The organism is Streptomyces sp. NBC_01508, assembly GCF_045040315.1.
Classification (GTDB): Bacteria; Actinomycetota; Actinomycetes; order Streptomycetales; family Streptomycetaceae; genus Streptomyces.
In genome coordinates this window covers 5,082,776-5,139,030 of record NZ_CP109419.1, presented here as the reverse complement: position 1 = coordinate 5,139,030, position 56,255 = coordinate 5,082,776, and the positions used below count along the sequence as shown (strand labels likewise).

Here is a 56,255-nt window from a genome sequence, read left to right as displayed (position 1 = left end):
GGCGGGGTCAGGCAGTGTGCCCGCTGGGCGGGCGGCAGGCTCTCGCGTGCCCCGTCCACGTCGCTGAGCAGTACGGCGCGCCCGCCGGCCATCGCTTCGAGCGGCGCCACCGCCATGCCCTCCCAGCGGGACGGCAGGACGACGAGGTCGGCGGCCGCGTACCAGGGCGCGGTGTCCCGTACGGCTCCGGCGAAGAGCACCGAGGGCGGGGCGCCGGCGCGCAGCCGCGCGGCGTCGGGGCCGTCCCCGACGAGTACGAGGCGGGCGTCGGGCACGTCCTGGAGGACCAGGGGCCAGGCCCGCAGCAGAATGTCCTGCCCCTTCTGCCGGCAGAGCCGCCCCACGCACACCACGAGGGGCGTGTGCGGGGGGAGTTGGGCGAGCCGGGGAAGCGCGGCGCGGGCGGCGGCGGTCGGGGCGAGCCCGCCGGCGTCGACGTCGGCCGGTCGGAAGCGGTCGACGTCGACGCCGTTGTGGACGACGGACCAGGGCGCCCGTACCCCGGCGCGCTCGCCGCGGTCCCGCTCGGCCTCGCTCACGCAGACGACGCGGGCGGTCCAGCGGGCGGCCAGCCGCTCCCAGCCCCGGGCGAGGGCCGCGGTCGTCCCGCCGACCGCCTCGAAGGACCAGGCGTGCGGCTGGAACACGGTCGGGATCCGCCCCCGTACGGCCAGGCGTCCGGCGAAGCCGGCCTTCGCGCTGTGCGCGTGCACCACGTCGGGGCGGATCCGCCCGACCAGCTCGGCGACCCGCCGGATCTCGGCGGGCAGTGCGAACCCGGGGTCGCGTGTCGCGTGCCAGACCGCTGTCTCGGCGCCGAGCGCTGCCACGTCCGCCGCGAGCGGGCCGCCCCGGTCGGGGCAGGCGACGACGACCCGCGTTCCGGCGGTGACCTGTGCGTGGACGAGATCGGTGACGACGCGGGCCACTCCCCCGTCGACCGGCTGGACGAGATGGAGCACCGTGAAGCCGGGACCGGGACTGTGCCTTGGTGGCCGCACGCGCAACTCACTCCACTCGTGGTCTCAGGTGTCGCGGATCGGACAATCAGGAAAGCCCGAGAGCGCTGCTGTCGCGCCGACGAGTGAGCCGGTTCAGCGCCGCGCGTCCACCGCTACGTAAAGCGCGCCGAGCCAGACCGAGTCGCGCCCGGTCCGGAAACTGACGTGCATAGTGTCGCCTCCCGCGACGAGTGCTTCACGCAAGTCGAACAGATCGGAGTCATATCCAAGATTATTCTTGTAAGCGGGTTGTCGTTTAATCTGCGTGGAACCGATATCGGCAATGCTGGAATTCATCACATTGCCGGCCGGGTTGGCACTGTCGCCGATCGAACTCGCTTTCCCGCGCCCCGTCCCGACCGTCAGCGAATCACCCGCGGTTCCGGGGTCCCCGTCGTACGAGACGACGCCGATGGCGCCCGTGCCACCGGCCGGCGTACCCAGCTTCCCGAGCCCGACCCGCAACTCCTGGTGCCGGGCGTCGAGCGCCTCGAAGCCGTCCCAGATCGCCAGATGCCGCAGCGGGTCCTCGGCCCTCTCGTACGCGACGACCAACGTCCAGCCGCCCCACGCGCCCGCCGCCGTCCTGCCCATCGCCACATTGATCTGCGCCACCGTGTACACACCCGAACCGGCGGACCGCACCAGCGGCGTGACGTCCGCCGACGCCTGATAGGCATCGGCGCCACCGGCCGTACGGTGGCCGATCAGCGTGTCGGACAGGACTTCCTTGTACGCGCCGCCGGGCTCGGCGATCAGGACGCGGCCGTTGTCCCGCGGCGGCTTCTGCTCACCGACGCGGAGGTTCCCGCCCCAGTAGAGACGGGCGTAGCCGACTGTGGCGCCGACCGGTACACGCAGCTCGCTCCGGGTCGAGTTGTAGGTGTTCGGGTCCTTGTCGAGGTCCGTGTAGAACATGTCGTACTGCTCGTTGGCCGCCGTGGCGCTGTCCCGCGCGGCGACGCAGGCGGACGCGTCGGCCGGGGTGACGGTCGTGAACTCGCCCGAGGTACGGCAGGTGATGGCCGAGTTGGCCGCCCGCACGATCCCGCCGTGCTGAACGGCGTGATAACGCTCGCCGAACGAAATTCGGGTGGCCTCTTTCGCGGGTGCGACCGCGGAATCCGACGTGGCCGAAACCGTCGAAACCCTCGAAGTCGTCGGAGCCACCGGAACCACCGGAACCACCGGAACCACCGGAACCACCGGAACCGAGGTCGGGGCCGCCGCCATCGTGGCCGCCGTCGCCGTCGCCGTCACGGCGAACAGCAGACCGCGCCTTACAGCATGAACCACGCAATCACGCATAGAGACTCTCCGACCCGAAGAATGAATCGACAGTGCACCCTTACAGAGCGCGGACTGAAAATCACGTGAGACGCGCGGACCGTACCAAAGCGCGGTCGCTTTCCCGGAATCGGGCCGTTCACCAACCGGGTCGCGCGGCTTTTCGAACTCTTCGGGCGATCCCGCGTTTCCCGAACGGCCGCCGGTCGTTGAGCCTGTCGCACCATTGGTAAATCGAAAGGATATGGTGATGAAGCGAATCGCTAAGTCCGTCGTCATGGCAACGTCGAGCGCCGCCCTTCTCCTCGCCGGCGCCGGCATGGCTTCCGCCACCGGCCACAGCGGCGCCTCCGCCGAGGGAGTCGCGGCCAACTCCCCGGGCGTCCTGTCCGGCAACGCCGTCCAGATCCCGGTCCACATCCCGCTCAACATCTGCGGGAACACGGTGAACGTCATCGGCCTGCTCAACCCGGCCTTCGGCAACACCTGCGTCAACGCCTGACCTTCCGGCGGAGCACCCCCGAGCGCTCCGCCGGTCACGGTCGGCACACCGGGTCCGGCAGCACCGCTGCCGGACCCGGCACCGTTTCTTCACTCATTCGGACCGCAACCGATCAGCACGCCCCGCGTTGATCGGTAAGTCGGGCAACTGCGCCCGTACCGCAATTCCCTTAAGACCGAGGAGCTCATCCCCATGTCGCGTATCGCCAAGGCTGTTGTCCTGTCCTCCGCCGCTGCCGCCGCCGTCATCGGCACGTCCGGTGCCGCCATGGCCGACGCCGGTGCCCAGGGCGCGGCCATCGGTTCCCCCGGTGTCATCTCCGGCAACGCCGTCCAGGTCCCCGTGCACGTGCCGGTCAACCTCTGCGGCAACACCATCGACGTCGTCGGCCTGCTCAACCCGGCCTTCGGCAACACCTGCGTCAACGCCTGAATCTGACAGCAGCCCGACCTGCCGTCACCCACGGCAAGAGCCGCTCTCCCCGACAGCGTGTTTCGGGGGAGGGCGGCTCTTCCGCTGTGCGAGATGCGCGAGATGCGCGAGGCGCACGCCGGTGTACGAGGGCAGGTCCCGGCCACCCTTTCGGCTGCGACACGCGCCCCGGACGAGTGAGAATTCCCGGCGGCCCGGTCCAGGTCAGCGGGGCTGCGGCGGCCGATTGGCGGACACCGCGCGGCGCTCCCGAACGGTTGCGGGCCACGGCCCGGCGACCCACGGTGAGGACAAAGCCCCCGTCGTGTCCCGAAAGGACCCTTTCATGCGTTCCCACGTCTCGTCCCGCGCCGCAGCCGCCGCCGTCTGCGCCGTACTCGTCCTCGGCACCGCAGGTACCGCCGTCGCCACCACCGTCCACGACACGCCGGCCGGTGCCGGTGCCGAGGCGGCCCGTGCCCCGATCGCCGACGCGGCGGCCATCAAGCAGCAGGCGGAGGCGCTGCGTTCGCTGTCCTGTGCCATTCAGCCGGTCACCGACCTGCTCGCCGATGTCCTCGCCGCGGAGAACGGGCAGCTCTCCGCCGCGGACGTGCAGAAGCACCAGGCGGCGATCAAGAAGGGGCTCGACGCCGTGAAGAGCGCCGCGCCGGCCGCCCCCGCCAAGCCGGCGGGCAACGCGGGCAACGCGGGCCAGGTGAACCCGGTGAACGCCGTGGGCTCCGACGGCGAGTCGTCGGCCCCGGCCGACCTGACGGCCCAGGCCGTCGCCTCCGTACAGAAGTCGACGGACGCGCTGCTCAAGGCGGCGACCGCCAAGGACGCGACCGCAGTCGCCACCCAGTCGAAGGCCGCCGTGACCTCCCTGGTCAACCTGACCACGGCGCTCGTCATGACCGGCGGCCTCCCGGCCCCGAACCTGCCGGGCCTGCCCGAGCTGCCGAAGCTGCCGGGCGCCGAGGCGCCCGCGCCGGCTCCGGAGCTTCCGGGCGTGCCGACGACCCCGTAGCTCCCGTAACACCGCGTACGTCACGTACTCACGTACTCACGTACTCACGTACGTCACAACGGCCGTGCCAGTCCCATCAGTTGGGGCCGCACGGCCGTTCGTCGTGTCCGGCGCGGCCGGGGATCGTTACTGAGGACGAGGCCAGGCAAGAGAGAACCACCGTCGAAAGAAGGATTCACCATGAAGCCCATGAAGCCCATGAAGGTCGCCACGGTCGTCGCCGGTTCCATGCTGGCGCTGGGTGCCGCTGCCCCGGCGTTCGCCGCCGAGAGCGTCCCGATGAGCCTGAACGGCGGACTGGGCGGAGCCCTCCAGACGGTGACCAACCAGGAGACGCTGGACGCCCAGCCGGTGCGGACGAACGCGCTGGACCCGAAGAACGACGGCTCGCTCGTCAACGCCGTCGGCGACGTGACGAAGGGTCTGAGCGGCGGCGCCAAGGGCGGCAAGGGCGGCGCGATGCTCGGCGGACTCCCCCTCGGGAAGTAGCCGGCGCTCCGCCGCGACTCCCGTACCACCGGCGGCTGCGCGGTGTCCCCACTCTCATGTGCGGGGCACCGCGCAGCCCCTTGTCAGCTGGTCCAGAAGTCCCACCAGCGGGTCAGGATGAGCATCCCGATGATCCCGATCCACAGCACCGGCGGCACCCAGTGGAACTCCCCCAGCGCACCACGCAGCCATCGCGGCGCCGGGATGATCCCGCGCGTGATGTTGTGCGTGGTGACGTAGCTGAACATGACGATCGTCGCGACCCAGGCGAGACAGCACCACAGGCACAGTGAGCTGATGTTGTACAGCGACTGGTACTGGAGCCAGGTGCAGAAGCCGACGCCGAACAGCATCCCGGCGTTGAGCCCCAGCCAGAACCACCGCCGGTAGCGCGCCCCCGCCAGCAGCCCCGCGCCGACGCACACCACGATCCCGTACGTCACCAGCCCCAGCATCGGGTTGGGGAACCCGAAGACCGACGCCTGCTCGCTGGTCATGATGTTCCCGCACGACACCACCGGGTTCAGACTGCACCCCGGCGTGAAACCCGGATCCTCCAGCAACTTGAACTTGTCGATCGTGATCACCCACGACGCCAGCACACCCGCCGCACCCGTCACCACCAACAACCACGCCAGCACCCGCCCCGCCCCGAGACCGCGTGGTCCGTCCCGCGTGGGCTCGTCCTCGTCCTCGTACCTGTGCGCGCCGGACGACGACGCGTTGTCGATCACTACTGTTGTCATGGTGTGCTCCACCGGTTCGGTCACGCATTCGAAGTAGCGTTTCGGCTTTCCCCCTCGACACGCCGGGCACAGTGACTCCGGGGTCGAGTACGGCGTTGCCAGAGCATGAACTCCGTGCGAGCACCCCGATGGCAGCGCGTCTCAGCGGTGCCCGAGCTCCGTGCCGAAGCGGTTCTCCCGCCCTCTCCCTCCCCGCCGCCACCTCCTCCTCCCACGCCCGCGCCGGTCCCCACTCCCATCTACAGCGCTCTCGTACGGGAGTGGGGCGCGGCGGGACATACGGTCCCCGCGAACGACGGGGCCGGCCCAAAGGGCCGGTGAACGGCGCTCAGCCGCGCAGGCTGCTCACCGGCACCAGGCAGTGCGCGGCCCCGGTGAGCACCGCCTCGTCGCCGACGAAGGCGCGCAGCGCCTCCTCGCTCACCGGCTTGCCGGGCACGCCCTCGGGCCACGGCTGGGTGGCGATGATGAAGTACACGCCGCCGGTCTCGCGGGCGTCCTCTTCCCACTCCGGCGGGACGGCGCACTGGGCCTTGAGATACGGCATGGTCAGCACGGCCCGCCCGGCCTGTACGAGCAGCGTGATCGGGACGTTGGGCGACTCCCCGACATCGATGAGACCGGCGCCGGCCGTGAGGCCGACCTCCTTGATGACGGCGCGCATCGCCTCCTCTCCGGCCTCCGCGCCGTCCCGGCCGTCGCCGAGTGAATAGGCCAGCAGGAAAGGCGGGTTGCGCTCGCCGTCGGAAGCCTCACTGGTCCAGGGAATTACCGTGAGGGTGCCGAGCAGAGGGGCGTATTGCAGGCTTCCCTGCGCGGTGTTGGTAGAGGTCATGCTTCGGCACAGTAGCGGCCCGCCGGTGTCCGGGGAGAGTTCGCGTCACCCGAGTGGCGGAGCATTCGTTCCCCAGTACGAGAGTCGTCCGTCGATACGCCCGCCTGCCCTGTGTGCGGGGCGCATTGACGGTCCGTCAGTCGTGGGAGGCTCCAAGCCACGGAAGGAATGAAAAATGACGCCGAATCTCGCCGATCCCTCGTTCTGGCAACTGCCGCATTCCGAAAGGCTGGAGGGTTTCGCCCGGCTCCGCGCCGCCGGGACGCCGCAGTACTTCGTGGAGCGGCCCGGGGGCCGACTGCGGCCGGAGCGGGGCTTCCACGCGCTGGTCAGCCACGCGGACGTGGTGGAGGCCAGCCGGAATCCGCGGGTGTTCGGCAGCGCGCCCGGCGTCACGACCCCCGAGCCGGCCCGCTGGGTACGGGCGCTGTTCGGGGAGTCCCTGGTCAATCTGGACGAGCCCAGGCACTCGCAGTTGCGCCGGATCGTCTCCCGGGCCTTCACGCCCCGCATTCTCGCCGCGACGGAGGAAGACGTACGGTCGGTGGCCACCCGCATTGTGGACGACATGCTCCGGGAACGGCCGGCCGATTTCGTCACGGCGGTCGCGTCACGTATGCCGTTCGAAATCATCTGCAATCTGATGGGTATCCCCGAGAAGGAACGCCCGTCGATCCTCGCGCAGGTGAATCGGGCGTCCGTCGAAACAGGTGTCGCTCGCACGGCGCGGCAGCGAATTCGGGTCCCCGGCAAAGGCCTTCGGGCGCTGGCTTCCATGCAGGGAATGGTCGCGGACCTCGGGCGGCAGCGGCGCCGGAATCCGACGGGGGATCTCATCTCCGCGCTCGTGAACGCCGATATCGACGGAGAGTCGCTGAACGGCCGCCAACTCGGCTCGTTCTTCTCGCTGCTGATGGTCGCCGGTGTCGAGACCACCCGTAACGCGATCGCGCACGGCCTGTCCCTGCTGACCGACCATCCCGACCAACGCGCCTTGCTGGTAGGCGATTTCGACGGGTACGCGGACGGCGCCGTCGAGGAGATCGTGCGCCACTCGACACCGATCATCCAGTTCCGGCGCAGGCTCACCGAGGACCACCGGATGAACGGCCACGACTTCCGGCGGGGCGAGCGGGTGGTGCTGTTCTACGCCTCCGCCAACCGCGACGAGTCGGTCTTCTCCGACCCGGACCGCTTCGACATCACCCGGAGCCCCAACCCGCATGTGGGGTACGGCGGCGGCGGCCCGCACTACTGCCTGGGCACGTTCCTGGCGAAGCAGGAGATGAAGGCACTGTTCCGGGAGTTGCTGACGAGAATGCCCGAACTGCGCGCCGTGGGGGCGCCGGTGCTGGTGCCGTCGAACTTCGACAACCGGGTCCGCTCGGTGCGGTGCGCGTTCGCGGATGGCCGCTAGGTCCTGTCCGGCGGAAGGGTTCACCGGGTCCGGCCGGTGGGCCGGTTCGTCCTCAAACGCCGGACGGGCTGGATTGGGTCCGGCCGGTGGGGAGTTGCGCTCAGCCGCCGGACGGGCTGGATTGGCTCCGGCCGGTGGAGGGTTGCACTCAGCCGCCGGACGGGCTGGATTGGCTCCGGCCGGTGGGGAGTTGCTCTCAGCCGCCGGACGGGCGTCGCGTGCGGCCCGGCCGGGGCGTTACGCGACGGCTCCCGCCGCCTCGGTCTCGACGTCCGCGAGGCGCGTGAGGAAGTCCGCGATCGTGGTCAACTCGGCCTCGTCGTAGTCGGCGAGCAGCGTGCGCAGCCGCTTCAGCCGGGGCGCGTCCTCCTGCTCCAGCCACTCGGTGTTCAGCGACACCGTCACCCTGCGGCGGTCGTCCCGGGACCGGGTCCGGGTGACGTAACCGACCTGCTCCAGGCGGTCGATGACGCCGGTGATGGTCCCTGACGAGCCGACCCCGGCGAGCCGGCCGAGCTGTCCGGGGCTGAGCGGGCCGTGCAGGCGCAGCAGGTTGACGAAGTTGGCCTCCATCGTGCTGAGCGTCAGGCCCGCCTGGGCTCCCACCTCGTGATCGAACCGGGCGGCTGCCGCCGCGTGCCGGAGGGCCGCGGCCTGCATGCGGTCGCAGAGCGCGGGTGATGGGTTTGTCATCGACGGCCTCCTTGCCTAATCTATCGTCGCCACGACATAGTCGTTCTGGCGACACAGTCGACACGGCGACCCTCTCGCCGGGCTGCCATTTTACCGCCACCGACCGGACAACCACCGGACAACCAGGGGTGCAGTCATGACCACGGAGAAGCTGGCCGTACGACCCGAAGGCGATATCGGCCAACCGCCCCACCCACGCCGCTGGGTGGCCATGGTCGTACTGATCCTGGCCTTCATGCTGGACCTGCTGAACGTCACCGTCGTCAACGTCGGGCTGCCCGCCATCCAGCGCGACCTCGGCGCCGGCTCCACCCAGCTGGAGTGGATCTCCGCCTCGTACCTGCTGGCCTTCGCCGCCGCGCTGATCACCTTCGCGCGGGCCGGTGACCTGTGGGGGCGCAAGCGGGTCTTCCTGTTCGGGATCGTGGCCTTCGGCCTCACCGGGCTGTGGAGCGGCCTCGCGAACAGTCCGCAAGAGCTGATCGCCGCCCGCTCCGCGCAGGGGCTGGCCGCCGCCGCGCTCGCGCCGCAGGTGATGAGCATCCTGTTCACGCTGTTCCAGGGCCGCGAACGCGCCACGGTCTTCGGCACGTTCGGCATCGTCGCCGGGCTCGCCCAGGCCGGGGGGCTACTCCTCGGCGGCGTCCTGATCGGCGCGGACGTCGCCGGGCTCGGCTGGCGCGCGATCTTCCTGGTCACCGTGCCGGCCGCCGCCGCGCTGGTGGCCCTCGGGGCCTGGCTGGTGCCGGAGAGCCGGGTGCCGGGCAGCGCCCGGCCGCGCTGGCTGTCGACCGGGGTGCTCACCGCCGGGCTGGTCGCGATGGTGTTCCCGCTGATGGAGGGCCGTACGTTCGGCTGGCCCTGGTGGATCTGGCTCTGTCTGGCTGCGGGCGTCCTGGCGGTGCTGGGGCTGGCGGTCGCCGAGCACCGGCGACCGGCCTGGCGGACGGGGGCGCTGCTGCCGATGGATCTGTTCCGCAACCGGCTGATCGGCACGGCCCTGACCGTCCAACTGGTGGCCTTCGCGGCGTTCACCGGGTTCCTGCTGGTGTTCGTGCTCTGGCTCCAGAACGGGCACCACTACTCGGCGCTGGACGCCGGGGTGGTGGCCATCGCGTTCTGCGCGGGCGGTATCGCCCTGTCGCCGTTCGTCGGGCGGCTCGTCGTCCGGTTCGGCCATGCCCTGGTGGTGGCCGGGTGCCTGCTGGCCGCCGCCGGCACGCTGGGCGTGCTGTACGCGGCGCCGGCCGGGTCGGCCGCGCCGGGGAGTGTGGACAGCTGGGTACTGGTACCGGGGCTGGCCGCGATTGGGATGGGCATGAACTTCGTCATGCCGACGCTGAGCACCCTGTTCTTCTCGACCGTGCCGCCCGAGCACGCGGGTTCGGCGTCGGGCATCTACAGCACGAGCCAGCAGTTCGGCGCGGCGGTGGGGGTGGCCGGGATGGGCACGATCTTCTTCACGACGGTGGACGGGGCGGCCGGGCACGGAGGCAAGGGCGGGGGCGGGGGCGGTGAGGCGTACGCGACGGCGTTCACGGCGAGCGTTCTGACGGCGACGGCGGCGCTGCTCGTCAGCGCCGTACTGGCCCTGGCGCTGGGCCGGGGCCGGGACCGGTTGAGCCCGTCCGACGATTGAGTACGGACCGGCCACCGGGTCGCCCCGGTCAACCCGCCAGTTCGTCCTCCAGCCACGTGCGCCCCCGCGTACGCGGGCTGAGCTTGACCGCGCCCAGCGGTACGGCCAGGCGTTCCGCCTCGCGCCGTACCGCCGCCTCGGCGTCCGCGCCGACGTCCTCAAGGAAGCGGCACACGATGTCACCGCCGCTGTCCTGCGCCCAGCCGCCGACGATCCGGCCGTCCCACCAGAGGGAGGGGCCGATGTTCCCGACCCGGTCGAAGAGGCGCGGCCCGTGCTCGCCGAGGAACCAGCCGCGTTCGTGCCAGCCCATCGGTGTGGAGTCGAGCGCCGGCAGCAGCGCGGCCCACGGCTCCGGCGGCACGGTCCGCTCAAGGTCGTCGGGCAGCAGCAGGCCCGTCGTGCCGTCGCCGAGATCGGCCTCGACCGGCCGCAGTTCCGTCAGCACCCGCTTGACCTGGGTTTTCGTCCACCCGGCCCACCAGCGCAGATCGTCCGCCGTGGCCGGGCCGAAGGTGCGCAGCCAGCGCCGGGCCAGTTCCTCCTCCGCCCGGTGGGTGTCCCAGTGGACGAGGCCGCCCGGCAGCCAGTCGGTCAGCGGCGCCCAGCGGTACTGGTGCGAGGTCCACGAGCCGCGTGGCCGGCCGCGTACCACCCGGCCCTCGGCGGCGAGCAGGAGCAGCAGCCTGCTCGCGACCTTCTGGGTGCCCTCGTAGGACTTGCCGGCGGAGAGCACCACCTCCGTACGGAGGCGGGCGTCGTCACCGGCGAGTTCGGCGGCCGTGGACTCGCCGCGTACGGCGAGCGCGCGCACGGCGATGTCCTCCGTCTCGGCCAGCCACTCCCGTACCCCCGCCTCGTCGTCCGCGACCCGCGACGCGGCCAGGAACCCGAGCAGCTTGCGGCGTTCGCGCGCCGCCACCGCGTGCGAGCAGGCGGCCTGCATCACCGGGGCCACGTCGAGGGAGGTGACGAAGACGGTACGGCGCATGCCCAGCAGGCGGATCAGGGAGCGGTCCTCGTACAGGACGCGTTCCACGTCGCGTACCGCACCGCCGTTCATCCGCGCCCAGATGGCGACGTACACGGAGGACGGGTCGGTGCTGTGCAGCGCGACGAGGTCGCGTGCCACCTCGACCGGACCGTCCGCGCGGGCGGCGACCGCCAGCCGGTGCCGTACGCCGATCCTGGCCCGTCGCTCCGCCACGTCGATACGCCGCACGTCCGCCCACTCCCTCGCGCCCTGAGCCGTCCTTCTTCCCTACGGGAAGGGAAGCGTACGGGCGAAGAGGGTCACCAGGATCAGCACGGCGGGGAAACAGGCGAGGAACATGGCGAAGGTGTAGCCCATGATGTCGCGGGCCTTCAGGCCGAGGATCGTCAGCGTGGGCAGCATCCAGAACGGCTGGAGCAGATTGGCGCTGGCCTCGCCGAGGTCGTACACGACGACCATCCAGCCCTGGTTCACCTGGAGCTGGTTGGCCGCCTCCAGGACGTACGGCGCCTCGATCACCCACTTGCTGCCGCCGCTGGGCACAAAGACGCCGAGCACCATGCTGTAGATGCCGATGAAGGCCGGATAGAAGAACTCGTTCGACACCGAGACCAGCCAGCCGGCGATGGTCTTGCTCAGCCCGGTGAAGGCGATCATGCCGAAGATGCCGCCGTAGAGGGGAAATTGGAGGAGCACGCCGGACGCCGCGGGGGTGCCCTCCTTGACCGCCTGTGCGAGACGGACGGGGCGCCAGTGCAGGATGAGGGCCAGCAGGATCAGGATGAGGTTGACGGTGTTGAGGTCGAGCGCGTTGAGGGGGTCGCCCTCCGCGAGGGCGAAGTGCCGTACGAGGTACCAGACGCCGAGCGCGAACAGCAGGATCGCGAAGACGGGGCTGTACTCGATCCACTCCCCCGGCCGGCCGCGCCGGGTCTCGGCACGCTTCTGCGCGACGCTCGGGCCCAGGTCGATGCCGAGCTGCTCCGCGGTCTTCGCCCGCTCGGGCGACGGCGAGAGGAACCAGGCCATGACGACCGCGATGACGAAGACGATCGCCGTGGCCACCATGCCCTGCCACAGGAAGATGGTCTCGGTGAGCGGGATGAGCCCGCTGCCGCGCCCGTCCGCGATGACCTCCTGGACGGCGGGCGGACTCGACGCCTCGCTGGCCACCTGGAGCGCGGCGGACCCGGACAACCCCTGCGCCCAGACGGTCCCGAGCCCGAGGAAGGCCATCGCGCCGAGCGCCCGGTAGTCCACGCCCCGGATCCGGCGGGCGATCTCCTTGGCGAGGATCGCCGTGAAGATGAGGCTGAAGGCCCAGTTGAGGTACGCGGTCCCCATGGCGACGGCGGCCGTGAAGGCGATGGCGCCGCGCGCCGTACGGGGCACCCGCGCGACCCTGGCTATCAGCCGGCTCATCGGCGGGGAGACCGCGACCGCGTACCCGGCGATAATGATCATCGCCATCTGGAGCGTGAAGGTGATGAGCGACCAGAACCCCTGCCCCCACGCGTCCACCAGCCCGAACCCGGCGGTGTCGGCGGGATCGTCCGGCCGCCCGTACAGCCCCTCCCCGGTCGCGAGCCCGAGCGCGAAGACCGCGAACGTGCCGACGAGGACGAACCCGAGAGCGTCGGGCAGCCACTTCTCGGTGAACGCGGTGAAGCGCAGCGCCGTACGCGCGAGCCAGTTGTCCTTGCTCTGTGGTTCCAGTTGTGGTGGGGGCGCCGTGGCCATGGTGGTTCTCCTGGGGGGGTGGCGGCGTGAGCCGCGGATCTTGTCCAGGAGTCACGGACACGGGGGCGGGCCGGTTCAGGTGGTGGTGTGTCACCGGGAAGTCAGGGCACGTGCTGTTTACGGTGGGCTGATGCGACGTGCCCCCTGGTGGGTGCTCCTCTCCGCGGGGTGCGCCCCTCTCCTGCTGATCGGTGCCTCGGCGATCTCACAGGTGCTGCAAGGACCGGCCTACAACCCCACGGTGGAAACCCTCAGCATCCTGGCGTCCTACGGTGCCCGCGGCTACTGGCTGATGACCGGAATACTCATCGTGCTCGGGGCCTCTTACATCGCCACGGCGCACGGGCTCCGGGAGGCCGCGCTCCCCGGGCGGGTCGCCCTGGCCGGTGGCGGGCTGGCCGCGATGGCCCTGACCTTGGTGCCCGCACCCCTCAGCGGCGGGGCGCTGGGGCACGGGGCGGTGGCGGCGACCGGCTTCGTACTGCTCGCGGTGTGGCCCGCGCTGGCCGCGAACCGTGGCGGCAGGAAAGTGCCGTGGGGGCTGCGGTTCAAGGTGTCGGTCGTGGCGAGCACGCTGATGTGCTTGTGCGCGCTGTGGTTCGTGTTCGAGTTGCAGGGCGGGAAGGCGCCGGGCATCGCGGAGCGGGTGGTGACCTTGGCGCAGGCCGTGTGGCCGCTGGTGGTGGCCGTCTCGTGCCGGCTGTGGCCGCGCAGGCCCGTGCCGGCGGGGGCGTGACCTGCGGAGGGGAATCCCGCCCGGATCGAGTCGTTTCGATCCGAGTCGATCCGGGTGGGATTCCATGAGGCGCTGACGAACCGACCGCGTTGCTACGCCGCCGGGTCGATGCGGGAGATGGCGCCGCCGATGGCGAGTACGTACAGTTCGCCGTCGCCGTCCTGGACGAAGGAGATGACTTCGCCGTTGGTGACGCCGAGGTCGCTCTGGCCGGTCACTTTGCCGTTCTTCATCTTCAGGGTGCGTACGGTGCCGTCGCAGTAGTCGCTGTACAGGTACTGGCCCTTGAGGGCCGGGATGGCGTCGCCGCGGTAGACGTAGCCGCCGGTGACGGAGCAGCCGAGGCCGGTGCGGTCGTACTCGTGGACCGGCCGGGTGTGGTTCGCGGGTTCCGTGCCGCCCCGGAAGGGGTGGGTTCCCTCCATCGAGGACCAGCCGTAGTTCTCGCCGCCCCCGCTCTTGCCGGAGGCCCAGTCGATCTCCTCCCAGTCGCTCTGGCCGACGTCACCGATCAGCATGTCGCCGGTGCCCGAGTCGAAGGAGAACCGCCAGGGGTTGCGCAGCCCGTACGCCCAGATCTCGTCCTTGGCGTTGGGGTCGTTCACGAACGGGTTGCCCTTCGGGATCGTGTAGGGCTTGCCGGTGTGCTTGCCGCCGGTGGGGTCGATGCGCAGGATCTTGCCGAGCAGGGTGTCGAGGTTCTGCCCGTTGCCGTGCGGGTCGCCGCCCGCGCCGCCGTCGCCGAACGCGATGTAGAGGTAGCCATCGGGGCCGATCTTGATGTCGCCGCCGTTGTGGTTGTTGTACGGCTGCGTCTGGGTCAGGACCGTGCGCCGGGTGTGCGGCTGGAGCCTGCCGTGCCGCAGGGCGATCTCGTCGATGGTGCTGGTGCCTTGGAGATCCGTGTACGAGAGGTAGAGGTGTGCGAACTTCTTGTCGAACGCGACGCCCAGCAGGCCGCGTTCACCGTCGGTGGTGGTCTCGGCGGAGATATCGAGCACGGGTTTGCTGAGCCCTTGATCGGTCAGGACCCGTACGGTGCCCGCGCGTTCGGCGATCCAGACCGTGCCACGGGGGCCGGCGGTGCCGGCGATGGGGTTCTGGGCGGTGGCCACTTGGGTGAGCGCCACCGCGGCCGCCGGGCGCGGGCCGCGGGGCTCGTCCGCGTACGCCGTGGTCAGTACGAGGGAGGCGACGAGGGAGGCGGCGAGGGAGATGGTGCCGATGATCGCCGAGCTTCTGGTGCGAAATTTCACCGTGACTCCTAGAGGCGGCGAATGGGGGGAAGGTGCGCCGCCGGCACGGATGAGAATACGGCGAGAGGGCAGGCCTGGCCTAGACCAATACCCCTCCGTCTTCGCTGCCGCACACCACCTGAGAGCCCCTGAGGAAAGGGGCTGAGTCCGGCCACGGTCGAGGGCGGAGCCGGGTCGCCGAGAAGACGCGGCACGTCGAGCAGCCGGGGCAGGCTGTCCACTCGGCGCCCGTCGTGCCCGAAAGCCATCGGTACGGTGCCCGGAACCACGACGTTGACGCAGGCCTGCCCGCTGGCTCGCCGGCTCGCTGTTCCGAGATTGATCACACAGTGAGCGGTTCGCAACTCAAGAACAAGTCCTCAGGCGTCGCGCGAGCAGCGGAGTGGCTTCGGCGGGATCGATGTCGCAGACCAGCAACCCGGGCTCTCCGTAAGGCTGATGGCTGAGCAGCGTGCCGTCCGGCCGCACTACGGCGGATGTCGTGGGCGATCCCGGGCTCGCGCAGTTGACGGCGGCGACGTAGCAATTGTTCTCGGCGGCGCGGCACAGAAATGCCTTCTCGTGGAAGGAGTTTCCCGGGTCGGCGAATTCCGTTGGCTGGAAAGCGCCGGGCTCCGCTTCGTTGTAGTGCGGGTGGAACACCAGCTGGGCGCCGTCGCGAACGGCCCAGCGTACCGTCTCCGGATAGCGAAAGCCCTCGTGGCAAATCACGATGCCGAAGCGGACGCCGTCGACTTCGAATGTCCGGCGGTCGCTGCCCGCCTCGTATGTGGAATCTTCGTCCGGGTCGAGCTGCACCTTGTCCTGATAACCCGCTCGCTCGCCGTCGGGTCGAAGTACGAGCATGGTCAGACGTGGCTTGTCGGAAACGTACCGCTCCGTACCGAGCACCACGTAGATGTGGCTCTCACGCGCGGCCCGGGCGATGCGCTCGTGCGCAGCTTCCAAGAAGTCGGCACTCACGGCCTTCCGCGAATGCGGCGGCCATGGATAGCCCGGCACGTAAGCCTCCGGGAAGCACACGATACGCGCGTCGGCAGCGGCGGCGGCTCCGACCGCGCGCTCGGCTCGCACCACGGAGTCTTCTGGACTCTCGGGGATTTCGAGGTTGGCGAGCGCGATGCGAAGTCTTGTCATGCGACTCAGCGTGCTGCACAAGCTGATCGTGTTCAACCCGATTCGCACACATGCCGATTGGCCGCGCGGTCGGACGCTAAGGTCGTGAACGTGTTGAGCCCACCAGTGAACAGAGACTTGATCGTCGTCGGCGCCGGCATTGTCGGGGCGTCGGTGGCCTATCACGCCGCGCGGGCAGGCGCCACCGTGACGTTGGTCGACGCCGGGCGGCCGGGCGCCGGCGTGACGGCGGACTCGTTCGCCTGGATCGGAGCGTCCGGCGTACAGAGAGGTCCGGCCGCCGGGCTGCGGGCGACCGCGACGGCGGAATACCACCGGCTCGGGGCCGAGTTGCCGGGACTCCCGGTGAACTGGTCCGGCTCGCTGAGCTGGAACAGACAGGACAGTGCGCCGGACGCCGGGCCCGGGCAGACAATCGTGGACGCGGCCACCGTGGAAACGCTTGAGCCCACCCTTCGGCAGCCTCCGGAATGGGCTGTCTGGACGCCCGATGACGGCGCTGTCGACTCGGTGGGCGTGACCGAGCGGCTGGTCGCGGGCGCTCGCGTCCATGGAGCCCGGGTACATCTGGACACGCCGGTCACCGCGGTCCGCCGGGATACAGCGGGCCGGATTGCCGGGGTTGAGACGGCAGCGGGACCCCTCTCCGGTGCGACGGTGGTGCTGGCGGCCGGAGTCGCCACGGCCGCGCTGGGCGCGTCGCTCGGCGTGCGCGTCCCGGTCGAACCGTCGCCGTCGCCGCTGTTCTCGTTCCGCGCCCCGGCCGGTCTGGTCCGCACCGTGGTCAACACCGAGGACTTCGATCTTCGGCAGGTCGCCGCGGACCGGCTGATCGCCGCCGCGGACTCTCCCGAACGTACCCTGGCCGCCGTCCGGTCCACGTTCCACGGCGCCGGGAGCGTCGAACTGCTCAGCACCCGACTCGGAGTGCGCCCGATGCCGGTCGACGGTGAGCCGATCGTCGGCCCGGTCGCCGAGGTCCCCGGCCTCTACCTGGCAGTGATGCACTCGGCGGTCACGCTCGCCGCGGCCGTGGGCCGCCTGGTCGCGCGGGAGTTGGTCGACGGAACCGTGGAGTCGGCTCTGTCGGGCTGCCGCCCGGACCGCTTCTGATGGTGAGGCCGCCGGCGCTGAAGGCCTTTCATGGCCTCCGTACGGCTCGTGCCACGGGCCTCTCCATGAGCGGGAATTGCACGCCGTGGGGGCACGCATCGTTCGCTGGACGGGCCCCGGCCACCCCGCTCGTCCACACCACCAGCGGTGCCACCGACGACGAAGTCCGCGAGATGATCGAGGCGCGCATCCCCGCACGCCACTCCTTCTCCGGGACGGCGTATGCAGCCAGACCTCCAACACGCCCCAGAAGCGACGAAATCCCGCCCGCGCAAAGCGATCGGACGGGATTTCGTGAACCGCCTACGAGCCAACCCGCGCACGGCCCTGCCGTCGGGTGTTCACGAGTGGGGCCGAGCAGCGATTCGCGCGGCCGGTGAAAGATCGCTTCCCGTCCGACGAATGATCGCGCCCTGGCGCCCCGCTCAGACGGCCAGGCCGCCCAAGAGGTTGACGTCGACAGGCTTTCCCATGGCCGCGACGCGCGAAGCGACCAGTTCCTGGTAGCCGGGCGAGTCGTACCAGCCGCGGGCCTCCGCCTCGGACGGGAACTCCAGGATGGCCGTCTTGGTGTACTCCACAGCACCCTCCAGCCGCGTCGGCGCACCGAAGGCCAACAGACGGCCTCCGTGAGACTCGATGGTCGCGCCGACGTTGGCCAGGTAGTGGCCAAGGTCGCTGTCGGGGGTGTCGTCGGTCCTGACGAAGACGACGTAGTGCATGACGTGCTCCTTTGATCTCCCCATGGTGATTCCCGGGCTGCGATGGCGGCTTGCCGAGCACCACAGACAGTTCATCGCCGAATGTTTCGACATCAAAATGATGTCCCACCGGAACGTTAGAGCCCACCCGTTCCTACGTCAAACAGTTCCACGTCAAAGCATTTGGTATCGTTCGCCGTATGAACGACGCGGTGGACGGAGTCATCGAGCGGTGGGCAGCCATCCGACCCGACCTGGACACGACACCCGTGGGGGTGGTGCTCCGGATCTTCCGCGCCTCCCGGCTCCTGGAACAGGGCATCAAGGGCTACTTCGAGGCCAACGGCTTGGAGCCCGGGGAATACGACGTGCTCGCCACCCTGCTACGCGCCGGCGACAGCTCGGCGCTACGGATGAGCGACCTCGCCGGCGCCGCGATGATCAGCCCCGGCGCTCTGACCAACCGCATCGACCGCCTCGTCGCCAAGGGACTCGTCACCCGGGCCACCGACCCCGACAACCGCCGGCTGGTGCGCACCACCCTCACCGATGAAGGCCGCCGCCTCGCCGACGGCCTCATCGAAGGCCACATCGCCAACGAACTCGACCTCGTCCAAGCCCTCACCCCGAACGAACGCGCACAACTCGCCCACCTCATGCGCAAGCTCCTGCTTTCCCTCGAAGACTCCCCCTGAAGCCGTTTCCGGTCAGCGTTCCCCATGGGCACGCACCGTGCGCCGATCCACATGGCCAGGTAACACCGTGCCCCCGAGACTCCAGGCCGATGACCACCAGGAAACCGCCGCCTGCATCAGCCTGTTCGGACATCACGCCGAACAGCCCCCGGAAACGCCAAGATCCCGCCCGGTCGAATCGACCGGGCGGGACAGCGGCGGTTGAAGATCGCTTCCCAGTGAGCCGAAGATCGTTTCCCGCTCCACCGGATAGCACGCCGGTGTCTTCGGCGGACCTCTGGCACTGGGAGCGGGCGTGCACGCGCCTGGTCACCGTGGTGGCTGACCGCACTCAGGCCGAGAGCGGCTGGTACGGGCATTGCATGCAAGTCCTCCGATGGTTTCTCGCCTACAACGGCATCGACGAGGGCAAGAGCGAGGAGATCGTCAAGGACGCGGACACACCTACGGTGTTCAGCCCGCCTTGACCCAGACGACCGTCACCGACGCGGAGCGCGGCCTCGGGCTGAGACTCCCCGAATCCCTGCTCGACGGTTCGTACGCGGAGTCGCCATCGGAGAGATCATCCGCGTAGAACCCGACGAGGAAGGTGTTCGCTGGGCCGGGGAGACGGTTCGGGCCTCGGAGCACTGCACGATCAGGTTGATCGTGCTGAAGGACGGTGGTTCAGCTGCCGGCAGTTCAGCGGACACGGGGCTCCTTCGCGGACGTGGGCGGTGGGGGATGCTGGGTCAGCGAGGGCCTCGGGCATCGAGGGGCCGGATTCCCGCGACGAGCCAGACCGAAGTCTCCTGGGCGGCCCTGGACTGCAGGTTTGCTGGGCACAGCAGTTGGCGCAACGCCCGCTGGGTTGTTCCAGCGGCGACTGCCCCCGCCGTTCTGAGGAATCCGGCAGTGGCCAGTGCGGCGAGCCACGCGGGCCCCGGCTGAGCGAGCAGGAGCGGCACCCCGCACACGGCGTAGCCGAAGAACCCGGCCAGGAGCGGCGGGCCCGGCCCGAAGCGGGCTGCGAGGCGTGGCCCGGTGAGTGCGCCGAGCAGGCCGCCCGCGCCGGTGACGCCCATCACCACCGCCGGACCGGTACTGCCTGCGTGCAGCTCGGTCAGCAGGGTGCAGACGAAGTAGGTGATCACAAGGCCGTCGGCGTAGGCGTGGGCGTAGGCGTGGGCGGAGAGGGCCAGGACCAGGGGGCGCCGTATCCGGTGATGGATCACGTAGCTGAGGCCGTCGCGTACGGCGGGGAGCATCCGTGCCGGCTGGTCGTCAGTCGTCGGTGGTGGCCGGGTGGTGCGGATCGGTGTGACGCACCAGGCGCTGATGAGGTGGGCGAGGCAGTCCAGCCACAGCGCGCGGGCGGCTCCGGCCAGGCCGACGACGAGGGTTCCGCCCTAAGTGCCCGCGGTGGGGGCGACCGAATAGGCGGCCGCGATCCGGGAGCGAGCGGTGGGCAGTTGGTCGCGCTCGACGATCTCGGGGCACGATCGCGATCGCGGCGGCCTGGTGCAGAACGGTCAAGGCGCCCAGCATGAGGGCGACGGCGTAGAGAACCGGTATGGACAGTTCGCCGGCTGCCCAGCTGAGGGGCACGGCGGCGACAACTACGGCCGCCGCCGGCTCGGTTGCGACCATCAGCGGTCTTTTCGCACATTGGCCGCCCAGCACCCCGGCGGGCAGAGCGAGGGCGAAAGCCGGCAAGGTCGCCGCGGCCGTGAGCAGCGCCACCTGGCCGGGTGTGGCGTTCAGTTCCAGGACGGCGACAACGGGCAGGGCGACAGCGTGGAGGGAGGAGCCGGCCAGAGCGGTCGCCTCGCCGGCCCAGTAGGCCCGGAAAGACCTGCTGCCCGGCCCCGGCAGGACAGCGGGGTGAGATATCGCGGCGGCCGGCGGATCGGGACGGTTCATGCGCGCGCCTCGCGTTGGTCGCCGTCGTCGCTGTGGGCTGCTTCGGAGGTCACCTGGTACGACAGCAACTGTGCGAAGGGTCCGGGCTGTTCGGAGAGTTCCTGGTAGCTGCCTTCCTGTACGATCCTTCCTTCGTCCAGGACGACGATCCGGTCGGCGACGGCCACGTTGGTGACGCGGTGGGTCACGAGGAGCACCACTTGGTCCCGTGCCAGGTCCCGCAGCCGCTGGAAGATCCGGTACTCGGCCCGTGGGTCGAGGTTCGCCGTCGGCTCGTCCAGGACCAGCAGCCCAGCCGGCCGGAAGAACGCCCGCCCGAGAGCAATTCGCTGCCACTGACCGCCGCTCAGCTCCTCCCCGTTGAGCCATTCACGGGCCAGGAGGGTGTCCAGGCCGGAACCGAGCCGGTCGACCACCTCGTCCGCGCCCGATGCCTCGCACGCCTCGCGAACCGCCGCGTCACCCCGGGGTGAGGGCTGCCCGAGAGTGATGTTTTCCCGTACGGTGAACGGCCAGCGTGCGTACTCCTGAGGCACCAGGGCCACCTGTTGCCAGAGCGCTTGCGGGTCCGCGTCACTGGTGGGGACACCGTCCCACAGCACCTGTCCGTCCGTGGGCAGGTACAGGCCGGCGACCAGCTTCGACAGTGTCGACTTGCCCGAGCCGTTGAAGCCGACCAGGGCGGTGACCTCGCCCCGGCGCAAGGTGAGGGAGACCCCGGACAGCGCGTCCCCGTCCTTCCCGGAGTAGCGGTGGGCGACCGACTTGATCTCGATCGTCTTCGGCGGCCCGGGACGGTGTCCGCCGCGGCTCATCCGGTATCCGCCGGCTTTGTCCAGGAATCCGGCCCAGTCGTCCATGTACAGCCCGGTGCGCATGGCCCGCGCCCCGACGGACACCAGCCCGCGGACCGACTGACCGGACGTCTGCAGGGCGAAGACAGCGGTTCCGGCGTGCCCGACGGTGATACGGCCGGTGGCCAGCAGCCATACGACCGCCCCCCACACAACCCCTGATCCAAGTCCTCCGCACACCGCGCCGACCAGCGACATGCGCGCCCCGGTGTCGGCTGCGGCCCGGTCCTCCCGGTTGATCCGGGTGACCGTCCTGCGGTACCGGCCGGAGAGGAAGTCGGCCATGGTGCCGGCGCGGATCTGGTCGGCAGCCCCCTTGGTGTAGATGTGCCAGCGCAGGATCGACAGCATGCGGTTGTCCCCGTTGCTGCGGAGGTTCGCCAGGTAGCGCACCCGCGCGGCGCTGACCTGGGCCAGGGCCTGCGGCAGGCTCGCGATGACCAGAAGGGGAAGGAGTACCCAGCTCACTCCGGCCAGTACGAGAGCTCCGGCGAGGAAGGAGGCCCCGGAGGCGATCAGGTCCTGCCCCTCGTCGATCAGGTCCCCGGTGACCTGGGCGCCTCGGTCGGCGGCCTCACGGTCGCGGTTGAAGTCGGGTTCGTCGTACGCGCGCAGCTCCACCTCGGCGCAGCCGGTGAGCAGCATCTGCTCGGCTTCGCGGGACATCAGCGGACCCAGCCGGGAGGAGAGCCAGCTGACGGTGATCCCCAGAAGCGCACGTGCACCGGCCGCGCCGGCCAGCAGGGCGACCGACGGCCACGCCTGCAGAAGTCGGTCGTACACGTCTCCGCTGTTCAGCAGCGCGGTCAGGGTCCCGCTGATGGCGACCAGGCCCAGGGCCTGCATGACGCCCGCGGCTGCCTGGCACAGCAGGAGGCCGGTGGTCGCCCGCCGGTCGACGCGCCAGGCGAGCGCCAGTGACCGGCGTACCAGCTGGGGCAATCGGCGGGCCATGTCGCGCATACGGATCGAGCGTCCGGCCGCTTCACGGCTGCCGGTCAGGTCGACATACCGCATGTCCGACTCGGGAGCGGTCTGTGACGTGTTGGCCGGCTCGTCCTCAGTGGCGATGCCCGGTCCGGCCGGAGGCCCGGAGGGCAGAGCAGGGGCCGGGATCAAAGTGGCGCGGGGGCCTGGGATTTTCTCGGCCGCGGCGTCGTCGGGCTCGATCATGGCGCCCGCCTCGCAGTCGGCCGTGTTGCTCCCTCTCGTGATCGCGGTCCGCCAGAACCGTCACGTTGCTCAGTGTCCGACGAGGTCAACTTGGGCCTCCTGAGAGTCGGTTGATGTGGTCTTGAGCTCAACGACGAGCGGGGTCTTTCGAACGCGTGTGTTTCGGACGGTCCGGATTCCGCGTGGTATCGGGGAAAGTGGCGCGTGTGGGGTGCATGGACCCTTGCCTGGCCGAAGGGCGTTCGGCGGCGTGGCTGGCCGAAACGGCGCTGCGGGAGATTGGTGTGACGCGGGCTCGTAGTTCAAAGGGACGGATGGGACGGTCGAGGACGGGCGGGGGACGCTCGTTCGGGGGATTACGGTCGGTCGGCGGCACCCGTTCGGGCGTGCGTGGCCAGGCACGGCCGCGTCGAGAGGGTTCGCCGCGCCCTTGGAGACTGTTGGGGTCCAGTGCAGGACGGTGGGCGGTTCCGCAGGGATCCCTCCCGGACGTGGCAGTCCGCCGTCGGGAAGGGCCACCCGGGAGGGGGAACACGTCGCACAGCTCGTTCGCGGTCGGGCCCTCCGAGAACAGATCCGTCAGCTTCTGTTGACCGCTACCGGCTACCGGGCTACCGGGCCCGAAGGGCTGTTGAGGCCTTGAGCGCGCTCGCGCCGGGATGCCTTGGCCCGTGCACGCGCCTTCTCGGCGAGCGGGTCACACCGACTCCCGCTGTCGGCGACGGCCAGCTGAACGAGTGCGCGCGGGTCTGCGTGCTCCCGAGAAGGTCCCTGAGCCTTTGGGGCGAACCCAGCCCGAAAGCAGATCCACAGCCCCTCTGGGAATCCTCCAGCTTCATGGATAGCTCAGGATGATTGTCCCAATTCCCCCAGCGCAGCCACGATTTCGCAATCTTCTGCGTACTGAGCGCCCAAAGAGAGACACAGGTTCAAGGCATTGCGAATAATGGAATTACTGCGCCGCCCGAATAGGCCGATCCTTTCATCGACTCCCTTCCTGTAAAGATCCAACCGCTAGCGTCCATCCAGCTCACCATCCGGATACCATCCAAGAAAAATACTCAATGCGCCACTCCTCTCGAAGTACCCATCCACTCCAGGCGAGATTTGCCGCACAGCGAGAATGTCCTGCGTGAGATACACCTCACAGTCATCCGCCGCAGGCTCCTCCCCTTCTTCGAAGTGCACAAATCGTTAAACAACACCAGCCAACCGGTGGAAATTTCAAGGGAGGCCAGGCTCCTGATCATTGGCGTCTCACTTGGCCAAGTCTGTTCGTGGGTGCGAATGAATCCGCCTGCTTAATATCTCAGCACGAAGAACGAACGCGGCGACTCTTGCCCGCCTTACTTCCCTTCCCCACAGCCTCCCAACTCAACTGAATTCGCGCATGGCCCGATGGTCCGGACAGCGGTGGCTCAAATTCCGCTGTGTTGACAAGGGGGTCCACGCTCAGCCGCGCTCCGCACGCTGCCATGTTTCCTCTACCGGCAGTTCGTACCGCACGGCCCGGATTCTGTAACGAAGGCGCCAACGGCCGCTTCAAGAGCGGCACCCTCGACATCGACATCGACAACCGCAAGCCCCGGCCCGCCCCGGGCCAGGTGACTCAGGCCCTCTTCCTCGCCCTGATGCTCACCGTCGCGAACCAGAGGATTCTCGAGAACTGGCTCACCGAACGGGCCGGCCCCGACGAACTCACCGCCAACGACTTCGACGCCACCGGCCCACTGCCCCCGCTCAGCCCCCCGGCCTTCGTGCTGCCGAAGGCAAGCGCAGGGCGCCATCCGGCGCCACGCTTCCGCTGAATCCGGCTCTGTACGACAACTCCAGCCCATCCGCGCACGCCGAACTCCCCGAAGACCGGCGTGCACAGCCATGTCCGCACCGCCCCAACAGGCCGCACGGCACGCGTCCGTCCAACCCATCCTGCGCACCCAGACCTCCCGACTAGCCCAGATACGACGAAATCCCGCCCGATCAAAATGATCGGACGGGATCTCGTGAACCGTTCTCGAGCTAACCCGTGAACGGCCCTGCCGTGGACCTGTGGGGATTTGAACCCCAGACCCCCTCGATGCGAACGAGGTGCGCTACCAGACTGCGCCACAGGCCCTTGCGACGAGTGAAACTTTAGCACCCCGGTCGGGCTGCTTGGAAATCCGTTCCGCGCTGGTCACTCGTTGGCGGCGCGGGGGCGGTCGTCCTCGTCGTACTGGTCGAACAGCGGGGTCCGGCCGCGGTCGCGGGTGCGGCGCTGGGGTGGCGGGGTGCGGCGTTGGGCGGGGGGTTCGGGGGGTGCCGGTTCCGGGGTCGGTTCCGCCGTGGAGGAGCGGGCCGCGCTCCAGGTCTCCGGGTCGCTGACGTTCACGCCGCCGGTGGCGCGCGGGGCGACCGGCGCCGTCACGTACGTCGGAAGCGGGACCGGGACCGGGTCCCAGCTGTCGCCGCGGGCCGGGCCGCGTTCGCGTTCGCGCTGCTGGTCGACCCACTCGGCGTGGTCCGTCTGCTCGACCAGGGCGCGGCGACCCGCCTCCTGCGGCGAGACCGAGGGGGCCGGCTCCGGGGCCGGGTGGGGTTCGGGCTCCTCGTCCGGCTCGGCCGGGGCCGAGGCCTGGTGGTGGTGGCGGGGGCGGTTCTCGCGCAGTCGCTGCGCGGCGATCTCGGCCCGGCGGCGGTCCATCGTGAAGACGAAGCGGCGCCGCTCCTGGGCGCGCAGATGCACGATGTAGGCGCTGAGGAGTACGGCGGGGACGCCCGGCGCCCACAGGAAGGCGAGCCCTTGGACACCGGCGACGATGGCGCCGGTCGTGAAGGCGAGGAAGAGCACCACGGTGGTGCGCCGGCGGCGGGCGAGCACCTGCGAGCGCTGGGCGCGGCGGGCACGTTCGGCGGCGGCGCCGGAGGGGCGTGCGCGCCGCTCCGGCGCCGGGCGGGCCGGGCCGGGTACGGAAGCGGGGGCCGGCTCGGGGGCCGGGCGTCTCGACGACGGGGCCGGGATCTCCAGCCGGGCCTCCGTACGGGCCGCGGGCGCGGAGAAGGACCGGACGTCGACAGAGCTCGTCGGCTCCGCCGCGACATCCGGTTCATCGTCGGGCCCGGCTTCCTCGGTGGTGCGGTCCTGCAACTCCTTGGCGTACCGGCGCTCCATCGCCGCCCGTCCGGACAGCAGCCGGATGGCGGTGCTGAAGCGTTCCGTCGGACGGGCCTCGTTGAGCTCGTCCTGCCTGCGGAGCCACATCGGTACCAAGTAGGCGGCCCAGGCCCCGACGATGACTGCGTAGATGAGGCCGCTGTTGCTCACGGTTCACACCGTAGAGGTGTTCGCGCGAGGGGATCCGCCAATTGAGCCGGTGTGTCGCACGATCTGGCTGATATCACGGACTTTTTTTGTGATTGTTCAGATCACTTGATGGTCAGATGGCGACTATTTTCGAACGCTTATTTCATTTATGTGGCGTCCCAGGTCGCGCCTGGTGCCAGCGGTGCAGGAGTCCTTCCGGTGCTTCCTCGGCCGTGAGCGCGAAGACGAGGTGGTCCCGCCAGGCCCCGTCGATGTGCAGATAGCGGGGCCGGGTCCCTTCCTCGCGGAATCCGAGTTTCTCCACGACCCGGCGGCTCGGCCCGTTCTCGGGACGAATACACACCTCGATCCGGTGCATCCCCACCACGCGGAAACAGTGGTCGACGGCCAGGGCGACGGCCGTCGGCATGACGCCGCGCCCGGCGACGTCCCGGTCGACCCAGTAGCCGACATGCCCCGAGCACATCGAGCCCCAGGTGATCCCGGCCACGGTCAACTGGCCGACCAGGCGCCCCTGGTACTCGATGACGAACGGCAGCATCCGCCCCGCGTTGGCCTCGGCGCGCAGATGGCGGACCATCTGCCGGTACGTCGGGCGCTGGGCGACCGGGGCGCCGGGGGGCGGCGGCGGGATCGTCGCCTCCCAGGGCCGCAGCCACTCGCGGTTGCGCCGGTTCACCTCGCGCCAGGCCCGTTGATCGCGTGGCTTTATCGGGCGCAGGACGACATCGCCGTCCACCAACGCCACCGGCCAGAAGGGGTGGTTCATCCGTCGGTACGTGGATGATCGCCGCCGTGGATCTGGTCGACGGCGTGGACCAGCAGCCGGCCGAGGACGGCGAGCCCGTCCCGTACGCCGCCGGAGGAGCCCGGCAGATTCACGATCAGGGTCCGGCCCGCGACACCCGCGAGGCCCCGCGAGAGCGCGGCGGTGGGGACCTTCCGGGCGCCCTCGGCGCGGATCGCCTCGGGGATGCCGGGGATCTCGTGGTCCAGGACGCGGCGGGTGGCCTCGGGGGTGCGGTCGGTGGGCGAGATGCCGGTACCGCCGGTGGTCAGGATGACGGCGTACGAGGCGGCCACCCCCTCGCGCAGCGCCTGTTCGACCGGGTCGCCGTCGGGCACGATCAGGGGGCCCTGGACCGAGAAGCCCAGCTCCGTGAGGGCGTTCGCGATGACCGGGCCTCCGGTGTCGGCGTACACGCCGGCCGCCGCGCGGTTGGACGCGGTGACGACGAGGGCGCGGTACGAGCGGCTCGCCCGCGGTGCCGGGGCCGTGGTCGGCGCCGTGGTCGGGGCCGCGGTGCCGCTCTTGGCGGGATCCGTCATGCCGTGCCCCTCTCCGGGGTCCCGTTCGTCTGCGGCTGTCTGCCTGGTTCCGGTGCCCGGCGTGACCAATGGCCCGACTTTCCGCCGGTCTTCTCCTCGACCCGTACGTCCGTGATCACCGCGCCCTTGTCGACGGCCTTCACCATGTCGACCACGGTCAGCGCCGCGACCGCGACCGCGGTCAGGGCCTCCATCTCCACGCCCGTGCGGTCCGTGGTCTTCACCGTCGCCAGGATCTCCACCGCGTCGTCCGCGAGGGCGAGGTCGAGCGTGACCCCCGAGACCGCCAGCGGATGGCACAGCGGGATCAGCTCCGGGGTCCGTTTCGCGCCCATGATGCCCGCGATCCGGGCGGTGGCCAGGGCGTCACCCTTGGGCACCCCCTCACCCCGCAGCAGTTCGACGACGCGCGGCGACACCAGCACCCGGCCGCTCGCGCTGGCGGTGCGCGCGGTGACCTCCTTGGCGGAGACGTCGACCATGCGGGCCGCGCCCGCCTCGTCGAGATGCGTCAGTCGGCCTTGTCGAGAAGGTCCGGGGGTCTCCCCCCGGGAAAACGCAGTCATCGCTGTGGCGCTCCCGGTCCGGGCCCGGCGGGGCCTGTTAGGCAGGACACGCTACCGCCACCGCGCGCCCCTCAGCGGAGCAGCACCACGTCGACCTCGCTTCCGGGCTCCACCGATGTGGCCTCCTCGGGGACCACGATGAGCGCGTCGGCGTGGGCGAGGGCGGCGACGAGATGGGAACCGGCGCCGCCGACGGGGACGGCCGTACCCGTCTCCGCGTCGTACACCCCGCGCAGGAACTGCCGCCGGCCGGCCGGGGACGTCAGCGGCCTGTCGGCCTTCAGGGCCGCGCGGACCGTCGGGCGGTGGACGTCCTGACGGCCCATGAGCGCGCGGATCGCGGGGCGTACGAACAGCTCGAACGACACGTACGACGAGACGGGGTTGCCCGGGAGGGCGAGCAGCGGGGTGTGTTCGGGGCCGATCGAGCCGAAGCCCTGGGGCTTGCCCGGCTGCATCGCGAGCTTGCGGAAGTCGATGCCGCTGCCCGGCTCGTCCTCGTCTCCTACGGAGGACAGCGCCTCTTTCACCACGTCGTACGCCCCGACGCTGACACCGCCGGTCGTCACGATCATGTCCGCGCGGATCAGCTGGTCCTCGATGGTCGCCCGGAGGGTGTCCGCGTCGTCGGTGACCGCGCCGACCCGGTAGGCGATGGCGCCGGCGTCCCGCGCGGCGGCGGTGAGCGCGAAGCTGTTGGAGTCGTAGATCTGGCCCTCGCCCAACGCCTCGCCCGGCTGAACCAGTTCGCTGCCGGTCGACAGGACGACCACGCGCGGGCGCGGGTGGACCCGGACGGTGGCGCGGCCGATGGCGGACAGCAGGCCGATCTGTGGCGGTCCCAGGATCGTGCCGGCCTCCAGGGCGAGGTCCCCGGCCTGTACGTCGCTGCCACGCGCCCGGACGTGGGCGCGGGGCTCGGCGGGGCGGTACACCCGGACCTCACCGCTCGCGCCCTCGGGCGCGGAGCCGGCCGGCCGCATGGAGGTGGCGGCTCCGCCGCCCGTACCGCCGTCGGTCCACTCGACGGGGACGACGGCCTCGGCGCCCGGTGGCAGCGGTGCGCCGGTCATGATCCGGGCGGCCTGGCCGGGGCCGACGTGGGGCAGGGGGCCGCCGCCCGCCGCGACGTCGCCGATGACGGTCAGGACGGCCGGGAACTCCTCGTCGGCGCCGGACACGTCCGCCGTACGGACCGCGTAGCCGTCCATGGAGCTGTTGTCGAACGGCGGCAGGGCCACCGGCACCGTGACGTCCTCGACGAGGACGCAGCCCTGGGCGTCGGGCAGTTGCAGCTCGATCGGGTCCAGCGGGCGGACCGTGGCGAGGATGTCCGCCAGGTGCTCGTCCACCGTCCAGAGCCGTCCTTGGCCGGAGACGGGTGCCGGTGCCGGTGTCGCCGTACTGCTCAAGGTGCTACATCTCCTCGGTGACGTAACTGCGGAGCCAGGCCCGGAAGTCCGGTCCCAGGTCTTCACGTTCGCACGCGAGTCTGACAATGGCACGCAGATAGTCGCCGCGGTCACCCGTGTCATAGCGGCGTCCCTTGAAGACGACGCCGTGGACCGGGCCGCCGGCCTTCTCGTCGGCCGACAACTGCTGGAGCGCGTCGGTGAGCTGGATCTCACCGCCGCGGCCCGGCTCGGTCTTGCGCAGTATCTCGAAGACGGCGGGGTCGAGTACGTAACGGCCGATGATGGCGTAATTGCTGGGCGCGTCGGCGCGGTCGGGCTTCTCGACCAGGTCGTGCACCTTGACCACGTCGCCGTAGGCGGTGGGCTCGACGGCGGCGCATCCGTAGAGATGGATCTGGTCGGGGTCGACCTCCATCAGCGCGATGACGCTGCCGCCCTCGCGCTCCTGGATCTCGACCATGCGGGACAGCAGCGGGTCGCGCGGGTCGATCAGGTCGTCGCCGAGGAGCACCGCGAAGGGCTGGTCGCCGACGTGCGGGGCGGCGCACAGGACGGCGTGGCCGAGGCCCTTGGGGTCGCCCTGCCGGACGTAGTGCATCGTCGCCAGGTCGCTGGACTCCTGCACCTTGGCGAGGCGTTCGGTGTCTCCCTTGCGGGTGAGCGCTTCCTCCAGCTCGTAATTGCGGTCGAAGTGGTCCTCCAGGGGACGCTTGTTGCGTCCGGTGACCATGAGAACGTCGGAGAGCCCGGCCATCACGGCTTCCTCGACCACGTACTGGATCGCGGGCTTGTCGACGACAGGCAGCATCTCCTTGGGAGTTGCCTTGGTGACAGGCAGAAAGCGCGTTCCGAGACCGGCGGCGGGGATGACGGCCTTGCTGATCCTGGGGGGTGACTGAGTCATATCGAGCACCCTATCCGTCACAGATGAGTGGAAGATGTGACTCCGGTTAACTTTCCCTCCATACATACGCATACGAGAGATTTGCGAAGTCCGGTGAATAGTGACATGTCAGGAAAGTCCCCTCTACGGCGGGAACTCCTTGCCGCGCGGCGCCTCCTGTCCGAGGAAGACGTCCAAAACGCCTCCGCGGTTCTCGCCCGGCGGGCGCTGGAACTTCCCGAACTCGCGGCGGCCGGGACCGTCGCCGCGTACGTCTCCGTAGGACGCGAACCGGGCACGCGCCCGCTGCTCGACGCGCTGCGGGAGCGGGGCGTGCGGGTCCTGCTGCCGGTGCTGCTGGCGGACAACGATCTCAACTGGGCGGCGTACGACGGGGCGGAGCGCCTCGTGCGCGCGGGGCGGGGGCTCCTGGAGCCCGATGGTGCGCGGCTCGGCGTACGCGCGGTCCTTCAGGCGCGGGTGGTGCTGCTCCCGGGGCTCGCCGTGGACGGGCGCGGGATGCGGCTGGGGCGGGGCGGCGGGTCGTACGACCGGGTCCTGGCCCGGTTGGAGGAGGCGGGGGCGGGGGCCGTCCTCGCGGTGCTCCTGTACGACCACGAAGTGGTCGAGCGGGTCCCTGCCGAGCCGCACGACCGCCCCGTGCGGGCGGTGGTGACTCCGGGCGGGACCCGGCACTTCGCGAGCGGGTGAGGTGTGAGGGGCCGCCCGGGCGGGCGGCCGGGCGGCCCCTCACGGCTTGCGCCTTACGGCGCGAGCGTCAGGGTGTCCCCCGTACTCGCCTCCACGGCTCTGCTGCTGAACGGCCAGTCGAGCAGTTCCCCCTTGGCCCACTTGTCCGTCTGGTCGGTGTAGTTCGCGCTGTACGCGTGCCCCGAGGCGCCCGTCAGGTTGATCCAGCGGGACTTGTCCCAGTCTCCGACGTTGACCACCATCCGCATCGACGGCACCCACATGACCTCGTAGCCGCCGGCCGCGTTCCAGCCCGTGGCGTTGACCGTGGCCTCGCCGCCGCCCAGGTTCCACGGGCCGCGGTTGAGCAGGGTCCGCACGATGCTGGGACCCTCCGTACCGAGGGTCTGGTTTTCGAGTGTCAGCTGGTGCAGCCGGCCCCAGCTCCAGGTGGAGACGTCCTTGCCGAGCTTGGCGGTCAGCTCCCAGCGCGCGTCCGTCAGGGCACGCAGCAGGAGATCGTCACGGGTCTTGGCGGCCTTCTCCGTACGGGTCTTGGGGGCCTGCCACCAGGTGTTGTCCTCGTCCTTGAGGATCTTGCGGGTGATCTCGAACCAGCGGTCGCCACCGTCCGGCTGCGCCGACTCCGGGGAGCGTTTGCCGCACTCCCGCACCGGCTCGGCGAGATCGTCGACCGGGCCCGTGCTGTCGGCGGGGCGCACGCTGAGGCACTCGTCCTCGACGCGCATCTCCTTGGGAAGTTTGTTCCCGAAGGCGAGCTTGAGGACGTTGCGCCAGACGCCGTTGAAGTACGCGGCTGCCGCCGAGTCCGGTTCCTGGGTGTAGTCCCAGCCTTCGAGGAGCTTCTGGGCCTCGCGTACGGAGGGGTCCGAGACATCGATCTTCAGCAGGTACGGCATGAGCAGCGTGGCGATCTCGCTGCGGTTGTCGGTCTGCATGGTGCGCATGTCGTCGGTGGAGATCTTGCCGCCGTCCTTGATCTTCGACTTGATCAGGTCGTTGATCCGCTGGCTGCGGGCGCCGTAGCCCCAGTCCTCGGTCATCGGGTACGGATAGTCGTCCTTGTCGATGACGGCCTGGTTGGCGGTGACGATGTAGCCGCGCTTCGGGTTCTCCTCGTAAGGAAGCTCGTCGAAGGGGATGTAACCCTCCCAGCGGTACCTCGGGTCCCAGCCGGGGGCCGGCATCGAGCCGTCGCCCTCGGCGCGGATCGGGATCCGGCCGGGCGCCTGGTAGCCGATGATGCCCTTCGCGTCGGCGTAGATCAGGTTCTGCGAGGGGACCTCGAAGTTCTCGGCGGCCTTGCGGAACTGTGCGAAGTCCTTGGCCTTGTTGAGCTCGAAGACCGCGTCCATGGATTTGCCCGGCTGGAGGGCGGTCCACTGGAGGGAGACCGCGTATCCCTCGCCGCGGTCGGGGGCCGCGTTGTTGACGGGGGCCTTGTCGCCGACTCTGCGCAGCTCACTGTTGCGGTCGGAGACCACCGGGCCGCGCCCGGTGGAGCGGACCGTGATGGTCTCGCTCTCGGCACCGGCGACCTTGATCGTTTCCTGTCGGGTCGTGAACTTCTTCTGCTCGTTCCCGTACTGGTAGGTGTCGCCGTTGACCTTCTCCAGATAGAGGTCGGTCACGTCGGCGCCGAGGTTGGTCATGCCCCAGGCGATGTCCTTGTTGTGGCCGATGACGACGCCCGGCATGCCCGCGAAGGTGTAGCCGGCGACGTCGTACTGGCAGTCCTTGGTGAGACTGCGGCAGTGCAGGCCCATCTGGTACCAGACGGAGGGCAGTTGGGGCGCGAGGTGCGGATCGTTGGCGAGCAGCGGCTTGCCGGTCGTCGTGTAGTCGCCCGAGACCACCCACGAGTTGGAGCCGATGCCGCTGCCGCTGGGGCCGAGGAGGGCGGGGATCTCGTCGAGGGTGCCGGAGAGGGCGTCGAGCTGGGACTCCAGGCCCTGGGTGGCATCGGCCGGGTCCGTGCCCGTACCGGGGCCTCCTGGGTCCGTACCGCCCTCTGTGCCGCTTCCGGTGCCTGTTCCGGTCCCGGTGCCGGTCCCGGTGCCTGTCCCCGTGCCTGGCCCGTCGCCCGTGCCGTCGGCCGTCGCGTCACCCGGCTCGGCCTTGGGGTCGTACTTCTCCGCAAGCGGGTCGACCGCGCCCTCGGTGACGATCGGCTGGTTCCGGCTGTAGGGATACGACGGGTACAGATCCTTGATCTGCTTCTCGTCCATCCTGCTGGTGAGCAGTGAACGGTCGATCTCGTCCTGCATGTTGGAGCGCAGGTCCCACGCCATCGCCTTGAGCCAGGCCACCGAGTCGACGGGGGTCCACTTCGTGGGTTTGTAGTCGTTGGTGAAGTTCAGGGCGGCGTACTCGACGGAGATGTCCTTGCCGTCGCGGCCGTTGAGGTAGTCGTTGACGCCGTCCGCGTACGACTGGAGGTTCTTCTTCGTCTCGTCCGAGAGTTTGGTGTCGTACTCCTTCTGGGCCACCCGCCGCCAGCCGAGTGTGCGCAGGAACTCGTCCGTCGCGACCTGCCCCTTGCCGAACATCTCGGAGAGCCGGCCCGAGGTCATGTGGCGCCGGACGTCCATCTCCCAGAAGCGGTCCTGCGCCTGGACGTAGCCCTGCGCGCGGAACAGGTCCTGGTCGGTGTTCGCGTAGATCTGCGGGATGCCGGAACTGTCGCGCTTGACCTCGACCTGGCCGTCGAGCCCCGGCAGCGTGATCGTGCCGGTGGTCTGCGGGAGCGAGGCACGCACGGTACTGACGCCCCAGTAGGCGCCGTAGCCAACACCTGCTACCAGAGCCAGCACCAGGACGATCACGACAAAGCGGGCGCGTCGCCCCTTCTTTTTGGTGGCAGGGGGCGTTGAGTTGGCGGGCATCGCTGTCCTTCGAGGGGCAGGGTGGTCCTGGAATGCTGCAGCAACCATAGGCGCAGGGCTTCACCCGCCCCGACGCGGTGTCACTAGTACGACCCGGCGGGACTCCTCGGACGATCACACAGGAAATCACGCGATCGATCGCACGAACGATCGATCGCGTCAAGAAAACGTTAAAGATTAGGTAAGGTAACGAAGTGCCGACCGCCGGGGAAACGATCCGGTGCGCGCGAGGGGAAGGATCGGCCGCTGACTGTCCACCAGCTCAATGAACTCCTGCTCATCTGCTCGCTCGTGCTGCTGATCGCGGTCGCCGCAGTACGGATCTCGTCCCGGAGCGGGCTTCCCAGCCTGCTGCTCTACCTCGGGATCGGCGTCGTCATCGGCCAGGACGGCATCTTCAACGTCAAGTTCGACAACGCCGAGCTGACCCAGGTGATCGGCTACGCCGCCCTGGTCGTGATCCTCGCCGAGGGCGGCCTCGCCGCCAAGTGGAAAGAGGCCAAACCCGCGTTGCCGGTCGCCGTCGCCCTGTCGACGGTGGGCGTCGGGGTGAGCGTGGGCGTCACCGCGACCGCCGCGCACTACCTCGTCGGCCTGGAGTGGCGGCAGGCGCTGATCATCGGCGCCGTGGTCTCGTCCACGGACGCCGCCGCCGTCTTCTCCGTACTGAGGAAGATTCCGCTGCCGTCGAGGGTCACGGGCGCGCTGGAGGCGGAGTCGGGCTTCAACGACGCCCCCGTGGTGATCATGGTGGTGGCGCTCTCGACGGTCGGACCGGTGGAGCACTGGTACGTACTGGTGGGCGAGATCGCCCTGGAACTGGCCATCGGCGCCGCCATCGGCATCGCGGTGGGCTGGCTGGGCGCCTTCGGGCTCCGGCACGTGGCGCTGCCGGCCTCCGGCCTGTACCCCATCGCCGTGATGGCCATCGCCGTCGTCGCGTACGCGGCCGGGGCCATGGCCCACGGCAGCGGATTCCTCGCCGTGTACCTGGCCTCCATGCTGCTGGGGAACTCCAAGCTGCCGCACGCTCCGGCGACCCGCGGCTTCGCGGAGGGGCTGGGCTGGCTCGCGCAGATCGGCATGTTCGTCCTGCTCGGACTGCTGGTGACGCCGCACGAACTGGGCGACGACTTCTGGCCCGCGGTGATAGTGGGCCTGGTGCTGACCGCGGTGGCGCGGCCCCTCTCCGTGCTGGTCAGCCTCGCGCCGTTCCGCATCCCCTGGCAGGAGAAGGCGCTGATGTCGTGGGCGGGGCTGCGTGGCGCCGTGCCCATCGTCATGGCGACCATCCCCATGGTCACGGGGATCGAGGGCAGCCACCGGATCTTCAACATCGTCTTCGTCCTGGTCGTCGTCTACACGCTCGTACAGGGGCCGACGCTGCCCTGGGTGGCCAGGAAACTCCATCTCGGCGACCCCTCGGAGGCGGCCGACCTCGGGGTCGAGTCGGCGCCGCTGGAGCGGCTGCGCGGTCATCTGCTGTCCGTGGCCATTCCGGACCGCTCGAAGATGCACGGCGTGGAGGTCGGCGAGCTGCGGCTGCCCCCGGGGTCGGCGGTCACGCTGGTCGTACGGGAGGACAAGAGCTTCGTGCCGGGGCCGTCCACCGTGCTGCGGCGGGGGGACGAGCTGCTGGTGGTGGCGACGGATCCGGTACGGGACGCGGCCGAGCGGCGGCTGCGGGCGGTCGGGCAGGGCGGAAAGCTGGCCGACTGGCTGGGGACCAACGGGACGAGCGGGGTTGGTGGAACGGGCGGGGCAGGTGGCGCGGGCGGGAAGGCGGGCCTGGCGCGCAGGAAGCTGGGGGCGAGGAAGCAGCCCGGGAGCGGGGTCGGCGGGGGTGGAGTCGGCGGAGTGGGTCGGGGGCCCGGGTGAGGGCGTGGGGGCTGTCGCGCCGGCCGGCGGCCCTGCCGCCAAGGAATCGAAGGACTTGCCGTCCGGAGGCGTCAATCACAGGTACGGGCCGGGATCTTCCGGGCGTTTCCCAGGTAGGATGAGGGCCGTGCCTGTCGCGTCGAGGACGTGACACCACAGACTTGATCGACCAACTCTGCCTGACGCAGAGCTGGCGCGACCGTATGGCGGCCGTGGCGTCCCCTTCAGTGGACCCTGGGCATCTACCGCAGTTCCGCGCAAGAGGACAGCTCTCGGCCGCCCCGTACATCCGGGCGCGCCACCAGGCGGCAGAAAGGCAAGGACCGTGTCCGACACGGTCGACACCACCGCCGGTGCCTCCGAGGGAACGGCTCACCAGGAGACCGCCCCGGCCCGCCCGAGTTACGCGCAGTTGCTGCGTACCCCCGGCGCGTGGACGTTTCTGCTTCCCGGCTTCGCCGCGCGGCAGCCCTTCGCGATGCTGACGATCGGCATCGTCCTGCTCGTCCAGCACACCTCCGGTTCGTACGGCAGCGCGGGCATCGTCGCCGCCGTCACCGGTGTCTCCATGGCGCTCTTCGCGCCGCAGAACGGCAAGCTCGCCGACCGGTTCGGCCAGCGTGCGGTGCTGGTGCCCGGGGTCCTGCTGCACGCGGCTTCCGTCACCGCCCTGACCGTGCTGGCGCTGGCGGGCGCGCCCCTGTGGGCGCTGTTCGTCGCCGCCGTCCCGACGGGCGCTTCGATCCCGCAGGTGGGGCCGATGGTCCGGGCCCGCTGGGCGGCCGTGCTCGGTACCTCGCAGGAGCGTGCGCGGCTGCTGCCGACGGCCGCCGCCTTCGAATCCGTCACGGACGAGTTCACCTTCGTCATCGGGCCTGTTCTCGCGACCGCGCTGTGCACCGGCGTACATCCGGCGGCCGGGCTGGTCGCCGAGGGGGTGCTGACCCTGGTGGGCGGACTGCTGTTCGCCGCGCAGCGGGGGACCCAGCCGAAGCCCGCACGGCGGGCCGCGGCCGGCCCGAAGGGTGCGGCCGGGGAGGCAGGTGCGGCCGGGGCGCGTGTCTCGGCGCTGTCCGTCCCCGGCGTACGCGTCCTGGCCGTGGTCTTCCTCGGCATCGGCTCGGTCTTCGGCGGTATGCAGGTCTCGCTCACGGCCTTCGCCGAGGAGATCGGCAACCCCGGCGCGAACGGCCTTCTGTACGGAGTCTTCGCCGCCGGCAACATGCTCGCCGGTATCGCGTGCGGTGCCGTCGCGTGGAAGATCGGACCCCGCCGCCGGCTGATCGCCGGTTACGTGGGCCTGACGGTGGCCGCCTCGGGACTGTGGGCGGTGCACTCGGTCCCCATGCTCGCCGGACTCGGCCTGCTGGTCGGGCTCTTCATCGCGCCCGCGCTGATCAGCGGCTACACCCTGATCGAGTCGCTGGTCCCCGCCGGTGCCCGTACGGAGGCCTTCACCTGGCTGACGGGCGCGGTCGCGCTGGGCCAGGCCGGCGCGGTCACGGCGGCCGGACAGCTGGCGGACGCGCACGGCGCGAGCGCCGGATTCGTGGTGCCCCTGGTGGGCACCGCACTGGCTCTGGCCACGCTCGTCGCCCTGCGCTCGCGGCTCACGCCGAAGGCGTCGGGCCTCGTCGCGGCGCGTGGAATGGGTCACCGCGTGCCGGTGGCAGTGGACTGATCCAGCGGAATACGTCACTATGGAGCGTCGTTAGCACTCATTGAGTGAGAGTGCCAGGAGGAACAAGTGCCGACCTATCAGTACCAGTGCACCGACTGTGGCGAGGGCCTTGAGGCGGTGCAGAAATTCACCGATGATTCCCTCACCGTGTGCCCCGCGTGCGAAGGACGCCTGAAGAAGGTGTTCTCCGCGGTCGGTATCGTTTTCAAGGGTTCCGGTTTCTACCGGAACGACAGCCGCGGCTCGTCTTCGAGCAGCACGCCGGCCAAGGCGGGCGCGTCGAACGGCTCGGGTGACTCGGGCGGTTCGAACGGTTCGAGCGACAAGCCGTCGGGCTCGTCGTCGTCGGACGCCAAGTCCGCGTCCACGTCGTCCACCGGTTCTTCGTCCTCCTCGTCGGGCTCGGGTTCCGCCGGCTCGAATTCCGGCTCGAAGTCGAGCGCTTCGAGCGGCAGCTCCAGCTCCGGTTCCAGCGGTTCCTCCGCCGCTTGATCACCTGACTACTCCTCTCCGGGACCCCGCCGTTCGGTACGGCGGGGTCTTCGGCGTTCCCGCACACCCGGGCAGCGGCGGCCCCCCGCTAGGGTGATCGTCATGGCGACCAAGGCGAACGCAGAGGGCTCGGAGACCGCGGAGATCGGCGTCATCGGCGGCTCGGGCCTGTACTCATTCCTCGATGACGTGACCGAGGTCACCGTCGACACCCCGCACGGACCGCCCAGCGACTCGCTGTTCCTCGGCGACGTCGGGGGCAGGCGCGTCGCGTTCCTGCCCCGCCACGGGCGCGCGCACGATCTCGCGCCGCACCGCATCAACTACCGCGCCAATCTGTGGGCGCTGCGGTCCGTCGGCGTACGTCAGGTGCTCGGCCCGTGCGCGGTGGGCGGGCTGCGCGCGGAGTTCGGCCCGGGGACGCTGCTCGTACCGGACCAGTTGGTGGACCGTACGAAGGCACGCGCGCAGACGTACTACGACGGTGTGCCGCTGCCCGGCGGCGGCGCTTCCAAGGTCGTCCATGTCTCGCTCGCCGATCCCTACTGCCCCGAGGGGCGCAAGGCGGCGCTCGCCGCGGCGCGCGGGCGCGAGTGGGAGCCGGTCGATGGCGGGACGCTGGTGGTCATCGAGGGGCCGCGCTTCTCGACCCGCGCCGAATCGCGGTGGCATGCGGCGATGGGCTGGTCGGTGGTCGGTATGACGGGTCACCCCGAGGCTGTGCTCGCCCGTGAACTGGGGCTCTGCTACACGTCGTTGACGCTGGTGACCGATCTGGACGCCGGGGCCGAGACGGGCGAGGGCGTCTCGCACAAGGACGTGCTGAAGGTCTTCGCCTCCAATGTCGACCGGCTGCGCACGGTGCTGTTCGACACGGTGGGCGGGTTGCAGGCGGACAAGACGCGGGACTGCCTGTGCTCGCACGCGCTGGACGGTATCGATACGGGACTTGAGCTGCCGTAAACGCCTGGGACGGGCCTCGTTCGGGTGAGCGAGATATTCACATCCGGGTAGTTGTCCACAGGCTTCGGCGGGATTCCGGCGGGACGTGGATCGTGGGGAGCGGCCAGCAGAAACTCCTCACGCCAGGTGGTGGTTGCCATGTCCCGTTCCCCTTCCTCCCCTTCCTCCCCTTTCTCTCCTTCCTCTCCTTCCTCTTCCCGCCCGTCGGATCCTCCGTCCCCTTTTCCGTCTCCGGCCTCTCCGTCCTTCCCGCCCGTGCCGGTGGCTGCCGCGCCCGCTCCGTGCGGGGTGCCGGCGTTCGATCCGCTGCGAGTGCGTGGTGGCGGGCATCGGCTGCGCAGGGCGCTGCTCCGGCGGCGCCGTGCGGTGGCGGCGGGGCTGGCGGTGACGGCAGCCGCGTTGGCGGCGTCGGGCGCGGGCGGTCCTGGCGCGGCCGGAGCGGAGGAGCGCACCGAGGCCGCGTCCCGCGCGGCGGCGGGTGGTGATGCCCAATCGGGCGTGCGGAAAGTGGAGTTGGTGACGGCTCCGGTGCGGATCGCGGATGTGGCGACGGTCCGGCTGCTGCGTCCGGGCGACCGGGTCGATGTGATCGCCGCCGCCCACTCCCCCGTCTCCCCCGTGCGCGAGGAGGCGGACGCCCGGGTGATCGCCGCGGGAGTGCTGGTGAAATCCGTCCCGCGGGTCCTGGAGAGCGCCGCCGACGGTGGAGCGCTGGTCCTGCTGACCGTCGCGCGTGATGTCGCGGCGGAGTTGGCGGGCGCGAGCACGACCTCCCGGCTGGCGGTGACGCTGTGCTGAGCCGCTCGATGGCGGCCCCGGCTGCTCATCGTCGTACTGATGAGCACATTGGTCACACGAAAGCATGGGCGGATTGGACAGCTGGGGCGCCAGTTGCCCAAGGTGTCAGGGCGATTGGCTGTCCCCATCGCTGTCCCCACGGCACATACGTAGAAGGGCTCACTGGTGAGCAACGAGAAGGAGAGCGTGCTGGAGGGCTTCAAAGCCTTCCTGACGCGCGGCAACGTGATCGACCTCGCGGTCGCGGTCGTCATCGGCGCCGCGTTCACCGGCGTGGTGAACTCCCTGGTGAAGGGCGTCATCAATCCGGTCGTCGGCGCGTTCGGCACCAAGGATCTGGACCGCTACACCTCATGTCTCAAGTCCCCGTGCGAGACGAACGAAGCGGGCGAGGTCGTGTCGGGTATCCCGATCATGTGGGGGACGGTGCTGAGCGCGATCCTCAGCTTCCTGATCACCGCCGCCGTCGTGTACTTCCTGATGGTCCTGCCGATGGCGAAGTATCTGGCCAGGCGCGCCAGGCAGCAGGCCGCCAGGGAAAAGGTGGAGGAAGTGCTGGAGGTGAGCGAGCTGGAGGTACTGAAGGAGATCAGGGACGCGCTGGTGGCTCAGCAGCGGGGGCCGGGGCGCGGCACCCCTTAGGCCCTGTCGGGCGGATCACCGGACTGGACCTGGTCCCTATCCACGAGCCTGCCCGCGGGTCTGTCCGGCGGATCCTCGCGGACAGACCCCGGTCCGTGCGGGCGGGTCCCGGCGCTCAGATGTGGTGGGGCGGCTTCTCGTCGAGGAAGCGGGCGAGGTCGGCGGCGCTGTTGCCGCTCGCGGCCGGCCGCTCGCCCCACCCGGCGTCCGTGTCGTCGGAGGACGGGCGGTCCAGCGGGTCGTCGAAGACCAGCGGCGGCTTGGGCGGGCCCGGCTTCGGGGGGGCCGGCTTGGGCGGGGCCGGTCGGGGCGGGTCCGTGACGGTGTCACGCGGTCCGGGAGTGCGGGCGGTGCTCATACGTCCAGGGTACGGGGGTTGGCGCGGCGGGCGGGGTGATCCGCTGTAGTGGGGGCTGCCCCCGTGGTACGCATGGGGCCCATGGCAACCAATGACGCATTGACGGATGTGGCGGGGATCCGGGTCGGCCACGCGCGGGTGGCCGGGGACCGGGCGCTCAGCGGTACGACGGTCGTCCTCGCGCCCGAGGGCGGGGCGGTCGCCGCCGTGGACGTACGGGGCGGTGGCCCCGGTACCCGGGAGACGGACGCGCTGGATCCGCGCAATCTGGTGCGGCGCGTGGAGGCCGTCGTGCTGACCGGCGGCAGCGCGTACGGGCTCGACTCCGCCGCCGGTGTGATGGCGTGGCTGGAGGAGCAGGGGCGGGGTGTCCGGGTCGGTCCCGACCCGTCCCAGGTGGTGCCGGTCGTCCCGGCGGCCTGCGTCTTCGACCTGGGGCGCGGCGGCGACTGGCGGGCCCGTCCGGACGCTTCCACGGGCCGCGCGGCGGTGGAGGCGGCGGCCCGTACGGAATCGGGGGCACCGGTCGACGAGGGGGCGGTGGGCGCCGGGACCGGGGCCGTGGTGGGGCAGCTGAAGGGCGGGATCGGTACGGCGAGCGTGCTGCTGCCGTCCGGGATCACCGTCGCGGCGCTGGTCGTCGCGAACGCGGCGGGCTCCGCGGTCGATCCGCTGACGGGCGTGCTGTACGGGCGGTACTTCCAGGGCCGTCCCGGCTACCCGTCGGCCGGTGTGCACGAGGCGGCCCTCGCGCGCCTCGCCGAGGTGCGCGAGCGGGAGGGGCGGCCTCCGCTGAACACCACGCTCGCCGTCGTGGCGACCGACGCCGACCTCTCCAAGGCCCAGGCGCAGAAGCTCGCGGGGACGGCGCACGACGGCATCGCACGCGCCGTCCGTCCCGTACATCTGCTCAACGACGGCGACACGGTCTTCACGCTCGCCACCGGCGAACACCCGCTCGACGCCGGGGGTCCGCTGGCGCTCAACGAACTGCTGGCGGCCGGGGCCGACGCTGTGACCAGGGCGATCGTGCGGGCGATGGTGGTGGCCGAGGGCGTCGACGGACCCGGCGGTACGTTCCCCGCGTACCGCGATTTGTACGGCACGGACTGACCGGCGGCGCAAGGGAGTTGAGGGGGGCTCGAAGGAACTTCTCGCGCGCCCCCAATCGTTTTACTGAACTTGGGGCGCAATGTCAGTCCCAGGGGCTACGTTATGCAATCACCAAGTGACATGTGGCGACGGCCTGGAGACCCACCTTGAACGATCCGTATGAGACAAGCGAGACGCATCTTGAGCGTCTCCTGGGTCGGGCACTCAACTCCTTCGATCTGCCCGACGCCGTGATCGAGCGGCTCGACTCCGCTCTGGCGCACGCCAGTTCAATGCGCTCCTCGCACCACAGTGCGGGACTGCACCGCGAGACCTATCGGCATACCTATCTGCTCGCCGACAGCACCGCCCTCACCCTCTGGGAGCTGGTCCACAACACCGGGCGCGACGGCGCCGAACAGCACGAGCTCTACACCGACGAGTACGAGGTGCGCCTGGCCGCCTCCCGGCTGCGCCGCCCCGGCCGCGCGGGCGGTGCCGGCCCGGCCACCGTCCCTTCCGTCAACCGCCTCGATTCGGCCGCCGATTCCGATTCGCTCTTCGAGTCCCGTTTCGAGTCGGACCTCGGCGGGAGTCTCGATCCGAGCTTCGAGTCCGACCTCGCGGCCGATCTCGAACTGCTCAGCGGCCTGCTGACAGCACCACAGACACCGCTGCCCCGGGTGTATCTGCCGGACAACTCCGCCGACCACGCGCGCCGGGTGCTGCGCCGCGCGGAGAACGTGGACCGGCCGGGCGAGGAGGTCGCGGGACAGCTGCGGGCCGCCTTCGCCCACCAGATCACCCAGGTCTTCGGCCGGCACGGCCATGTCGAGGGCAAGGACGCGGGGTTCACGCTGTACGAGCACGCGTTCCTGCTGCTCGATGGCACGGAGACGAGCCTGTGGGAGGTCGAGCACACGGCGACACCCGACGGCCGTCATATGTGCGAGGTGTACGCCGCGCAGAGCACCGCACGCGAAGCCATGGAACTCCGCGCGGGTCAGATGACCGGGTGAGGCGGTCCCTCAGACGGTCGTCGGCACCTTGGGCGCGGTCCCGGACTCCGTGCCCGGGGCACCGTCCCAAGCGGGGTTCTTCTCGCCACGCCCGCCCATGCCCTTCAGCGGCCCGCACCGGACCTCAGCCGACCAGCACCCGATCCCGCTCCGGCGGCTGCGGAGCAGCCCCCGTCTCCGGGACCCGGCGCTTCGGCAGCGCGAACATCAGCAGGAAGATCCCCACCAGCACCGCCGCCACCCACCACAGCGCGTTCTGGAACCCGTCCCCGAAAGCCGTCGCCACCGCCGCCGGCGTCTTCCCGGTGCGCCCGTCGATCACCCCGAAGAAGACCACCGACACCAGGCCGAGCCCCAGCGCGTGGCCCATCTGCTGCACCGTGTTGATCAGGCCGGACGCCGAGCCCGAGTGATCGCGCGGGACGTCCGACAGCACCGCGTCCGTCAGCGGCGCCACGATCAGGCCCATCCCCAGGCCCATCACGACCAGCGGCGGCACCATCTGCCAGGTGCTGATGTCCATTCCGTACCGCCCGGCCTCCCAGCGGTAGAGCAGTACGCCCGCCGCCATCGTCAGCGCGCCGGCCTGGAGGACCTTGCGGCCGAATCGGGGGACCAGCTTCTGTACGGAGAGCCCCGCGGCCGTCGACACCGCGAGCGAGAACGGCAGGCCGGTCAGACCGGCGCGCAGCGGGGTCCAGCCGAGGCCGATCTGCATGTAGAGCGTCCAGACCAGGAAGAAGATGCCCAGGCTGACGCCGAAGGTGAGCTGTACGGCGATGCCCGCGGCGAAGCTCTTCATCTTGAACAGGGACAGTTCCACCAGCGGCGACCCGTCCTTGCGGGTCTTCGCCTTCTCGTACGCCACGAACGCCGCGAACACCAGCACGCTGCCCGCCATGCACAGGTGCCCCCACAGCGGCCAGTCCAGCTCGCGGCCGCGGGTGAGCGGGTAGACCAGCATCAGCATCGCCACGGTCACCAGGACGACGCCGACCACATCCAGCCGCAGGGCCTTGGGTGCCTTGGACTCGGTGATGAACTTGCGGCCGAGGATCACACCGGCGATACCGACGGGCAGGTTGATCAGGAAGATCGGGCGCCATTCGAGGCCGAACAGGTTCCACTGGGTGAGCAGCGCGCCGAGGAGCGGTCCTGATACGGCGCCGAGGCCGACGATCGCGCCGAACATCCCGAAGACCTTGCCGCGTTCGTGCGCCGGGAAGGTGACGTGGATGATCGAGAGCACCTGGGGCACCATCAGCGCGGCCATCGCGCCCTGGAGGAGCCGGGAGGCGACGAGCATCTCGGCGCTGACCGCGAAGCCGCAGAGCGCCGAGGCGAGGGTGAAGCCGGTGATTCCCAGGAGGAAGAGCCGCTTGCGGCCGTAGATGTCGCCGAGCCGGCCGCCCGTGATCAGTCCGGCGGCGAAGGCGAGCGCGTATCCGGCGGTGATCCACTGGATGGAGCCGAAGGTCGCCGACAGGTCTCGTTCGATGCTGGGGATGGCGATGTTGACGATGGTGACGTCGACCAGGTCCATGAAGGCCGCGGTCATGACCACGGCCAGCGCCAGCCAGCGCCGTCGGTCGGCGGGGTCGGGGGGCGTGGCGGGGTCCGGGGGCATGGCGGGGTCGGCTTTCGTACCGGGTACGGCGACCGGTGAGGTCGCTGGAGAAGTCATGGGAGAAACCTATGCACCATATAGGCCGGATCATGTCCTAGATCGCTGGCACCCTGGAACGCATGACAGACACTCCGGCACGACTCCTGAATCTGCTGTCACTTCTCCAGACGCCGCGCGAGTGGCCGGGCAGTGAGCTGGCCCAGCGGCTCGACGTCAGCGCGCGCACGATCCGCCGGGACATCGACCGGCTGCGCGATCTCGGCTATCCGGTCGAGGCCAGCAAGGGCGCGGTCGGTGGGTACCGGCTGGTCGCGGGCGCCGCCATGCCGCCGCTGCTGCTGGACGACGAGGAGGCCGTGGCCATCGCCGTGGGGCTGCGGGCGGGGGCCGGGCATGCCATCGAGGGTGTGGAGGAGGCGTCCGTACGGGCGTTGGCGAAGCTGGAGCAGGTGCTGCCCTCGCGCCTGCGGCACCGTGTCTCCACCCTCCAGGCCGCGACAGTGCCGTTGCTCGTCCGGGGCGACGCGGCGAGCGTGGACCCGCGGACGCTGACGGTGATCGCCGCCGCGATCACCGGTACGGAGCGGGTGCGGTTCGACTACCGCGCGGGGGACGGCGCGCGGACCAAGCGGCAGGTCGAGCCGTACCGCCTGGTGTCGACGGCCCGGCGCTGGTATCTCGTCGCGTACGACCTGGCGCGGGAGGACTGGCGTACGTTCCGCGTCGACCGGGTCGGCGACCCGTACGCGACCGGGGCCCGCTTCACGCCGCGTGAGCTGCCGACCGGTGACGCGGCGGAGTTCCTGACCCGCTCGATGTGGGGCGCGCAGCCGCAGTGGGAGGTGGACGTGAGCTTCGCGGCGCCCGCGGAGTTCGTGGCGGGGCGGCTGCCGCCCTCGCTGGGTGTGCCGGAGCCGACCGGCCCCGGCAGTTGCCGGCTGCGGGCCACGGTGGGCGATTCACTGGAGTGGCTGGCGCTCCGACTGGCGCTGGTGGACTGCGAGTTCACGGTCCACGCGCCCGCGCGGCTGGTCGAACACATCCGCGCGGTGGGGGGTCGGCTGACCCGCGCGGCGGGCGGGGGCGGCGACTCAGCGGACGCGGGTACGGACGGAACGGACGGCGCGTGAGTACGTCGTCCGTACGTAAGGAGCCCCGGGATCGGGGGGGATGCCGGGGCTCCGCTCATGGGCACGTCCTCGGGCGTCACGCCGCCGCGTCGAAGCCCACGTCGTGCGCCATCTTCTTCAGTTCGAGCAGGGCGTGCTTCTCGATCTGCCTGATCCGCTCACGGGTCAGGCCGTGCTGCTTGCCCACCTCCGTGAGCGTCCGCTCCCGGCCGTCGTCGATGCCGTACCGCATCTTGATGATGGAGGCCGTGCGGTGGTCGAGCCTGCCGATCAGGTCTTCCAGCTCCTCGCTGCGCAGCAGCGTGAGGACGGACTGCTCGGGCGAGACCGCCGAGGTGTCCTCCAGCAGATCACCGAACTGGGTGTCGCCGTCGTCGTCCACCGACATGTTCAGACTGACCGGGTCACGGGCCCAGTCCAGGACGTCGATGACACGCTTGGCGTTGGATTCCAGCTCGGCGGCGATCTCGGTGGGCTCCGGGTCGCGCCCGTGCTCACGGTTGAACTCGCGCTGCACCCTGCGGATACGGCCGAGCTCCTCCACGAGGTGGACGGGCAGCCTGATCGTGCGTGACTGGTCCGCGATGGACCGGGTGATGGCCTGGCGGATCCACCAGGTCGCGTAGGTGGAGAACTTGAATCCCTTGGCGTAGTCGAACTTCTCGACCGCGCGCACCAGGCCGGCGTTGCCTTCCTGGATCAGGTCGAGCAGCGGCAGTCCACTGCGCGGGTAGCGCCGGGCCACGGCGACGACGAGACGGAGATTCGAGCGTATGAAGACGTCCTTCGCGCTCTCACCGGCGGCGACGAGGGCTTCGAGCTCCTCGCGCCGGGCGCCGGCGCCCTCGCTCTCCACCGCTCCGTCGAGAATCTGCTGGGCGTACACACCCGCTTCGATGGTCTGGGACAGCTCGACCTCCTTGGCGGCGTCGAGCAGCGGCGTACGCGCGATCTCGTCGAGGTACATGCCGACCAGGTCGCGATCGGCGATCTCCCCGCCTACGGCGCGAACACTGCTTGCCGCTTTCGAACCGCCGGTGGCGGTGCGACGGGCGACGGCACGGGTTGCCATGCGAGCTCCCTTACTGAGTCGGTCGCGACACCCTCCCGGGTGCCCTGCATCCGTTGGAAACAACGACTGGAATCCGGACAGAATTCCCAAGGCGTGCGCTCATTTTTGTGATCATGCAGTACCCTGTCCGGCCACCGAGGAGGGACGCATGGTGTCAAGCTGGACGGAAGTGCAGGTCAGAACGGGAACCGAGGACGATCTGACGGCGCTCACAGAGATTTACAACCACTTCGTGCGTGAGACGCCGATCACCTTCGACACCGCCACCTTCACTGCCGAGCAGCGCCGCCCCTGGCTGCGCTCCTACCCGGAAGACGGCCCACACCGCCTCAAGGTTGCTCAGGATGTCCGTTCTGAGCGAGTTCTGGGTTACGCGACCAGTGGCCCCTTCCGGCCGAAGGCGGCGTACTCCACTTCCGTGGAGGTCACGGTGTACTGCGCGCCCGAGGCGGCGAAGCTGAACGACGCCTGAACGTGCGAAGGGACCCCTGGGCGCGGCCCGGGGGTCCCTCTCGTCGCGTCGTCGCCCTAGCCTCCGTGCGGTGTGCCGCCCAGAAGGCGCTCCACGGCCGCCTGCGCGTTGACGCGGGCCGAGCCGTACGTCACCACGGTGTTGGCCGCCAGCGCGTCCACGGCGTGCGGCCAGCCCGTGAGGACGACGACCGCGTCCGGGTGGCGGGTGACCAGTTCGCGCAGCAGCGCCGACTCCTCCGCGTCCCGGTGCGGCTCCCTGGCGAGGATGACCAGGGGGCGGTCGCCGCGGCCCTGGAGGGCGGTGTCCGCGCGGGCGGCGGTCGGCCCTTCGGCGGGTACGCCGGTGGCGGCCAGGCCGGGCATGGCCTCGGCGAGCAGCCGGTTGAGGTGCGGCGCGCGGCTGCCGGACGCGTGGTTGACGCGCTGTCGCAGGTCGATCACGTACGGCGGTGAGCCGAGCGCCACGTTGCCGCGTACCCGCAGTGCGGCGCGGGCCACGGCGAGCGGCAGCGCGTCCTCCTTGGGAGGCGGTGGCGTGGCGCGGGCCAGGCCGATCCACCGCGCCAGCTCCCGGGCCCGGTGGCCGGCCTCCACGAGCCGGTCCGTGGGCAGTAGGCCGGTGGCCACGGCGTCGAGGAGCGCGTCGCGCGCCGTCGTGTAGGCGCTCTCGGCGGCCTCCGCGCTCTTCGGGTTGCCCAGGCAGAGCAGGTCGGCGCCGCCGAGGACGGCCTGGACGCAGGCGGGGCCGAAGCCCGGGTCGGCCAGGACGGCGCCCATGTCGAGCGCGTCGGTGACGACGGCGCCGGTGAAGCCCAGCTCCTCGCGGGCCAGCCGGGCGGCCTCCGGGTTCAGTGAGGCGGGTGCCTCCCCGAAGGGGAGGGCCTTGATGTGGCCGGTCATCAGGCAGCGGCTGCCCGCCTCGATGGCGGCGGTGAACGGCAGCAGGTCGCGCCGCCGCAGCAGATCGAGGTCGGCGTCCAGCTGGGGCACCCGCAGGTGCGAGTCGACGGCCGTGTCCCCGTGGCCGGGGAAGTGCTTGGCACAGGCCGCGACGCCGGCGGACTGGAGGCCCGTGACGTACGCGGCGGAGTGCCTGGCCACCTGGGCGGCGTCGGCTCCGAAGGACCGTATGCCGATCACCGGGTTGTTCGGGTTGGCGTTGACGTCGACGGCGGGCGCGAAGTTCAGGCCGATGCCCGCCGCGCGCAGGTCGTGGCCGATGGCGCGGGCGACGCGTTCGGTGACGTCGGTGTCGTCGACCTCGCCGAGGGCTCCGTTGCCGGGGTACGAGGAACCGGTCGCCGCCTCCAGGCGGGTGACGTCGCCACCCTCCTCGTCGCTCGCGACGATCAGGTCGCCGCGGCGGGCGTGCAGGGTGGCCGAGAGCGCGGCGGCCGTCTTCGGGTCGGGCACGTTGTGCGCGAAGTACACGACGCCCGCGAGCCCGTCGTCCACGGCGGCGAGCAGCCACGGGGGCGGCTCGGTGCCGTGGAAGCCGGGCAGCAGGACGGCGTTGACCAGGCGCAGCGGCTCGCCCCCGAAATCCCTGGCGCTCATCCCTTCACCGCCCCGGAGGCCAGCCCGGAGGCGAGGCGGCGCTGCACGATGATGAAGAAGACCAGCACCGGCAGGGTGATGAGGGTGGAGCCGGCCATGACCGGGCCCCAGGACGTGGAGTTCTCGCCGAAGAACTGGAACAGCCCCACGGCCGCCGTGTACTTGGAGCCGTCCTTCATGAAGGTGTACGCGAAGACGAACTCGTTCCACGCGGTGATGAAGGCGAACACGCTGGTGGCGACGAGGCCCGGCGCGACCAGCGGCAGCAGTACGGACCAGAACATCCGCGGCCACGAGCAGCCGTCCAGGTAGGCGGCCTCCTCGACCTCCTTGGGCACCGTCGCGACGAAGCCGCGCAGCGTCCAGATCGCGAACGGCAGCGACAGCGCGATGTAGACGACGGTCAGCCCGATGAGGCTGTTGAGCATCTCGTAGTCCCGCATCTGGAGGAAGAGCGGGATGACGAGCGCCTCCAGCGGCACCATCTGCACGATCAGCACCATGATCAGCACCGAGGTGCGGAACCGGAAGCGGAAGCGCGCGACGGCCACGGCGGCGAACAGCGCCAGCAGCCCGGACACCAGGATCGTGCCGAGCCCGACGATCAGTGAATTGGTCAGGAACTGGCCGAAGTTGCCGCGCTCGAAGATATAGGTGAAGTGCTCCCAGCTGATGCCGCTGGGCAGGACGTCGGCGCCGCGGGTGATCGCGTTCGGGTCGAGCGCGGTGCTGACCATCCAGTACACCGGGAACAGCGTGAAGACGAGCAGCGCGAACACCGCGGCAGCGAGCCCGATCCGCCCGGCGGTCGTCGTGCGGGTCACAGCTCGTCACTCTCCTTGAAGAGGGTTCGGATGTAGACGACCGTGATCAGCAGCAGGAGCAGCGTGAGGAGTACGGCGGTGGCCGCTCCCGCGCCGTAGTCGTTCAGGGCGAACGCCTGCTGGTAGGACCACACGCCCAGGTTGAGGACCTCTTCGTTGCTGCCCGCGCCACCCGGCATCAGATAGATCTGTGTGAAGACCTTGAAGTCCCAGATGGTCGACAGGATGGTGACGACGAGGAAGATCGGCTTGATGGTGGGCACGGTGATCTTCCAGAACCGCTGCCAGGCGTTCGCGCCGTCGATCATCCCCGCCTCGTACAGCTCCTTGGGGATGGTCAGCAGCCCCGCGAGCACGGTGATGGCGACGAACGGGAAGCCGTGGTGCACCACGTTGAGGGTGGCGATGGCGTAGAAGGACAGCCGCTCGGTGAACCAGTTCGTGGTCTCGGGGTCGATGAGCCCGAGCGAGCCGGCGACCTGGCTCATCATGCCGTCGCCCGCCGAGAACAGCCACACCCAGACGTAGGTGCCGGTGACGGCGGGCATCGCCCAGGCCGCCATGATCGCGGTGGAGCAGATGACCCGCCAGGTGGTGCCGAGCCGCTGGAGCAGCAGGGCGGCGAGGGTGCCGAGCGCGACGGTCAGCGCCACGCAGGCGACCGCGAAGAACACGGTGTTGGGCAGGACCGTGCGCCACAGGGCGCCGTCGGTGAGCAGGTCCTTGTAGTGGTCGAAGCCGGTGTACGTGCCGACGCCGCCGCCGAACTTCACCTCGTAGTCCTGGACGGACAGGATGCCGACCTTGACCAGCGGCCACAGGAGCAGGCCCGCCAGCACCACGAGGGACGGCAGGAGCAGCACCCAGGGCCGGGTGGTGCGACCGAGCTGCTTGCGGCGCAGCGTCGGGCCCGGACGCGGGGCGCGTGGCCGCGGCGACTTCAGGGATGAGGTCGCCGCGGCCACGTCGTCGTGCGCCGAGTCTTCGATGACTGACTCAGGAGGCAAAGATCTTGTCCATCTCCTCGGCGGCCTGGTCCGCGGCCTCCTGCACGGTCTGCTTGCCGGTCAGGATGGACTGCACCATCTTCGTGACGACCTGCGTGGCCTGGATCTGACCGTACGCGGGTGTCTTGGGCACTGTCGCGCCGGCTTCGGTCATCTGCTTGGCGAACGGCGCGACGAGCGGGTCGTTCTTCGCCTGGACCTCCTTGAGGAGGGAGTTCTGTCCGGGGAAGTAGTTCGTCTGCTCGGCCCACTTGGTGGCGAACTCGCCGGTCGTGACCAGCTTGACGTACTCCCAGGCCAGGTCCTGGTTCTCACCCTTGAAGGTGGAGAGGTAGGAGCCGCCCAGGAAGGACTTGCTCATGCCGCCGGTCTCACCCGGGAGGGGCGCGGCGGCGAGCTTGCCCTCAAGGTCGGGCGCGGCCTGGACAAACGCCTTGGGCGTCCAGTTGCCGGAGACGGACATGGCGATCTTCCCCTTCTGGAAGTCGGTCGCCACCTCCTTCTCGGTCCAGGTGGTGACCTTCGCCGGGGACAGCTTGTCCTTCTTCGCGAGGTCGGTGTAGTACGTGATGCCCTTGACCGACTCCGGGGAGTTGATGCCCGACTTCCACTTGCCGCCCTCCTCGACGGCCAGTTCACCGCCGGCGCCCCAGACGAACGGGGTCGCGAACATCTCCGCGCCGCCCGCGACCGGGAAGGGGATCATGTCCGGCTCCTTCTCCTTCAGGACCAGCGCGGTGTCGCGCAGTTCCTTCCAGGTGGTCGGGGCCTTGAGGTTGTGCTTCTCGAAGATGTCCTTGCGGTAGAGCAGGCCACGGACACCGGCGTACCAGGGCATGCCGTACTGCTTGCCGTCCAGCGTGCCCGCGTCGGCCAGGCCCTCGACGAGGTCGTCGCCCAGCCCGGACTCCTTCACCTTGCCGGTCACGTCCACCAGGCCGCCGGTCTCGGCGAACTGCGGGATCCAGGTGGTGCCCACCTCGGCGACGTCGGGGACCTGGCTCGGTCCGCCCTCGATCGCGGTGGTGAACTTCTTCTGCCCGGTGGACCACTGCTGGTACTCGACCTTGACCGTGGCGCCCGTCTTCTTCTTGAAGGCCGCGGCGACCTCCTTGAAGAAGGGCTTGGGGTCCGGGTTGGTCCCCTCCATGATCCATACGGTCAGGGTCTTGCCCTTGCCCGACGTTGAGCCGCCGTCCCCGCCCGAGTCCCCACTGCCACAGGCAGAGAGCCCGAGCGCCATGGTGACGACAAAGGCACCGATGACATGTTTCCGCATGGCCGCTCCCTCGCATGATGTCTAGACCATCAGGAACGTACGGAGGCCGGAATGCCCGGTCAAGTGCCGTAGGCCCAGGGATGTCGAACCGTTGCCTATCTGAACCCGTCTGCCATTGGGCCAACCACTGGCGGCATACGGGACGTCACGGGCAGATCGCACGGCGTCGCCGCCGGGCCGGATCACGCACATATCGGCCGAAGACCGATTGAAGTCCAGCCGAAGACCGGCCAAAGACCGACCAAAGACCGGCCGAGGATCAGCCGAACTGGATCGACCGTTTGGCCAGGCCCATCCAGAAGCCGTCGATCACGTTCCGCACGGTGTCCAGTTCGTCCTCGGCGGCGCCGAGCGTCACGAACAGCGGCGCGAAGTGCTCCGTACGCGGGTGGGCGAGCCGGCCGGCCGGGGACGTGTGCGCGAAGTCGAGCAGCGCGTCGACGTCCCGCGCGAGCAGCGCCTCGCGGCCCCAGGCGTCGAACTCTGCCGACCAGCCCGGCACTCCGGCGCCCACGTGGCGCAGCGCGGCCAGGTTGTGCGTGAAGAAGCCGCTGCCCACGATGAGCACGCCCTCGTCGCGTAGCGGGGCCAACTTGCGGCCGATCGTGAGGAGTTCGCGCGGGTCGAGGGTCGGCATGGAGATCTGGAGCACGGGGATGTCGGCGCCCGGGAACATCTCGACGAGCGGGACGTACGCCCCGTGGTCGAGCCCTCGGTCGGGGACACGCTGTACGGGGCTGCCGGGGCCGCGCAGCAGCTTCTCGACGGAGTCGGCGAGCGCGGGGGCGCCGGGGGCGGCGTACCGCACCTGGTAGTAGTGCTCGGGGAAGCCCCAGAAGTCGTACACCAGCGGCACGGTCCTGGTGGCGCCGAGGGCGAGCGGCGCCTCCTCCCAGTGGGCCGAGACGATCAGGATCGCCCGGGGGCGGGGCAGGTCGGCGGACCACGCGGCGAGCTGGCCGGGCCAGAGCGGGTCGTCGGCGAGGGGCGGGGCGCCGTGGGAGAGGTAGAGGGCGGGCATGCGCTCCGCGGTGCTGGTCATGGCGTCTCCCTGCCGGATCCCGCCGGTCCGCCGGTCCGCCGGTCCGCCCGGATCAACGTGACGCGGCCGGACTCGCTCGAACCCGCTTGAACCTGCTCGAACCAACTTGAATCAAATTGAACCTTAAAATACTTACCGAGCCGGACCTTACGCCGATCTAGTTTAACTTTCAAGAAGCGCTTAGGGTGGGGAGCATGGAGAGCGACAGACAGCCACGCTGGCTCAACGACGACGAACAGGGCGTCTGGCAGGCGTACCTCCAGGCCACCACGCTGCTGGAGGACCATCTCGACCGCCAGTCGCAGCGCGACGCCGGGATGCCGCACATCTACTACGCCCTGCTCGTGCAGCTGGCCCGCGCCCCACGCCGCCGGCTGCGGATGACCCAGCTCGCCGAGAACGCCAAGATCACCCGGTCCCGGCTCTCGCACGCGGTGGCCCGGCTGGAGAAGCACGGCTGGGTACGCCGCGAGGACTGCCCCTCCGACAAGCGCGGCCAGAACGCGTTCCTCACGGACGAGGGCGACGAGGTGCTGAGGCGGTCGGCACCGGGCCATGTCGCCGCCGTACGACAGGCGCTCTTCGACCGGCTCAGCCCGGAGCAGGTGACCCAGCTCGGGGAGATCATGCGGCTGATGGCGGCGGGGCTCCAGCCGGCCGGTTCGGACGCGGATCTGCCCTGGCGCCGCTGAGGAACAGCGGCGCCAGGGCAGTCGTCGGCCGCGGGTACCCGAGTACCCGAGTGCCGGAGGTCAGTGCATGACGACCGGGATCTTGGCGTCCTCCACCGACGCGTCGGCGCCCTCGCCCTTGGCCACCCGGGTGCTCCCCGGACGGCCGGTGGTGATGAGGGTCGCCGCGATCGCGGCGGAGACGACCAGGATGCCGACCGCCCACCAGATGGCGCTCGCGTACCCGTGCACCATCGCCTGCAGCTCCAGGAGCTTCGCGTCGCTCGCGCCCGCCGCGTTGGCCGCGACGTACGCGGTGGTGGCGGAGGCGGCCACGGTGTTCAGCAGCGCCGTACCGATCGCGCCGCCGACCTGCTGCGAGGTGTTGATCATCGCCGAGGCGACGCCCGCGTCACGCGGCTCGATGCCGTGCGTGGCCAGGGACATGGCCGGCATGAACGCCGTACCAAGACCGAGACCGAGCAGCAGAAGCGCCGGCAGGATCAGCGCGGGGTAGGAGGTGTCGATCTCCAGCCGGGTCAGCAGCAGCATGCCGAGCGCGGCGACCAGGAAGCCGGGAGTCATCAGCAGCCGCGGCGGTACGCGGGTCATCAGCCGGGCGCCGATCTGGGTGGAGCCCGTGATCATGCCCACGATCATCGGCAGGAAGGCGAAGCCGGTGTTGACCGGTGTGTAGCCCTTCACGATCTGGAGGTAGTAGGTCAGGAAGAGGAACAGGCCGAACATGCCGATGACGGCCAGGCCCAGCGAGAGGTAGACACCGCCGCGGTTGCGCTCCATCAGGACGCGCAGGGGCAGCAGCGGGGACTTCACCCGTGCCTCCACCGCGACGAACGTGGCCAGCAGGACGACGGAGGCGACGAACATGCCGATCGTGGTCGGGTCGGACCAGCCCTCGGACTCGGCGCGCGTGAAGCCGTACACCAGCGCCACCAGGCCCAGCGTGGACAGGATGACACCGGGGACGTCGAGCGGGGAGCGGTTACGGCCGCCCGCGGGCTCCCGGATCACGAGGTAGGCGCCGACGGCGGCCACGATCGCGAACGGGATGTTGACGAAGAAGGTCCAGCGCCAGTCCAGGTACTCGGTGAGGAATCCGCCGAGGATCAGACCCACGGCGCCACCGCCACCGGCGATCGCACCGAAGATGCCGAACGCCTTGGCGCGCTCCTTGGGCTCGCTGAACGTCACGGCGAGCAGGGAGAGCGCGGCGGGCGCCAGCAGCGCGCCGAACGCGCCCTGGAGGGCACGCGAGCCGAGCAGCATGGCCTCGCTGGTGGCGGCGCCGCCGATGGCGGACGCGGCGGCGAAGCCGAGCAGACCGACGACGAAGGTGCGCTTACGGCCCCACAGGTCGGCGATGCGCCCGCCGAAGAGCAGCAGACCGCCGAAGGCGAGCGCGTACGCGGTGATGACCCACTGGCGGTTGCCGTCCGATATCCCCAGATCCTCCTGGGCGGAAGGCAGCGCGATGTTCACGATCGTCGCGTCGAGCACGACCATCAGCTGGGCCAGGGCGATGAAGACCAGCGCTTTCCAGCGCTTGGGATCAGGGACCGAATCGGGGACCTGGGGGTCCGGGAGCCGGGTCTCGGCTGTTTTTGACATGGGTGTGGCCGCCTATGCGTACGAAGTGGTCAAAACGGACGTGGGGACGCACTGGTCGGCCCTACGCGCGGGTCAGGGGTGAGGAGTCGCCGGTTCAGAGGGTCCGGCCCACCGGGGCGTGACCGCCGGTGCGTGTGCCGGTGTTCGTGTACGTGTACGTGATCGTGGTCGACAGAAGTTCTGGGTACGGAAGTTCTTGGTCCGGAAGTTCGTGGTCCGGGGGCGCGTCACATGTCGTCATCGACCGTGGCGCAGATCCTCCAGAGTCGCCGCCGCGCCCGGCAGCTCCGAGCGCGCGGGCGCCTGAAGGCCGTCGAGGAACAGCTGTAGATGCCGGTGCGTGAAGCGGTCCATGTTCAGACAGCCGGTACCGGGCAGCGGACGGGTGAGCTGGGAAAGCGCGACCATCAGGTCCCCGACCGCGACGTCGGTGCGCAGCCTGCCGGCGGTGCGCGCCTTCTCCATGAGGCCTTCCACGGCCCCTTCGAGGCGTTCGCGTTCCACGTGCAGGTGAGGGAGCTCGGAGTTGAAACTGCCGGAGAGGAGCGGGCACAGGGCCCCGATCCGCTCGTCGGCCGCCGCGTGGACGAAGCGGCTGAGCGCCACGAACGCGTCGCCCTCCTCGGCCGCGGCCCGCTCCGCCTGGTCCGCGGTGCGCGCCATGACGGAGTGCACCACCTCCAGGATGAGCGCGGCACGGTCGGGGAAGTGGCGGTAGAGCGTCGCGTTGCCGACACCGGCGCGACGCGCGATCTCGTCGAGCGGCACATCGGCGCCGGACTCCACGAGGATTTCGCGGGCCGCCGCCACGATGCGCTCCCTGTTGCGCAGCGCGTCCGCTCGCGGACGCGGAACGCGACGCGCTTCGGACTCGGCGGCGGTGGTGGTCACGGCGGGTGGCCCTTCCCTCGGTTCACACAAGTGGGGAACGCGTCCCCGGTTTCCTTGACACGGGTGCAAACGGGGAAGCCGTCCCCGGTTATTTCGCCGGGGCGTGTGAGCTGGGTCACCGGAGCCGGGCCCGCGCGGAAAACCCCACGATCGGCGCACCCAGCGAGCGGCGACACGCCCGGCGTCGGAGGGTGAGCGAACGGAGAGCAGTCAGCACGGACGACTGCCGCTGACCCGAGGGCGGCCGATGACACACACCCGTCGGATACGCGGGGCCGCAGGTCGCGGCAGCCACGCCGGACCCCGCCGGCTCGGCACGCGCGCCGCGCTCGCCGCCCTGACCCTCGCCGCCCTCGCCACCGCCAGCGCGACCCTCCCGCTGCCCACCCGCGCCTCCGCGGGGCCGGCCTCCACCGCGCACGACTCGACGCTCGGCCCGTGCCGTATCGCCACCGCCGTCGGCGTCCAGATGTCCGAGGGCGTGCCCACCCCCGCCGGTTACTCCCGCTCGACCGGCACGGTCCGCGCGCTCAACCTGATGGTCGACTTCTCGGACGCGCCGGGTCCCGGCAGCGCCGCCGACCGGCTCGGGGAGTTCTTCCCGCAGACGTCGCAGTGGTTCCGTACCAGCTCTTACGGGCGGCTCGACTACCGGCCCGAGGCCCCGGTGAAGGACTGGCTGCGG

Annotated in this window: 52 protein-coding genes, 1 tRNA gene and 1 pseudogene (2 of these 54 running past the window's edge); 23 read left to right on the top strand and 31 right to left on the bottom strand. The window is 70.2% G+C overall.

The genetic code is table 11. The features are described from left to right. Together OG700_RS23980 and OG700_RS23975 are read right to left on the bottom strand one after the other, a co-directional pair. Positions 1–1,001, bottom strand: the 5' portion of a protein-coding gene (locus OG700_RS23980) for a glycosyltransferase (protein WP_405616833.1). It extends 199 nt beyond the left edge of the window; 1,001 of the gene's 1,200 nt are visible here — the first part of the coding sequence; it begins with the start codon at positions 999–1,001; its stop codon lies off the left edge, out of view. A 93-nt stretch (positions 1,002–1,094) separates the two neighbouring features. Next, positions 1,095–2,261, bottom strand: coding sequence for a DUF3344 domain-containing protein (locus OG700_RS23975; protein WP_405616831.1), 1,167 nt, complete (start codon positions 2,259–2,261; stop codon positions 1,095–1,097). 277 nt (positions 2,262–2,538) lie between these two features. On the opposite strand from OG700_RS23975, the gene OG700_RS23970 reads away from it, so the two are divergent. The 4 genes from OG700_RS23970 to OG700_RS23955 all read left to right on the top strand — a co-directional run bounded on the left by OG700_RS23970 (position 2,539) and on the right by OG700_RS23955 (position 4,720). Continuing rightward, on the top strand, positions 2,539–2,790 hold the full coding sequence (locus tag OG700_RS23970) for a chaplin (protein WP_405616829.1): 252 nt from the start codon (positions 2,539–2,541) through the stop codon (positions 2,788–2,790). A gap of 192 nt (positions 2,791–2,982) precedes the next feature. After that, positions 2,983–3,222: a chaplin gene (locus OG700_RS23965; protein WP_405616827.1), complete on the top strand. Its 240-nt coding sequence runs from the start codon at positions 2,983–2,985 to the stop codon at positions 3,220–3,222. Between the two features lie 325 nt (positions 3,223–3,547). Further along, entirely contained in the window at positions 3,548–4,231 is a 684-nt protein-coding gene (locus tag OG700_RS23960; protein ID WP_405616824.1) for a hypothetical protein, read from the top strand. A 180-nt stretch (positions 4,232–4,411) separates the two neighbouring features. Further along, positions 4,412–4,720 carry a hypothetical protein gene (locus OG700_RS23955; RefSeq protein ID WP_405616822.1) on the top strand — a complete coding sequence of 103 codons (309 nt, stop codon included), beginning with the start codon at positions 4,412–4,414 and terminating at the stop codon, positions 4,718–4,720. Positions 4,721–4,803: 83 nt separating this feature from the next. Here OG700_RS23955 and OG700_RS23950 read toward each other — a convergent pair whose 3' ends face one another. Together OG700_RS23950 and OG700_RS23945 are read right to left on the bottom strand one after the other, a co-directional pair. Beyond that, on the bottom strand, positions 4,804–5,466 hold the full coding sequence (locus tag OG700_RS23950) for a vitamin K epoxide reductase family protein (RefSeq protein ID WP_405616820.1): 663 nt from the start codon (positions 5,464–5,466) through the stop codon (positions 4,804–4,806). 328 nt (positions 5,467–5,794) lie between these two features. Continuing rightward, positions 5,795–6,301, bottom strand: coding sequence for a DUF5949 family protein (locus tag OG700_RS23945; protein ID WP_405616818.1), 507 nt, complete (start codon positions 6,299–6,301; stop codon positions 5,795–5,797). A gap of 175 nt (positions 6,302–6,476) precedes the next feature. Between OG700_RS23945 and OG700_RS23940 the strand changes: the two genes are divergently transcribed. Beyond that, positions 6,477–7,718: a cytochrome P450 gene (locus tag OG700_RS23940; RefSeq protein ID WP_405616816.1), complete on the top strand. Its 1,242-nt coding sequence runs from the start codon at positions 6,477–6,479 to the stop codon at positions 7,716–7,718. 237 nt (positions 7,719–7,955) lie between these two features. Here OG700_RS23940 and OG700_RS23935 read toward each other — a convergent pair whose 3' ends face one another. Then, entirely contained in the window at positions 7,956–8,411 is a 456-nt protein-coding gene (locus OG700_RS23935) for a MarR family winged helix-turn-helix transcriptional regulator (protein WP_405616814.1), read from the bottom strand. Between the two features lie 136 nt (positions 8,412–8,547). On the opposite strand from OG700_RS23935, the gene OG700_RS23930 reads away from it, so the two are divergent. Beyond that, positions 8,548–10,050, top strand: a complete 1,503-nt coding sequence (locus tag OG700_RS23930; protein ID WP_405616812.1) for an MFS transporter — start codon at positions 8,548–8,550, stop codon at positions 10,048–10,050. A gap of 28 nt (positions 10,051–10,078) precedes the next feature. Here OG700_RS23930 and OG700_RS23925 read toward each other — a convergent pair whose 3' ends face one another. Together OG700_RS23925 and OG700_RS23920 are read right to left on the bottom strand one after the other, a co-directional pair. Further along, positions 10,079–11,263, bottom strand: a complete 1,185-nt coding sequence (locus OG700_RS23925; RefSeq protein WP_405621917.1) for a winged helix DNA-binding domain-containing protein — start codon at positions 11,261–11,263, stop codon at positions 10,079–10,081. 48 nt (positions 11,264–11,311) lie between these two features. Next, on the bottom strand, positions 11,312–12,784 hold the full coding sequence (locus tag OG700_RS23920) for a short-chain fatty acid transporter (protein ID WP_405616810.1): 1,473 nt from the start codon (positions 12,782–12,784) through the stop codon (positions 11,312–11,314). Positions 12,785–12,914: 130 nt separating this feature from the next. Between OG700_RS23920 and OG700_RS23915 the strand changes: the two genes are divergently transcribed. After that, the gene (locus tag OG700_RS23915) at positions 12,915–13,520 is read left to right on the top strand and encodes a DUF998 domain-containing protein (RefSeq protein WP_405616808.1); all 606 of its coding nucleotides are present in this window, start codon (positions 12,915–12,917) and stop codon (positions 13,518–13,520) included. A gap of 92 nt (positions 13,521–13,612) precedes the next feature. Here OG700_RS23915 and OG700_RS23910 read toward each other — a convergent pair whose 3' ends face one another. Next, a complete protein-coding gene (locus OG700_RS23910; RefSeq protein WP_405616806.1) occupies positions 13,613–14,776 on the bottom strand; it encodes a PQQ-dependent sugar dehydrogenase in 1,164 nt (387 codons plus the stop codon). Positions 14,777–15,121: 345 nt separating this feature from the next. Continuing rightward, on the bottom strand, positions 15,122–15,913 hold the full coding sequence (locus tag OG700_RS23905) for a carbon-nitrogen hydrolase family protein (RefSeq protein WP_405616804.1): 792 nt from the start codon (positions 15,911–15,913) through the stop codon (positions 15,122–15,124). Between the two features lie 105 nt (positions 15,914–16,018). Between OG700_RS23905 and OG700_RS23900 the strand changes: the two genes are divergently transcribed. Beyond that, entirely contained in the window at positions 16,019–17,026 is a 1,008-nt protein-coding gene (locus OG700_RS23900; RefSeq protein WP_405616802.1) for an NAD(P)/FAD-dependent oxidoreductase, read from the top strand. A 425-nt stretch (positions 17,027–17,451) separates the two neighbouring features. On the opposite strand, the gene OG700_RS23895 is transcribed toward OG700_RS23900, so the two are convergent. Beyond that, the gene (locus OG700_RS23895) at positions 17,452–17,748 is read right to left on the bottom strand and encodes a DUF1330 domain-containing protein (RefSeq protein ID WP_405616801.1); all 297 of its coding nucleotides are present in this window, start codon (positions 17,746–17,748) and stop codon (positions 17,452–17,454) included. 179 nt (positions 17,749–17,927) lie between these two features. Between OG700_RS23895 and OG700_RS23890 the strand changes: the two genes are divergently transcribed. Then, positions 17,928–18,422 (top strand): MarR family winged helix-turn-helix transcriptional regulator, encoded by a 495-nt coding sequence (locus tag OG700_RS23890; RefSeq protein WP_405616800.1) that lies wholly within the window; start codon positions 17,928–17,930, stop codon positions 18,420–18,422. Between the two features lie 731 nt (positions 18,423–19,153). Here the strand turns inward: OG700_RS23890 and OG700_RS23885 are convergent. From OG700_RS23885 to OG700_RS23875, 3 genes are read right to left on the bottom strand one after another with little or no spacing between them, the layout of a single operon-like run. Beyond that, complete coding sequence (locus OG700_RS23885; RefSeq protein WP_405621915.1) at positions 19,154–19,741, bottom strand: MFS transporter; 588 nt, start codon at positions 19,739–19,741, stop codon at positions 19,154–19,156. Further along, on the bottom strand, positions 19,686–20,324 hold the full coding sequence (locus OG700_RS23880; protein WP_405616797.1) for an MFS transporter: 639 nt from the start codon (positions 20,322–20,324) through the stop codon (positions 19,686–19,688). Before OG700_RS23880 ends, OG700_RS23885 begins: the two co-directional genes overlap by 56 nt. Continuing rightward, complete coding sequence (locus OG700_RS23875) at positions 20,321–22,195, bottom strand: ABC transporter ATP-binding protein (protein WP_405621913.1); 1,875 nt, start codon at positions 22,193–22,195, stop codon at positions 20,321–20,323. The genes OG700_RS23880 and OG700_RS23875 overlap by 4 nt, the downstream gene beginning before the upstream one ends. A 1,631-nt stretch (positions 22,196–23,826) precedes the next feature. Here OG700_RS23875 and OG700_RS23870 point away from each other — a divergent pair. After that, entirely contained in the window at positions 23,827–24,159 is a 333-nt protein-coding gene (locus OG700_RS23870; protein WP_405616795.1) for a hypothetical protein, read from the top strand. A gap of 234 nt (positions 24,160–24,393) precedes the next feature. Here the strand turns inward: OG700_RS23870 and OG700_RS23865 are convergent. The 7 genes from OG700_RS23865 to galU all read right to left on the bottom strand — a co-directional run bounded on the left by OG700_RS23865 (position 24,394) and on the right by galU (position 29,869). Then, positions 24,394–24,467: transfer RNA gene (locus tag OG700_RS23865), tRNA-Ala, on the bottom strand. A 60-nt stretch (positions 24,468–24,527) separates the two neighbouring features. Next, the gene (glpR, locus tag OG700_RS23860) at positions 24,528–25,655 is read right to left on the bottom strand and encodes a gephyrin-like molybdotransferase receptor GlpR (protein ID WP_405616793.1); all 1,128 of its coding nucleotides are present in this window, start codon (positions 25,653–25,655) and stop codon (positions 24,528–24,530) included. Between the two features lie 142 nt (positions 25,656–25,797). Further along, the gene (locus tag OG700_RS23855) at positions 25,798–26,424 is read right to left on the bottom strand and encodes a GNAT family N-acetyltransferase (RefSeq protein WP_405616791.1); all 627 of its coding nucleotides are present in this window, start codon (positions 26,422–26,424) and stop codon (positions 25,798–25,800) included. Further along, positions 26,421–26,984: a molybdenum cofactor biosynthesis protein B gene (locus OG700_RS23850; RefSeq protein ID WP_405616789.1), complete on the bottom strand. Its 564-nt coding sequence runs from the start codon at positions 26,982–26,984 to the stop codon at positions 26,421–26,423. The genes OG700_RS23855 and OG700_RS23850 overlap by 4 nt, the downstream gene beginning before the upstream one ends. Continuing rightward, on the bottom strand, positions 26,981–27,550 hold the full coding sequence (gene moaC / locus OG700_RS23845; protein ID WP_405616787.1) for a cyclic pyranopterin monophosphate synthase MoaC: 570 nt from the start codon (positions 27,548–27,550) through the stop codon (positions 26,981–26,983). The genes OG700_RS23850 and moaC overlap by 4 nt, the downstream gene beginning before the upstream one ends. A gap of 71 nt (positions 27,551–27,621) precedes the next feature. Continuing rightward, on the bottom strand, positions 27,622–28,962 hold the full coding sequence (glp, locus tag OG700_RS23840; protein ID WP_405616785.1) for a gephyrin-like molybdotransferase Glp: 1,341 nt from the start codon (positions 28,960–28,962) through the stop codon (positions 27,622–27,624). Between the two features lie 4 nt (positions 28,963–28,966). Then, entirely contained in the window at positions 28,967–29,869 is a 903-nt protein-coding gene (gene galU, locus OG700_RS23835; RefSeq protein WP_405616783.1) for a UTP--glucose-1-phosphate uridylyltransferase GalU, read from the bottom strand. Positions 29,870–29,962: 93 nt separating this feature from the next. On the opposite strand from galU, the gene OG700_RS23830 reads away from it, so the two are divergent. Further along, positions 29,963–30,559 carry a 5-formyltetrahydrofolate cyclo-ligase gene (locus tag OG700_RS23830; protein ID WP_405616781.1) on the top strand — a complete coding sequence of 199 codons (597 nt, stop codon included), beginning with the start codon at positions 29,963–29,965 and terminating at the stop codon, positions 30,557–30,559. 53 nt (positions 30,560–30,612) lie between these two features. Here the strand turns inward: OG700_RS23830 and OG700_RS23825 are convergent, their stop codons facing one another. Continuing rightward, positions 30,613–33,444, bottom strand: coding sequence for a penicillin acylase family protein (locus OG700_RS23825; RefSeq protein WP_405616779.1), 2,832 nt, complete (start codon positions 33,442–33,444; stop codon positions 30,613–30,615). 273 nt (positions 33,445–33,717) lie between these two features. Here OG700_RS23825 and OG700_RS23820 point away from each other — a divergent pair, with 273 nt between their 5' ends. The 6 genes from OG700_RS23820 (at position 33,718) to mscL (ending at position 39,898) form a co-directional block, all read left to right on the top strand. Continuing rightward, positions 33,718–35,322, top strand: a complete 1,605-nt coding sequence (locus tag OG700_RS23820) for a potassium/proton antiporter (RefSeq protein ID WP_405621911.1) — start codon at positions 33,718–33,720, stop codon at positions 35,320–35,322. Positions 35,323–35,647: 325 nt separating this feature from the next. Continuing rightward, positions 35,648–37,003 (top strand): MFS transporter, encoded by a 1,356-nt coding sequence (locus OG700_RS23815; protein WP_405616777.1) that lies wholly within the window; start codon positions 35,648–35,650, stop codon positions 37,001–37,003. A gap of 66 nt (positions 37,004–37,069) precedes the next feature. After that, a complete protein-coding gene (locus OG700_RS23810; protein WP_405616775.1) occupies positions 37,070–37,495 on the top strand; it encodes an FmdB family zinc ribbon protein in 426 nt (141 codons plus the stop codon). A 102-nt stretch (positions 37,496–37,597) separates the two neighbouring features. Continuing rightward, positions 37,598–38,458 (top strand): S-methyl-5'-thioadenosine phosphorylase, encoded by an 861-nt coding sequence (locus OG700_RS23805; RefSeq protein WP_405616774.1) that lies wholly within the window; start codon positions 37,598–37,600, stop codon positions 38,456–38,458. Positions 38,459–38,713: 255 nt separating this feature from the next. Then, a complete protein-coding gene (locus OG700_RS23800) occupies positions 38,714–39,256 on the top strand; it encodes a hypothetical protein (RefSeq protein WP_405616771.1) in 543 nt (180 codons plus the stop codon). Between the two features lie 165 nt (positions 39,257–39,421). Then, on the top strand, positions 39,422–39,898 hold the full coding sequence (gene mscL / locus OG700_RS23795; RefSeq protein ID WP_405616769.1) for a large conductance mechanosensitive channel protein MscL: 477 nt from the start codon (positions 39,422–39,424) through the stop codon (positions 39,896–39,898). Between the two features lie 115 nt (positions 39,899–40,013). Here mscL and OG700_RS23790 read toward each other — a convergent pair whose 3' ends face one another. Continuing rightward, positions 40,014–40,256, bottom strand: coding sequence for a hypothetical protein (locus OG700_RS23790; RefSeq protein WP_405616767.1), 243 nt, complete (start codon positions 40,254–40,256; stop codon positions 40,014–40,016). 81 nt (positions 40,257–40,337) lie between these two features. On the opposite strand from OG700_RS23790, the gene OG700_RS23785 reads away from it, so the two are divergent. Beyond that, positions 40,338–41,369, top strand: coding sequence for a P1 family peptidase (locus OG700_RS23785; protein WP_405616765.1), 1,032 nt, complete (start codon positions 40,338–40,340; stop codon positions 41,367–41,369). 146 nt (positions 41,370–41,515) lie between these two features. After that, positions 41,516–42,367: a DUF6227 family protein gene (locus OG700_RS23780; protein ID WP_405616763.1), complete on the top strand. Its 852-nt coding sequence runs from the start codon at positions 41,516–41,518 to the stop codon at positions 42,365–42,367. Between the two features lie 124 nt (positions 42,368–42,491). On the opposite strand, the gene OG700_RS23775 is transcribed toward OG700_RS23780, so the two are convergent. After that, the gene (locus OG700_RS23775) at positions 42,492–43,994 is read right to left on the bottom strand and encodes an MFS transporter (protein ID WP_405621909.1); all 1,503 of its coding nucleotides are present in this window, start codon (positions 43,992–43,994) and stop codon (positions 42,492–42,494) included. A gap of 119 nt (positions 43,995–44,113) precedes the next feature. Here OG700_RS23775 and OG700_RS23770 point away from each other — a divergent pair, with 119 nt between their 5' ends. Continuing rightward, positions 44,114–45,124 carry a helix-turn-helix transcriptional regulator gene (locus OG700_RS23770; RefSeq protein ID WP_405616761.1) on the top strand — a complete coding sequence of 337 codons (1,011 nt, stop codon included), beginning with the start codon at positions 44,114–44,116 and terminating at the stop codon, positions 45,122–45,124. Positions 45,125–45,200: 76 nt separating this feature from the next. On the opposite strand, the gene OG700_RS23765 is transcribed toward OG700_RS23770, so the two are convergent. Further along, complete coding sequence (locus OG700_RS23765; RefSeq protein ID WP_405616759.1) at positions 45,201–46,196, bottom strand: RNA polymerase sigma factor RpoD/SigA; 996 nt, start codon at positions 46,194–46,196, stop codon at positions 45,201–45,203. A gap of 148 nt (positions 46,197–46,344) precedes the next feature. On the opposite strand from OG700_RS23765, the pseudogene OG700_RS23760 reads away from it, so the two are divergent. Further along, positions 46,345–46,647 (top strand): annotated as a pseudogene (locus tag OG700_RS23760) (GNAT family N-acetyltransferase); the annotation flags it as partial. Positions 46,648–46,724: 77 nt separating this feature from the next. Here the strand turns inward: OG700_RS23760 and OG700_RS23755 are convergent. The 5 genes from OG700_RS23755 to OG700_RS23735 all read right to left on the bottom strand — a co-directional run bounded on the left by OG700_RS23755 (position 46,725) and on the right by OG700_RS23735 (position 52,379). Further along, positions 46,725–48,227, bottom strand: coding sequence for a glycoside hydrolase family 3 protein (locus OG700_RS23755; protein WP_405616757.1), 1,503 nt, complete (start codon positions 48,225–48,227; stop codon positions 46,725–46,727). Further along, entirely contained in the window at positions 48,224–49,051 is an 828-nt protein-coding gene (locus tag OG700_RS23750; protein ID WP_405616755.1) for a carbohydrate ABC transporter permease, read from the bottom strand. Before OG700_RS23750 ends, OG700_RS23755 begins: the two co-directional genes overlap by 4 nt. Next, entirely contained in the window at positions 49,048–49,995 is a 948-nt protein-coding gene (locus OG700_RS23745; RefSeq protein ID WP_405621907.1) for a carbohydrate ABC transporter permease, read from the bottom strand. The genes OG700_RS23750 and OG700_RS23745 overlap by 4 nt, the downstream gene beginning before the upstream one ends. A gap of 52 nt (positions 49,996–50,047) precedes the next feature. Continuing rightward, positions 50,048–51,337, bottom strand: coding sequence for a sugar ABC transporter substrate-binding protein (locus OG700_RS23740; protein ID WP_405616753.1), 1,290 nt, complete (start codon positions 51,335–51,337; stop codon positions 50,048–50,050). A gap of 259 nt (positions 51,338–51,596) precedes the next feature. Continuing rightward, on the bottom strand, positions 51,597–52,379 hold the full coding sequence (locus OG700_RS23735; protein ID WP_405616750.1) for a dioxygenase: 783 nt from the start codon (positions 52,377–52,379) through the stop codon (positions 51,597–51,599). Between the two features lie 194 nt (positions 52,380–52,573). Here OG700_RS23735 and OG700_RS23730 point away from each other — a divergent pair, with 194 nt between their 5' ends. Continuing rightward, entirely contained in the window at positions 52,574–53,071 is a 498-nt protein-coding gene (locus OG700_RS23730; RefSeq protein ID WP_405616748.1) for a MarR family winged helix-turn-helix transcriptional regulator, read from the top strand. 60 nt (positions 53,072–53,131) lie between these two features. Here the strand turns inward: OG700_RS23730 and OG700_RS23725 are convergent, their stop codons facing one another. Beyond that, on the bottom strand, positions 53,132–54,679 hold the full coding sequence (locus tag OG700_RS23725; protein ID WP_405616746.1) for an MFS transporter: 1,548 nt from the start codon (positions 54,677–54,679) through the stop codon (positions 53,132–53,134). Positions 54,680–54,916: 237 nt separating this feature from the next. Continuing rightward, positions 54,917–55,570 carry a TetR/AcrR family transcriptional regulator gene (locus OG700_RS23720; RefSeq protein ID WP_405616744.1) on the bottom strand — a complete coding sequence of 218 codons (654 nt, stop codon included), beginning with the start codon at positions 55,568–55,570 and terminating at the stop codon, positions 54,917–54,919. A gap of 247 nt (positions 55,571–55,817) precedes the next feature. Between OG700_RS23720 and OG700_RS23715 the strand changes: the two genes are divergently transcribed. Further along, positions 55,818–56,255 carry the 5' end (the start) of a M6 family metalloprotease domain-containing protein gene (locus OG700_RS23715; protein ID WP_405616742.1) on the top strand. It continues 864 nt past the right edge of the window, so the window shows 438 of its 1,302 coding nt (coding positions 1–438); it begins with the start codon at positions 55,818–55,820; its stop codon lies beyond the right edge, outside the window.

Coding starts and splice junctions, on each gene's coding strand:
- OG700_RS23970 (WP_405616829.1), top strand. CDS start 2,539: ATGAAGCGAATCGCTAAGTCCGTCGTCATGGCAACGTCGAGCGCCGCC.
- OG700_RS23965 (WP_405616827.1), top strand. CDS start 2,983: ATGTCGCGTATCGCCAAGGCTGTTGTCCTGTCCTCCGCCGCTGCCGCC.
- OG700_RS23960 (WP_405616824.1), top strand. CDS start 3,548: ATGCGTTCCCACGTCTCGTCCCGCGCCGCAGCCGCCGCCGTCTGCGCC.
- OG700_RS23955 (WP_405616822.1), top strand. CDS start 4,412: ATGAAGCCCATGAAGCCCATGAAGGTCGCCACGGTCGTCGCCGGTTCC.
- OG700_RS23950 (WP_405616820.1), bottom strand. CDS start 5,466: ATGACAACAGTAGTGATCGACAACGCGTCGTCGTCCGGCGCGCACAGG.
- OG700_RS23945 (WP_405616818.1), bottom strand. CDS start 6,301: ATGACCTCTACCAACACCGCGCAGGGAAGCCTGCAATACGCCCCTCTG.
- OG700_RS23940 (WP_405616816.1), top strand. CDS start 6,477: ATGACGCCGAATCTCGCCGATCCCTCGTTCTGGCAACTGCCGCATTCC.
- OG700_RS23935 (WP_405616814.1), bottom strand. CDS start 8,411: ATGACAAACCCATCACCCGCGCTCTGCGACCGCATGCAGGCCGCGGCC.
- OG700_RS23930 (WP_405616812.1), top strand. CDS start 8,548: ATGACCACGGAGAAGCTGGCCGTACGACCCGAAGGCGATATCGGCCAA.
- OG700_RS23920 (WP_405616810.1), bottom strand. CDS start 12,784: ATGGCCACGGCGCCCCCACCACAACTGGAACCACAGAGCAAGGACAAC.
- OG700_RS23915 (WP_405616808.1), top strand. CDS start 12,915: ATGCGACGTGCCCCCTGGTGGGTGCTCCTCTCCGCGGGGTGCGCCCCT.
- OG700_RS23905 (WP_405616804.1), bottom strand. CDS start 15,913: ATGACAAGACTTCGCATCGCGCTCGCCAACCTCGAAATCCCCGAGAGT.
- OG700_RS23895 (WP_405616801.1), bottom strand. CDS start 17,748: ATGCACTACGTCGTCTTCGTCAGGACCGACGACACCCCCGACAGCGAC.
- OG700_RS23890 (WP_405616800.1), top strand. CDS start 17,928: ATGAACGACGCGGTGGACGGAGTCATCGAGCGGTGGGCAGCCATCCGA.
- OG700_RS23880 (WP_405616797.1), bottom strand. CDS start 20,324: ATGAACCGTCCCGATCCGCCGGCCGCCGCGATATCTCACCCCGCTGTC.
- OG700_RS23875 (WP_405621913.1), bottom strand. CDS start 22,195: ATGCGGTATGTCGACCTGACCGGCAGCCGTGAAGCGGCCGGACGCTCG.
- OG700_RS23870 (WP_405616795.1), top strand. CDS start 23,827: ATGTTTCCTCTACCGGCAGTTCGTACCGCACGGCCCGGATTCTGTAAC.
- OG700_RS23855 (WP_405616791.1), bottom strand. CDS start 26,424: ATGAACCACCCCTTCTGGCCGGTGGCGTTGGTGGACGGCGATGTCGTC.
- OG700_RS23850 (WP_405616789.1), bottom strand. CDS start 26,984: ATGACGGATCCCGCCAAGAGCGGCACCGCGGCCCCGACCACGGCGCCG.
- moaC (WP_405616787.1), bottom strand. CDS start 27,550: ATGACTGCGTTTTCCCGGGGGGAGACCCCCGGACCTTCTCGACAAGGC.
- galU (WP_405616783.1), bottom strand. CDS start 29,869: ATGACTCAGTCACCCCCCAGGATCAGCAAGGCCGTCATCCCCGCCGCC.
- OG700_RS23825 (WP_405616779.1), bottom strand. CDS start 33,444: ATGCCCGCCAACTCAACGCCCCCTGCCACCAAAAAGAAGGGGCGACGC.
- OG700_RS23805 (WP_405616774.1), top strand. CDS start 37,598: ATGGCGACCAAGGCGAACGCAGAGGGCTCGGAGACCGCGGAGATCGGC.
- OG700_RS23790 (WP_405616767.1), bottom strand. CDS start 40,256: ATGAGCACCGCCCGCACTCCCGGACCGCGTGACACCGTCACGGACCCG.
- OG700_RS23785 (WP_405616765.1), top strand. CDS start 40,338: ATGGCAACCAATGACGCATTGACGGATGTGGCGGGGATCCGGGTCGGC.
- OG700_RS23775 (WP_405621909.1), bottom strand. CDS start 43,994: ATGCCCCCGGACCCCGCCACGCCCCCCGACCCCGCCGACCGACGGCGC.
- OG700_RS23770 (WP_405616761.1), top strand. CDS start 44,114: ATGACAGACACTCCGGCACGACTCCTGAATCTGCTGTCACTTCTCCAG.
- OG700_RS23765 (WP_405616759.1), bottom strand. CDS start 46,196: ATGGCAACCCGTGCCGTCGCCCGTCGCACCGCCACCGGCGGTTCGAAA.
- OG700_RS23755 (WP_405616757.1), bottom strand. CDS start 48,227: ATGAGCGCCAGGGATTTCGGGGGCGAGCCGCTGCGCCTGGTCAACGCC.
- OG700_RS23740 (WP_405616753.1), bottom strand. CDS start 51,337: ATGCGGAAACATGTCATCGGTGCCTTTGTCGTCACCATGGCGCTCGGG.
- OG700_RS23735 (WP_405616750.1), bottom strand. CDS start 52,379: ATGACCAGCACCGCGGAGCGCATGCCCGCCCTCTACCTCTCCCACGGC.
- OG700_RS23730 (WP_405616748.1), top strand. CDS start 52,574: ATGGAGAGCGACAGACAGCCACGCTGGCTCAACGACGACGAACAGGGC.
- OG700_RS23725 (WP_405616746.1), bottom strand. CDS start 54,679: ATGTCAAAAACAGCCGAGACCCGGCTCCCGGACCCCCAGGTCCCCGAT.